The organism is Pokkaliibacter plantistimulans (assembly GCF_003194385.1).
GTDB classification, from domain to species: Bacteria; Pseudomonadota; Gammaproteobacteria; order Pseudomonadales; family Balneatricaceae; genus Pokkaliibacter; species Pokkaliibacter plantistimulans.
The window spans coordinates 1-56,548 of the sequence record NZ_LAPT01000113.1; the positions used below are offsets into that span (position 1 = coordinate 1).

The 56,548-nt window shown below is 57.7% G+C and carries 54 protein-coding genes (1 of these 54 cut by a window edge); 25 read left to right on the forward strand and 29 right to left on the reverse strand.

All coding sequences use genetic code 11. The annotated features are described in order from the left end of the window. Window positions 1-550 precede the first annotated feature (550 nt). Complete coding sequence (locus tag WH50_RS21125) at window positions 551-1,555, forward strand: porin (RefSeq protein ID WP_110189225.1); 1,005 nt, start codon at window positions 551-553, stop codon at window positions 1,553-1,555. Window positions 1,556-1,729: 174 nt separating this feature from the next. On the opposite strand, the gene WH50_RS21130 is transcribed toward WH50_RS21125, so the two are convergent. Together WH50_RS21130 and WH50_RS21135 are read right to left on the reverse strand one after the other, a co-directional pair. After that, the gene (locus WH50_RS21130; RefSeq protein WP_110189226.1) at window positions 1,730-2,362 is read right to left on the reverse strand and encodes a C40 family peptidase; all 633 of its coding nucleotides are present in this window, start codon (window positions 2,360-2,362) and stop codon (window positions 1,730-1,732) included. Window positions 2,363-2,633: 271 nt separating this feature from the next. Next, the gene (locus tag WH50_RS21135; RefSeq protein ID WP_243410206.1) at window positions 2,634-3,149 is read right to left on the reverse strand and encodes a winged helix DNA-binding protein; all 516 of its coding nucleotides are present in this window, start codon (window positions 3,147-3,149) and stop codon (window positions 2,634-2,636) included. A 104-nt stretch (window positions 3,150-3,253) separates the two neighbouring features. On the opposite strand from WH50_RS21135, the gene WH50_RS21140 reads away from it, so the two are divergent. The 3 genes from WH50_RS21140 to WH50_RS21150 are packed head-to-tail and all read left to right on the forward strand — an operon-like array spanning window position 3,254 to window position 5,654. Then, window positions 3,254-4,000: a 5-oxoprolinase subunit PxpA gene (locus tag WH50_RS21140; RefSeq protein WP_110189228.1), complete on the forward strand. Its 747-nt coding sequence runs from the start codon at window positions 3,254-3,256 to the stop codon at window positions 3,998-4,000. Between the two features lie 35 nt (window positions 4,001-4,035). Next, entirely contained in the window at window positions 4,036-4,725 is a 690-nt protein-coding gene (gene pxpB, locus WH50_RS21145; RefSeq protein WP_110189229.1) for a 5-oxoprolinase subunit PxpB, read from the forward strand. Further along, a complete protein-coding gene (locus WH50_RS21150; protein WP_110189230.1) occupies window positions 4,722-5,654 on the forward strand; it encodes a 5-oxoprolinase subunit C family protein in 933 nt (310 codons plus the stop codon). Before pxpB ends, WH50_RS21150 begins: the two co-directional genes overlap by 4 nt. A gap of 57 nt (window positions 5,655-5,711) precedes the next feature. Here the strand turns inward: WH50_RS21150 and WH50_RS21155 are convergent, their stop codons facing one another. Then, entirely contained in the window at window positions 5,712-7,529 is a 1,818-nt protein-coding gene (locus tag WH50_RS21155; protein ID WP_243410207.1) for a DEAD/DEAH box helicase, read from the reverse strand. A gap of 573 nt (window positions 7,530-8,102) precedes the next feature. Here WH50_RS21155 and WH50_RS21160 point away from each other — a divergent pair. Further along, window positions 8,103-8,315: a cold-shock protein gene (locus tag WH50_RS21160; RefSeq protein ID WP_104153125.1), complete on the forward strand. Its 213-nt coding sequence runs from the start codon at window positions 8,103-8,105 to the stop codon at window positions 8,313-8,315. Window positions 8,316-8,636: 321 nt separating this feature from the next. On the opposite strand, the gene WH50_RS21165 is transcribed toward WH50_RS21160, so the two are convergent. Then, window positions 8,637-9,425 carry a transporter substrate-binding domain-containing protein gene (locus WH50_RS21165; RefSeq protein ID WP_110189232.1) on the reverse strand — a complete coding sequence of 263 codons (789 nt, stop codon included), beginning with the start codon at window positions 9,423-9,425 and terminating at the stop codon, window positions 8,637-8,639. A gap of 19 nt (window positions 9,426-9,444) precedes the next feature. Continuing rightward, complete coding sequence (locus tag WH50_RS21170; protein WP_110189265.1) at window positions 9,445-10,206, reverse strand: dimethylarginine dimethylaminohydrolase family protein; 762 nt, start codon at window positions 10,204-10,206, stop codon at window positions 9,445-9,447. A 352-nt stretch (window positions 10,207-10,558) separates the two neighbouring features. Here WH50_RS21170 and WH50_RS21175 point away from each other — a divergent pair, with 352 nt between their 5' ends. Then, window positions 10,559-12,037: a sigma-54 interaction domain-containing protein gene (locus WH50_RS21175; RefSeq protein WP_110189233.1), complete on the forward strand. Its 1,479-nt coding sequence runs from the start codon at window positions 10,559-10,561 to the stop codon at window positions 12,035-12,037. Between the two features lie 228 nt (window positions 12,038-12,265). After that, complete coding sequence (locus WH50_RS21180; protein ID WP_279305953.1) at window positions 12,266-13,684, forward strand: sugar porter family MFS transporter; 1,419 nt, start codon at window positions 12,266-12,268, stop codon at window positions 13,682-13,684. A gap of 136 nt (window positions 13,685-13,820) precedes the next feature. Here WH50_RS21180 and WH50_RS21185 read toward each other — a convergent pair whose 3' ends face one another. Continuing rightward, a complete protein-coding gene (locus tag WH50_RS21185) occupies window positions 13,821-15,020 on the reverse strand; it encodes an amino acid aminotransferase (RefSeq protein WP_110189234.1) in 1,200 nt (399 codons plus the stop codon). Between the two features lie 386 nt (window positions 15,021-15,406). Here WH50_RS21185 and WH50_RS21190 point away from each other — a divergent pair, with 386 nt between their 5' ends. Together WH50_RS21190 and WH50_RS21195 are read left to right on the forward strand one after the other, a co-directional pair. Continuing rightward, the gene (locus tag WH50_RS21190; RefSeq protein WP_110189235.1) at window positions 15,407-16,264 is read left to right on the forward strand and encodes a glycosyltransferase family 2 protein; all 858 of its coding nucleotides are present in this window, start codon (window positions 15,407-15,409) and stop codon (window positions 16,262-16,264) included. A gap of 167 nt (window positions 16,265-16,431) precedes the next feature. Continuing rightward, window positions 16,432-17,487, forward strand: coding sequence for a haloacid dehalogenase-like hydrolase (locus WH50_RS21195; RefSeq protein ID WP_110189236.1), 1,056 nt, complete (start codon window positions 16,432-16,434; stop codon window positions 17,485-17,487). A 62-nt stretch (window positions 17,488-17,549) separates the two neighbouring features. Here WH50_RS21195 and WH50_RS21200 read toward each other — a convergent pair whose 3' ends face one another. The 9 genes from WH50_RS21200 to WH50_RS21240 all read right to left on the reverse strand — a co-directional run bounded on the left by WH50_RS21200 (window position 17,550) and on the right by WH50_RS21240 (window position 29,444). Then, a complete protein-coding gene (locus WH50_RS21200) occupies window positions 17,550-18,131 on the reverse strand; it encodes a hypothetical protein (protein WP_104153132.1) in 582 nt (193 codons plus the stop codon). 497 nt (window positions 18,132-18,628) lie between these two features. Further along, window positions 18,629-19,240 carry a hypothetical protein gene (locus WH50_RS21205; protein ID WP_110189237.1) on the reverse strand — a complete coding sequence of 204 codons (612 nt, stop codon included), beginning with the start codon at window positions 19,238-19,240 and terminating at the stop codon, window positions 18,629-18,631. A 367-nt stretch (window positions 19,241-19,607) separates the two neighbouring features. Then, a complete protein-coding gene (locus WH50_RS21210) occupies window positions 19,608-20,216 on the reverse strand; it encodes a DUF924 family protein (RefSeq protein WP_110189238.1) in 609 nt (202 codons plus the stop codon). 20 nt (window positions 20,217-20,236) lie between these two features. Then, entirely contained in the window at window positions 20,237-20,623 is a 387-nt protein-coding gene (locus tag WH50_RS21215) for a hypothetical protein (protein ID WP_133251395.1), read from the reverse strand. Continuing rightward, entirely contained in the window at window positions 20,598-21,158 is a 561-nt protein-coding gene (locus WH50_RS21220) for an O-acetyl-ADP-ribose deacetylase (protein WP_110189240.1), read from the reverse strand. Before WH50_RS21220 ends, WH50_RS21215 begins: the two co-directional genes overlap by 26 nt. 47 nt (window positions 21,159-21,205) lie before the next feature. After that, window positions 21,206-25,048 (reverse strand): translocation/assembly module TamB domain-containing protein, encoded by a 3,843-nt coding sequence (locus WH50_RS21225; RefSeq protein WP_110189241.1) that lies wholly within the window; start codon window positions 25,046-25,048, stop codon window positions 21,206-21,208. Then, window positions 25,045-26,787, reverse strand: a complete 1,743-nt coding sequence (locus tag WH50_RS21230; protein ID WP_110189242.1) for an autotransporter assembly complex protein TamA — start codon at window positions 26,785-26,787, stop codon at window positions 25,045-25,047. The genes WH50_RS21225 and WH50_RS21230 overlap by 4 nt, the downstream gene beginning before the upstream one ends. A 209-nt stretch (window positions 26,788-26,996) precedes the next feature. Further along, the gene (locus tag WH50_RS21235; RefSeq protein WP_110189243.1) at window positions 26,997-28,925 is read right to left on the reverse strand and encodes a putative bifunctional diguanylate cyclase/phosphodiesterase; all 1,929 of its coding nucleotides are present in this window, start codon (window positions 28,923-28,925) and stop codon (window positions 26,997-26,999) included. Between the two features lie 9 nt (window positions 28,926-28,934). After that, the gene (locus tag WH50_RS21240) at window positions 28,935-29,444 is read right to left on the reverse strand and encodes a putative pterin-binding protein (protein WP_243410209.1); all 510 of its coding nucleotides are present in this window, start codon (window positions 29,442-29,444) and stop codon (window positions 28,935-28,937) included. Between the two features lie 367 nt (window positions 29,445-29,811). Here WH50_RS21240 and WH50_RS21245 point away from each other — a divergent pair, with 367 nt between their 5' ends. Beyond that, window positions 29,812-30,387 carry a lipocalin family protein gene (locus WH50_RS21245; RefSeq protein ID WP_459536955.1) on the forward strand — a complete coding sequence of 192 codons (576 nt, stop codon included), beginning with the start codon at window positions 29,812-29,814 and terminating at the stop codon, window positions 30,385-30,387. Between the two features lie 116 nt (window positions 30,388-30,503). Here the strand turns inward: WH50_RS21245 and WH50_RS21250 are convergent, their stop codons facing one another. Together WH50_RS21250 and WH50_RS21255 are read right to left on the reverse strand one after the other, a co-directional pair. After that, entirely contained in the window at window positions 30,504-31,268 is a 765-nt protein-coding gene (locus WH50_RS21250) for a hypothetical protein (RefSeq protein ID WP_110189244.1), read from the reverse strand. 45 nt (window positions 31,269-31,313) lie between these two features. Next, window positions 31,314-33,992, reverse strand: coding sequence for a PAS domain S-box protein (locus tag WH50_RS21255; protein WP_110189245.1), 2,679 nt, complete (start codon window positions 33,990-33,992; stop codon window positions 31,314-31,316). A gap of 376 nt (window positions 33,993-34,368) precedes the next feature. Between WH50_RS21255 and WH50_RS21260 the strand changes: the two genes are divergently transcribed. The 10 genes from WH50_RS21260 to WH50_RS21290 all read left to right on the forward strand — a co-directional run bounded on the left by WH50_RS21260 (window position 34,369) and on the right by WH50_RS21290 (window position 40,150). After that, complete coding sequence (locus tag WH50_RS21260; protein WP_110189246.1) at window positions 34,369-35,901, forward strand: cryptochrome/photolyase family protein; 1,533 nt, start codon at window positions 34,369-34,371, stop codon at window positions 35,899-35,901. A 276-nt stretch (window positions 35,902-36,177) separates the two neighbouring features. Then, entirely contained in the window at window positions 36,178-36,366 is a 189-nt protein-coding gene (locus WH50_RS21265; protein WP_110189247.1) for a PLD nuclease N-terminal domain-containing protein, read from the forward strand. Window positions 36,367-36,522: 156 nt separating this feature from the next. After that, window positions 36,523-36,861, forward strand: a complete 339-nt coding sequence (locus WH50_RS21270; protein WP_110189248.1) for a hypothetical protein — start codon at window positions 36,523-36,525, stop codon at window positions 36,859-36,861. Window positions 36,862-36,962: 101 nt separating this feature from the next. Continuing rightward, window positions 36,963-37,166 (forward strand): hypothetical protein, encoded by a 204-nt coding sequence (locus tag WH50_RS21275; RefSeq protein ID WP_110189249.1) that lies wholly within the window; start codon window positions 36,963-36,965, stop codon window positions 37,164-37,166. Window positions 37,167-37,637: 471 nt separating this feature from the next. Further along, window positions 37,638-38,450, forward strand: a complete 813-nt coding sequence (locus tag WH50_RS21280; protein WP_110189269.1) for a formate/nitrite transporter family protein — start codon at window positions 37,638-37,640, stop codon at window positions 38,448-38,450. A gap of 248 nt (window positions 38,451-38,698) precedes the next feature. Further along, the gene (locus WH50_RS27330) at window positions 38,699-38,893 is read left to right on the forward strand and encodes a hypothetical protein (RefSeq protein WP_459536954.1); all 195 of its coding nucleotides are present in this window, start codon (window positions 38,699-38,701) and stop codon (window positions 38,891-38,893) included. Beyond that, window positions 38,890-39,123, forward strand: coding sequence for a tyrosine-type recombinase/integrase (locus tag WH50_RS27335; protein ID WP_459536953.1), 234 nt, complete (start codon window positions 38,890-38,892; stop codon window positions 39,121-39,123). The genes WH50_RS27330 and WH50_RS27335 overlap by 4 nt, the downstream gene beginning before the upstream one ends. Before the next feature lie 3 nt (window positions 39,124-39,126). Further along, window positions 39,127-39,531 (forward strand): hypothetical protein, encoded by a 405-nt coding sequence (locus tag WH50_RS27340; RefSeq protein WP_459536952.1) that lies wholly within the window; start codon window positions 39,127-39,129, stop codon window positions 39,529-39,531. After that, a complete protein-coding gene (locus WH50_RS27345; RefSeq protein ID WP_459536951.1) occupies window positions 39,516-40,055 on the forward strand; it encodes a tyrosine-type recombinase/integrase in 540 nt (179 codons plus the stop codon). The genes WH50_RS27340 and WH50_RS27345 overlap by 16 nt, the downstream gene beginning before the upstream one ends. Continuing rightward, window positions 40,022-40,150, forward strand: coding sequence for a DUF3363 domain-containing protein (locus tag WH50_RS21290; RefSeq protein WP_110189250.1), 129 nt, complete (start codon window positions 40,022-40,024; stop codon window positions 40,148-40,150). Before WH50_RS27345 ends, WH50_RS21290 begins: the two co-directional genes overlap by 34 nt. 60 nt (window positions 40,151-40,210) lie before the next feature. On the opposite strand, the gene WH50_RS21295 is transcribed toward WH50_RS21290, so the two are convergent. Continuing rightward, window positions 40,211-40,675 (reverse strand): Lrp/AsnC family transcriptional regulator, encoded by a 465-nt coding sequence (locus tag WH50_RS21295; protein ID WP_207780417.1) that lies wholly within the window; start codon window positions 40,673-40,675, stop codon window positions 40,211-40,213. A gap of 175 nt (window positions 40,676-40,850) precedes the next feature. Here WH50_RS21295 and WH50_RS21300 point away from each other — a divergent pair, with 175 nt between their 5' ends. From WH50_RS21300 to WH50_RS27045, 3 genes are read left to right on the forward strand one after another with little or no spacing between them, the layout of a single operon-like run. Further along, a complete protein-coding gene (locus WH50_RS21300) occupies window positions 40,851-42,044 on the forward strand; it encodes a pyridoxal phosphate-dependent aminotransferase (RefSeq protein ID WP_110189252.1) in 1,194 nt (397 codons plus the stop codon). Between the two features lie 31 nt (window positions 42,045-42,075). After that, window positions 42,076-43,239 carry a fumarylacetoacetate hydrolase family protein gene (locus WH50_RS21305; protein WP_110189253.1) on the forward strand — a complete coding sequence of 388 codons (1,164 nt, stop codon included), beginning with the start codon at window positions 42,076-42,078 and terminating at the stop codon, window positions 43,237-43,239. After that, window positions 43,218-43,841 (forward strand): aldehyde dehydrogenase family protein, encoded by a 624-nt coding sequence (locus WH50_RS27045; RefSeq protein ID WP_110189254.1) that lies wholly within the window; start codon window positions 43,218-43,220, stop codon window positions 43,839-43,841. The genes WH50_RS21305 and WH50_RS27045 overlap by 22 nt, the downstream gene beginning before the upstream one ends. A 289-nt stretch (window positions 43,842-44,130) precedes the next feature. Here the strand turns inward: WH50_RS27045 and WH50_RS21315 are convergent, their stop codons facing one another. The 3 genes from WH50_RS21315 to WH50_RS21325 all read right to left on the reverse strand — a co-directional run bounded on the left by WH50_RS21315 (window position 44,131) and on the right by WH50_RS21325 (window position 48,904). Then, on the reverse strand, window positions 44,131-45,042 hold the full coding sequence (locus WH50_RS21315) for a LysR substrate-binding domain-containing protein (RefSeq protein ID WP_104153172.1): 912 nt from the start codon (window positions 45,040-45,042) through the stop codon (window positions 44,131-44,133). Window positions 45,043-45,245: 203 nt separating this feature from the next. Next, a complete protein-coding gene (locus tag WH50_RS21320) occupies window positions 45,246-47,273 on the reverse strand; it encodes a CocE/NonD family hydrolase (RefSeq protein ID WP_110189255.1) in 2,028 nt (675 codons plus the stop codon). 23 nt (window positions 47,274-47,296) lie between these two features. After that, window positions 47,297-48,904 carry a BCCT family transporter gene (locus tag WH50_RS21325; RefSeq protein WP_110189256.1) on the reverse strand — a complete coding sequence of 536 codons (1,608 nt, stop codon included), beginning with the start codon at window positions 48,902-48,904 and terminating at the stop codon, window positions 47,297-47,299. Between the two features lie 631 nt (window positions 48,905-49,535). Here WH50_RS21325 and WH50_RS21330 point away from each other — a divergent pair. After that, the gene (locus WH50_RS21330) at window positions 49,536-50,498 is read left to right on the forward strand and encodes a LysR family transcriptional regulator (protein WP_104153149.1); all 963 of its coding nucleotides are present in this window, start codon (window positions 49,536-49,538) and stop codon (window positions 50,496-50,498) included. 23 nt (window positions 50,499-50,521) lie between these two features. On the opposite strand, the gene WH50_RS21335 is transcribed toward WH50_RS21330, so the two are convergent. From WH50_RS21335 to WH50_RS21350, 4 genes are all read right to left on the reverse strand, one after another. Continuing rightward, window positions 50,522-50,791, reverse strand: a complete 270-nt coding sequence (locus tag WH50_RS21335; RefSeq protein WP_110189257.1) for a type II toxin-antitoxin system YafQ family toxin — start codon at window positions 50,789-50,791, stop codon at window positions 50,522-50,524. Next, complete coding sequence (locus WH50_RS21340; RefSeq protein ID WP_110189258.1) at window positions 50,784-51,062, reverse strand: type II toxin-antitoxin system RelB/DinJ family antitoxin; 279 nt, start codon at window positions 51,060-51,062, stop codon at window positions 50,784-50,786. The genes WH50_RS21335 and WH50_RS21340 overlap by 8 nt, the downstream gene beginning before the upstream one ends. A 118-nt stretch (window positions 51,063-51,180) precedes the next feature. Then, entirely contained in the window at window positions 51,181-52,104 is a 924-nt protein-coding gene (locus WH50_RS21345) for an AEC family transporter (protein WP_133251396.1), read from the reverse strand. Between the two features lie 155 nt (window positions 52,105-52,259). Beyond that, a complete protein-coding gene (locus WH50_RS21350; protein WP_110189260.1) occupies window positions 52,260-52,718 on the reverse strand; it encodes a YccF domain-containing protein in 459 nt (152 codons plus the stop codon). Window positions 52,719-53,108: 390 nt separating this feature from the next. Here WH50_RS21350 and WH50_RS21355 point away from each other — a divergent pair, with 390 nt between their 5' ends. After that, on the forward strand, window positions 53,109-53,459 hold the full coding sequence (locus WH50_RS21355) for a ribonuclease E inhibitor RraB (RefSeq protein ID WP_165838506.1): 351 nt from the start codon (window positions 53,109-53,111) through the stop codon (window positions 53,457-53,459). Window positions 53,460-53,577: 118 nt separating this feature from the next. Here WH50_RS21355 and dgcA read toward each other — a convergent pair whose 3' ends face one another. The 4 genes from dgcA to WH50_RS21375 form a co-directional block, all read right to left on the reverse strand. Next, window positions 53,578-54,564 carry an N-acetyl-D-Glu racemase DgcA gene (gene dgcA / locus WH50_RS21360; protein WP_110189262.1) on the reverse strand — a complete coding sequence of 329 codons (987 nt, stop codon included), beginning with the start codon at window positions 54,562-54,564 and terminating at the stop codon, window positions 53,578-53,580. Then, window positions 54,557-55,576: an N-acetyltransferase DgcN gene (dgcN, locus tag WH50_RS21365; RefSeq protein ID WP_165838507.1), complete on the reverse strand. Its 1,020-nt coding sequence runs from the start codon at window positions 55,574-55,576 to the stop codon at window positions 54,557-54,559. The genes dgcA and dgcN overlap by 8 nt, the downstream gene beginning before the upstream one ends. Before the next feature lie 94 nt (window positions 55,577-55,670). After that, a complete protein-coding gene (locus WH50_RS21370; protein WP_243410211.1) occupies window positions 55,671-56,372 on the reverse strand; it encodes an ABC transporter permease in 702 nt (233 codons plus the stop codon). 107 nt (window positions 56,373-56,479) lie between these two features. After that, a protein-coding gene (locus tag WH50_RS21375) for an ABC transporter permease (protein WP_110189263.1) crosses the window boundary here: on the reverse strand, window positions 56,480-56,548 show its end. It continues 651 nt past the right edge of the window; 69 of the gene's 720 nt are visible here — the last part of the coding sequence; the start codon falls outside the window, past its right edge — the gene reads right to left on this strand; it ends in the stop codon at window positions 56,480-56,482.

The window sequence follows — 56,548 nt, forward strand, 5'->3', positions numbered from 1 at the left end:
AACGCGACGGCCTCCAGCTTGAACTCTGGAGTAAAGGACTGACGACGTTTGCTCATAAATAAGACACCTCACTGAGCGCGTTAGAATAACGCTTTACTGAGTGTCCGAAATCATTGAGCCACTACACCTGTTTATTCATGCTAAGAGGAAAAAATCATTCAGATGGTTGCGGAGAGGGTGATATAGCCAATAGATGATGTGTCAGTACCGTGTTGTGAATTTCCCTTGTTGACTAACGTTTAGAAATTAGTAGAAGGGCTGCGATAGTAAATTTTTCAATATGAATCAGAAATGCCAGAAACGTCATGATATGAGACAGTTATATAAATAGTTTTATATATGAAAACCTTATAAATAAAGGTTTATAAAGTAAGTAACTGCTATTTTTAAGAGCTTAAGTGCAACAATTGGATTAGGTTTATTGAGCGGGATTTCATTAGACTGCCTGCGGTAGTGATCATGCTATATCACTGTCTAAACAGTTGGGGGAGGAAGATTTTCCGAGAAAGTTTACCCCCGATTCGAATTCAGGATTAAGGAAGGCCTTTCAATGAAAAAATCCCTGCTAGCTGTTGCTGTTGCCAGTGCTGCTACTCTGCCCGTTCTGGCGCAGGCTGATGCTACTCTATATGGTCGTCTGCACTTCCAGATGCAGTTTGATAAAAACCAGGACATGAACATTGCCAACGCTGGTCATCGTCTGGGTGTGAAAGGTGAAAGTGAGCTGGACTCTGGTTTGACTGCTTTCTATCAATTGGAAACCCAGTTTGGTAATGACACTGATGGTACTTCCACTGAAGGTACTACCGACGCCAACCTGAAAGTTCGCCATGCAAACGCAGGTGTGAAAGGTGATTTCGGTAAAGTGACTGTAGGTCGCTTTGAGAACCCAATGTACAAAACTGTAGTAGGTGACGTATTCGAGCGTACTTCTGCTGCCTTCACCCAGACTCAGGAGCGTATTGGTAACTCTCTGGCGTATGAGTCACCCAGCTACGCAGGCTTCAACGGCTACGCTGCTATTACTGGTGACGGCGGCAATGAAGATTACACCGACACCAATGGCGTAAAACACAGCTACAAAGATGTTGATGGTTATATTGCTGGTGTGAACTACGAAGCGAACGGTCTGTATGCTGGTGTGGGTTATGCTCAGTCTCAGTACGAAAAAGACCAGGATAGCTACGACAAGCACGATGTGTCAGTTGGTGTGAGCTACACTTACAACAATGCTTTCGTAGGTGCAAACTATGAGCATAATCAGCAGTTGGCCACCTCTGGAGGGGCTACTGACGGTTCTATCGACGTATACGATGTCGCTGCTACCTACACTATCGACAAAACCACCATTGGCCTGAACTACAGCCAAGCTAACCCTGACAACGCTGATAAGCTGAAGCGCAGTCTGGTTGGTGTTTATCATGATCTGGGTGGTGGCGCGGATGTGTACGCTGAGTACTACAACGTGAATGGTGCTGCTGAGCAGGGCGCATCCGATTACGGTATCGATGCTCTGAATGACGGCTTTACCGTTGGTTACCGCGTGAAGTTCTAATAAATCGCACTTCTACGCTTGGATAGACCGCCCCGCTGGTCGGGGTGGCTATCTGCTGCTCCCCTTCAAGCTGCAGATGGCCGACATTTTCAAATTAACGTGCTGATAATATTGAAACGACCTGTTCGAGCTAGCCAAAACCCTGATTTATCAGGGTTTTTTATTGTCTGAAAGTCAGTATTCAAGTACTCGTTTTGCTTTCAGATAGCTGCGCTGCCAGTAGCTGGTTTTCAGGCTATCAATTCTTACTCCGCCGCCAGAACTGTTGGAGTGGATAAATTCGTTATTGCCCAGATAGATACCTGCATGACTGACTCTTCCTCGTCCGTTGTGGTTGAAGAACAGCAGGTCCCCAGGTTGTAGTTGATTCTTGGCGATAGTCGCGCCAGGTAGTTTGATCATTTCTCTGGTGGAGCGTGGCAGTTTAATGCCGGCGGTTTCGTTAAATACGTAATTGATCAAACCACTGCAGTCGAAACCTGAAGAAGGGGTGTTACCGCCAAAATGATAAGGGGTGCCCATCAGGGTCAATGCCTTTTTGAGGACCTGAGTGGCAGGATCATCGCCGTGCAGATTGTAGTCACTGCCAGGCAGGGCGGAGGAGCGTTTCTTCGTGAAGGAAGAAGGCCGATCGATGGAGCTGAGGTCTTGATTCTGACTGTCATCATCAGCACTTTCGCTCTGTGCTGTCTGATCGCCGGAAACATCATAACTGAGGGAAGCTTGATTTTTACTGGGGTTGCCCGTACATGCAGTTAGCAGGACTGAAAAACTCAAGATGATCAATGGTGTTAGGCGCTCGCGCATCTGACCAACCCGCCGCAATATAAAATGCCAATAACATGGGCTAAAAACTATCTTCCCTGATTGTGTATTGCGATCAGATGAAGTGGCCCTACCAGACAGAAAATTACGCTAGAGGTTACAGCAAGATCCCTGCCATTGTCGCGAATTTTATTCATTCAATCCGTATCTGGGTCAGTTAGCGTCTGTGCTTTATGGTTCTGGCAAGGATCTATGCCACTTCATGAGGCAGAGAATGAACGTTATCCGCATGACTTTGGTGCAATTTGCGCTGCTAAAGCGACGCTGCTGCGCGGGATGCCTGGTCGTAGATGCCGGATAATGCACGTAATAACGTGCTTGTTGCTCCCATCTCTTCACCGGCGAAGCCTAATGTCTGTACTGCATCCAGTAGGCAGTCCCTTCTTACAGCGGCATATTTTTCACAAAGTGCGCGCCCTTCTTCAGTGGTAAGGAAGTAAGTTTCCTTGCCGCGTTTTTCCGTAGCAACCAGACCGAGCTTGAGCAGTTTTTTTAACGCGTAGGTCACGGTATGACTGTCTTCAATATTGAATACCAGGCAAATATCCGCGGCACGCTTGGGGCGATGACGGTGGTTGACACTGTGAAGTGCCAGGATGTCCAGCGAGCCTAGTTCAGGCATGCCGCTGGCGCTCATACAACGAACGATCCATCTGGAGAAGGCATGGCTTGCCATGATCAGGCCAAATTCAAATTCCGACATTTCTACTGACTGAGTAGACAGATGATCTGAGGAGACGATCGCGTGGTGAGCAGGAGTCTGTGGCATGGTTATTGTCCGTCGCAGGGTGTGCATGTATTTTATCGATAAATTATTTATAAAATGCTGATGTTGTCGAGTTTGCTTTGTTTGCGAATAGGGGAGCGTATGCGATGTGGTTGAACTGCGATATGGGTGAAAGTTTCGGTGCCTGGAAAATGGGGATGGATGAAGCCGTCATGCCCTTCATTGATCAGGCCAACATCGCCTGTGGCTTTCATGCTTCGGATCCCCTGATCATGCAGAAAACGGTACGTCTGGCACTGCAGCATGATGTCATGATCGGTGCCCACCCCTCCTATCCTGATCTGGTTGGCTTTGGTCGCAGGTCAATGAGTTGCACTCCGGCAGAAATCACCGCCTTTATTCGTTACCAGTACGGTGCACTGCAGGCTATTGCTCGTGCTGAAGGTGGCAAGGTTGCATATGTTAAGCCTCATGGCGCCTTGCATAACGACATGATGAAAGATGAAAAGGTACTGCGGGCGGTCATGGCTGCACTGGCCACTGAGCCAGAGCCTTTACCGCTGATGATCATGACTACGGCAGATAATTCCAATGTTAAGGCATTGGCTGCAGAGTATGGCGTGACGTTGTGGCTGGAAGCCTTTGCTGACAGAGGCTATGACGCAGAGGGTTATCTGATGTCTCGCAGTCTGCCTAATGCAGTGCATCACGATGTGGATACTATCGTGCGGCAGGCGCTGACGTTGGCGCGAGGCGAAAGCATCCTGGCGAGCTCCGGAAATCCGATCAAGCTGGATGCCGTTACACTTTGCGTTCATGGTGATAACCCGGAATCCATTCGTGCGGTACAGGCTATCCGTGAAGGTATCGAGGCACTGACTACGGCTAAGTAACGTGAGCTACAAGCCTGCGGGCGTAAGGAGTAATTATGCTGTGGCGAGCACAGATCGTAGGCGTGGACGCCCTGATGCTGTACTTCGGGGACCGGATTGATGAAAAACTCAGTCCATTGATTCTCGAAGCCAAGCACAGGTTGCAGTCTGGTCTGGCGGAGCGTCTAGTCGAAGTTGTGCCTTCTTATACCAGTTTGTATCTCCAGTACGATCTGCTGAGAGATGATTACGCATCTTTCCTGGCTGCTGTTGAGCACTGCCTCCGTAGTCTGGATGTTGATTCGGCAGACAAGGTCGCAGGAGCCATTAAGTATATTCCGGTCTATTACTCGCAAGAGTCGGGACCTGACCTGGGTAACCTGGCTCAGAGGCATGGCTTGGCGGTTGAGGAAGTGATTGCGCTGCATACCAGCAAGATTTACGTCACCTTTGCGATAGGGTTTACCCCGGGCTTTGCCTTTCTTGGGCAAGTGGACGCCCGGATTGCTACTCCGCGCATCTCTACTCCACGGACCAAGGTACCTATGGGATCGGTGGGGATTGCTGATACTCAGACAGGAATCTATCCATCAGTCACGCCGGGTGGCTGGAACTTGATAGGCAGAACACCCTTGCTGATGTTCGATGCAGCTCGCTCTGCGCCTGCGTTTCTGCAAGTGGGGGACCGGGTACAGTTCAAGGCCATAGACAGAGAGACCTATTTGCAGCAAGGGGGGATGCTATGAATCAACTTGCTGCTATGGAAGTACTTCACGGTGGCATGCTGGCCTTGTTACAGGATGCTGGCCGGCGCAGCGTCATGGAGTCTGGTCTGGCAACAGGTGGAGCTGCTGACGGGCATGCTTATGCCTGGGTTAATCGGCTGCTGGCCAACTCAGCAGATGCCAGTGTGATTGAGGTGACGTTGGGAGGGCTACAGGTCCGCTTTGCTGCGATGACCACGATTGCACTGACCGGTGCGGACTGCCAGCCCCGGCTTAATGGTGATGTTATCCCCATGTGGCAGACCGTTGTGGTGCCGGCAGGAGCAGAGCTGCATTTGGGTCATGTGCGTAAAGGCTTACGCAGTTATTTGGCTGTTGCTGGTGGCTTTTATGTGGAGCGTTCGTTAGGTGGAAGCTGCTCGACGGTCCTGCGCGAAGGGATGGGAGGGCTGGATAACACAGGGCGTCGGCTGGAGGCTGGTGACTGTCTTCGTTATGAGCCGATAGTGCGTCCACATCAGGCGGTCAGTGGTCGTTTTATTCCTGACTATCAACAGCCATTAACGCTGCGTGTTGTGCTGGGGGCGCAAGTGGACAGTTTCAGCAATGCCAGCCTGAATACTTTTTTTAGTTCGAGCTATATGTTGTCGCCTAAAAGTGATCGCATGGGCATTCGTCTGGAAGGGGCATCCATTGCCAGTTTACGTACAGGGTTGATATCAGAGGGAATCGCCTTGGGGGCAATACAGGTGCCTGCTGATGGTCAGCCAATCATCCTGATGCAGGACCGTCAGACCATTGGTGGCTATCCCAAGCTGGGCAGTGTGTTACCGCTTGATCTCTATGCGCTGGCGCAGAGACAGCCGGGAGCAGAATTGAAGTTCAGCCCGATCAGCTTGTTCGAAGCACAGCAAAGTATGGTGACGTTTCTGAAGTTTTTCCGCTTTTGATACGCCAGAAACAACAACACCCCGAAAACGGGGTGTTGTGTTAAGAGCTAGCTACGCTTAGCGCTGGCGAGGACGGAAGTCGTCACGACGGCTGAATCGCTCACCACGATCTTCATCACGGCTACGACGCGGAGCAGGGCGATCTCCGCGATCACCTCGGCTGCTGGTGCGACGTGGACGGTCAGCATAACCACCTTCTTCACCATTTTCTGCCCAGGGAGACAGCTGCATAGACTGGTTGCGGATGCTGCAACCGGCCAGTGCAGAACGCTGAGCAGCGTTCAGGTTTTCAGGCAGAAATACAGTTGAATAGGTACCGTACAACTTGATGTGGCCGATACGGCTGCCGGAAATACCTGCTTCGTTGGCGATGGCGCCTACGATGTCACGTGGCTCGACGCGCTGTTCACGACCCAGCGCGATACGGTAACGAGTCATGGGCTCGGTATCCTGGGGACGCTCGCGACGCTCGGTGCGTTCACCGCGCTCGCCACGCTCATTGCGGTCACCGCGACGGGCTGCGCGTGGTTCGGGTTGTTCAATTTCAATATCGGCGCTGCGAGGAGCTGCTTTTTCGTCGCGAGCCATCCAGTAAAGGGCTGCGGCAACGTTTTCCAATGCTACACCGTGTTCTTCGGTCAGACGCTGAACGATGCTGGTTCCTTCGCTCACGCGCTCATCCTGCATGGCTTCCAGAATCGTGTTCACAAATTGCTGTTCGCGCAGCTGAGCCATCTCTTTCTTGGTAGGCAGCTTGTAGCGTTCCAGTGAGTGACCAATGTGGCGCTCAAGACCCTGAAGAGTACGGCGCTCGCGTGGAGTGATCAGCACCAGTGCTCGGCCTTCACGACCAGCACGGCCAGTACGGCCAACACGGTGTACATAAGATTCGCGATCCATCGGCAGATCGTAGTTGACGACGTGGCTGATGCGCTCAACGTCCAGACCACGGGCAGCTACGTCAGTGGCCACAATGATGTCTACTTTGTTCTGCTTCAGGCGATCTACTACTTTCTCACGCAGAGGCTGGCTCAGGTCACCGTGCAGGGCAGCGGCGCGATAGCCGTAGTGATCAAGTTTGTCGGCCAGTTCCTGAGTAGTGGTCTTGGTACGGGCAAAAATGATCAGACCATCAAAGTTTTCCACTTCCAGCAGGCGTGCCAGCGCATCAAACTTCTGATGACCGCTTACTTCGATATAAGCCTGAGTAATAGAGGATACAGTAGCCGTCTTGCTGTGGATCTTGATCTGTGCGGCATCCTGCAGGTGACGGTCAGCTACTTCACGGATAACCGGCGGCATGGTGGCAGAGAACAGTGCGATCTGACGAGTGCTGGGGGTCTTTTCCAGAATCCACTCAACATCATCAATAAAGCCCATCTTCAGCATTTCGTCTGCTTCGTCGAGTACCAGCGTCTGCAGGTTGTCGAGATTCAGAGTGCCACGCTCCATATGATCCATGACGCGACCTGGAGTGCCGACAACAACATGCACGCCATCACGCAAACCACGCAGCTGAGTACGGTAGTCCTGACCACCGTATACGGACAGGATGCGGATGCCACGCATGCGGGCAGCATACTGCTCAAGTGCAGTGGTCACCTGCAGGGCCAGTTCGCGGGTAGGAGTTAGGATCAGCGCTTGAGGCGCGCTTACTTTCAGATTGATACGCGCCAGCAGGGGCAGAGCAAATGCGGCGGTTTTACCAGTACCAGTCTGTGCCTGACCCAGAACATCCTTGCCGGACAGCAATACGGGGATGCTCTGCTCCTGAATAGGAGAAGGATTTTCATAACCCATTTCTGCCAGAGGGGTCAGCAGAAATTCAGGCAGGCCAAGATCAGCAAAGGTCATAGTCGTTGCTTGTGCAGACATTACGGAGTTCCGAATAAAAGGAAAAACTAAAGCACCCAGCGAGGGCATGAAAGGATATATCGGAACTCACGGAAGGGCCCGGGCCCGTCATGGAAGACTGGGCAACAACGCCTGAACCAACGGTACAAACCTGTGGGTTAAGACTCTATCAGCAGGGATTAGGGCGGATCACACCTTCTTTGAGGCGCCGCGAGAACCGGACTGAACGGGAGTGCGATACATCGAGGTGGCGCATTCTAAAGAAAATACAGAGGATTGGCAACTGCTGTATATAAAATAGTCAGTACTAAAGTTGAATGCGTCAAAAATCAGGGTGTGCACATTATTTGCTAAGACTAAAAATAACTGTCTTGCGACTGACGACAATCATGAAAAATGGCTGTTGATCAAAAAAAGTACAGTTAACTGGCTTCTTTATAACAAAAAGTCGGTTGGTGCTTTGTCTAGAGGCGGTTATACTCGGCCTTTGACTTTGGTGACAAAGTCAAAATTTTACCTTGGCAGGGTAACCTGTGAGGTAAAGCTTCTTTTCCGTCGACCTCGGTCGACACTTTATATAGATAAGAGAGTTATATGTCTCAATTAGTTACCGGCGTCGTTAAGTGGTTTAACGAAGAAAAGGGCTTCGGTTTCATCGCTCGTGACGGTGCTTCTGATGTGTTCGTTCATTTCCGTGCAATCAACGGCACTGGCCGTCGCACTCTGCACGAAGGTCAGAAAGTAACTTTCGAAGTTACTCAAGGCCAAAAAGGTCCTCAGGCTGAAAACGTCACCGTAGTAGCCTAAGACCGCTTTTTCCCTGGCCCAATCTGCATCGCCACTTTGTTGTAAGCCTTGTTTTTTGCCCAGGTAACTAAAAGCAAACCAACCCTGAATGATTGTCCGAAAGGATAGGCGTTCAGGGTTTTTTATTGCCTGCGTTACTAATAGTTACATCACATTTTGAGCTTGTTACCAGAGGAAAAGTTCAGCGTAAGCTGACCATGTCTTTGTGAGCGGGCACAGACAGCTGTTTGGAAGAAATCGACATGGAGGCATGCAGTGCAGTCAGGTGCTGTTTGATCTCTTTGCAAAAAATCCAGCACCTGTAGCGCGTTTCAGCCTGCACTATTGCAGTGCAGTGATCCAGTCTCGATCTTCAAACCATTTCTGATACAGGCGGTCATAGCTGCCATCGCCTTTGATCTGGCGGAGGAAGTTGTTGAGGAAGTTTAGGAAATCCGCATCACCCTGACGGATGGCCCAGCCTAGGGGCTCGTAAGTGAACGGGGTGTTCAGATGAATAAGCTTGTCGCCATTCTGGGCTTTGTAGAACGCATTCAAAGGCAGGTCATAGATGAAGGCTGCTGCCTTGCCATTCAATACTTCCATTACCCCGTCTGCTTCACTCTCAAAGACCCGGATCTGTGCCTTGTCGAGCATCTTTTTGGCGACGATATCGCCAGTGGTACCCAGCTTGGTAATGACAATAGTGCTGGGATTATTCAGGTCTCTGAAGTTGTGCACCTTGTCTTTGTAAGCTGGTGACAGCAGCACGGTCTGGCCAACAACGATATAGGGGTCGGCAAAGTTCACCTTCAGATTGCGCTCTGCGGTGATCGTCATGCCTGACATGACGATATCGCACTTGTCGGTCATCAGCGCGGGAATGATGCCATCCCAGGCTGTGTTTACCGGGGTGTAGTCTACCGCCATGGACTTGGCCATCAGCTTGGCGATGTCGATATCGAAGCCGATGTCCTTGCCATTCTTATCCTTCATTTCAAAGGGCATATAGCCCGCTTCAAAGCAGACACGCAGGGCATGGTTGTGCTGGATGGTCTCCAGAGTGCCTGCATGGATACTGGCACTGGAGCCTAGCGCCAGGGCGAGGAGAGCTGATCGGAGTCGTAACATGCTGGTTATTCCTTTTTCGTCAGAAGCGCAGAGACAGGCAGCTGACGCCACCGTCGAGTTTCTGAAACTCACGGGTATCCACTTCGATCAGTCGATAACCCAGCTTGCGAACCTGTTCAGCGGTGTATGGATGGCCAGCAGGCATGATCACGCTGTCGTTGACCCAGATGCTGTTGGCGGCGTAAGCCTCCTCTGCAGGGACTTCAATGCGGTTGAATGACTTGAACTCATCCAGGTGGAGAAATTCGCCAGTAATCAACAGGTGGTTGTGTTCCAGATAAGACAGCCCTGTCTTCAGGTGCAGCATTTCCGCCATCTTGACCATGCTGCCACTCATACCGTGACGTTGCAGAATCTGAATCAGCTGACGAGCGCCTTCCTCGTTGGTGCGCGCTGACAGACCGATATAGAAATGAGTACCGACCATCATGACGTCACCTGCTTCCAGCGTGCCGGGAGCGGTGATGGACTCCAGCGAGGAATAGAAGCGTTGCAGTGTGGTACCGATCAGTTCGGCTTCGCCACGTCGGCTGTCTGCCCCCGGGCGGGTAATGACGGCGCAGTGTGGTGTGCACAGTGCGACATCCTCGACAAAGCAGGAGTCGGGGAAGTCTTCACGTGGAGGTAGTACGGTCACGTCAACGTCGCAGCTGAGCAGGGCATCGATATAGCATTGATGCTGGACCTGTGCGGTCAGGTAATCGGGACGACCGAGGTCGACAGACGTCAGGCCGTGCATCAGTGTGGCAGCAGGGCGACGAACAATGGTGTGTTTGAACATGGAGAATCCTTGAATCAGGAACAGGCTTGATTGCAGTGAGTATGCCTGTTGTGACCATTTCAAGGACTGTGCCACGCCCATGTGCGAAAAAGGTGGGATTGCGTGACGTAAAATGCTGTTTTTTCGTGGAAATGGACCAAACCGCAAGGAGTATCGTCTTGGATAAGGTGTTCTCTTGACGATATTTCGGCATTTGACTAGATGTCGTCTCTAATGCTGACGTATTGAATTTAATGAGCTTGAGGGCAGAGGATTCGCTATGTTGAGCAGAGTGTCCGTGCTGGACACCTAAAGTTGACGAAAAATCGTCAGGTGGCGGATGAAAAATGGTGAATAACCGTCTGGAGGAGTAATGACAGTGTGGCGCGAGCCTGTCTCGACGGAGTTGCAGGGAGTGTTGGCTTGTCTGGGTGAGTTTCTCGATAGTCTGGAACAGCCGGTTACCATCGTCGATCAGCAGGGAGTCTTTGTTTATTACAACCGCTACAGCGCAGCTATCGATGGTGTGGATGCCGCTCAGGTGCTGGGCCAGCCTTTGTTACAGGCCTGTCCCAGCCTGACCGCAGACACCAGTACCCTGATGCGCTGCCTGACACAGGGGCAGCGATTCATTCATTGTCACCAGCGTTATGAAACGCCATTGGGGCAGGTCATCGATTATTTGCATACCGCCTTGCCTCTGTATGGCGCCACTGGCCAGATCATCGGGGCGATCGAAGTCGGTCGGGATCTCAGTCATTACCGTAGTCTGACCAATCAGGTGCTGGACCTGTCAGCACGGCTGCTGGAGGCTGGCAGTCAGCGCCAGCACGGGGATGCCATCATTACGGCCGATCCGCAGATGCAGCAGCAGCTGGGTCATCTGGATGCGTGCGCCGGAGCCGATGTACCGGTGCTTATTTACGGCGAGACCGGCACCGGTAAAGAGCTGTTTGCCCGCCGTGTCCATCAGCGCAGCAAGCGCGCAGAAAAAGCCTGGATTACGCTGAACTGTGCGGCCATTCCCGATACCTTGCTGGAAAGTACGCTGTTCGGCACGACCAGAGGAGCCTTCACCGGAGCGGAGACCCGCAAGGGGCTGTTTGCTCTGGCGGATGGCGGCAGCCTGTTTCTTGATGAGCTGAATTCCATGCCCATCGAGTTGCAGGGCAAGCTGTTGCGAGTGTTGCAGGATGGGCGTTTCTCACCACTGGGCAGCGGGCGTGAGCAACAGGTCAATGTCCGCATTATTGCGGCGATGAATACTCCCCCTTGGGAGGAGATACGAGCGGGCCGGTTGCGTGAGGATCTGTTCTATCGTCTGAACGTCGGTTTTATCCGGGTGCCGCCGCTGCGCGAGCGGCGCAGCGATATTGCGGTGCTGGCGGCACATTTTATCCGTATGCATGCAGCCGATATACGGCCGGACATTCAGGGTATCAGTGAGCAGGCATTGCAGGCGCTGCAGCAGCATCCCTGGCCCGGAAATGTGCGCATGCTGGAAAACGTGATTCAGCGCAGCCTGCTGTTAGCACCGAGTGGGCAGCCGTGGCTCGAAAAACTGCATTTTCTGGATGAAAGTGAAGTGGTGAGGACATCGGTGAGCCCGGTGGCCACCAGCGAGACCGCTCAGTCAGCTGATCACTCAGCGATCACTCCTTCACTGCCTGCGCTAGCAGCTCCTCCGGAGGTCGCGTCACCGGCTTCTCTGCCGGTACAGCTGGCTGCACTGGAGCGACAGCTGATCCAGCAGGCCATGGCCACAAGTGCGGGGCAGATTGGTGCCGCCGCTGAGTTACTGGGGATTCCGCGGACCACATTGCAGTCTAAATTGCGTAAATTGGGCTTGTGAAGATTTCCTATAATTATCAAGCATGTAGGTAATATTACTGAGTCGTAAGGTGCGGATTCAGACTGAATCACAACAGTCGCCATCTGTGCTGAAACGATATTGCGTAATATTTCCAACTCCTTAATCTCTAGCGCCGCCGGGCAGGGATCGCCTGACAGGTGCTGATGCAGCGCCGGACTACTCCAGGGATAGACAGACAAGCATAACAAGATGCTGAAGGAGCGCTGTATGGCCCATGCCCCCATGGTTGACCGCAGTAAATCGTTTGCCTCCGATACGCCAGCCAGGCTGGTGCCTATGGTTTGGTTTACCTGTTTCCTCGCCGCACTGGCAGGGTTGTTGTTTGGCCTGGATATCGGCGTGATCTCTGGTGCACTGCCATTCATCGCCAGGGATTTCCAGATTGATGATTCCATGCAGGAGTGGATTGTCAGCTCCATGATGTTCGGTGCCACTATTGGTGCACTGACGGCTGGCATGATGTCGCAGAAGCTGGGGCGCAAGTATGCCCTGATGGTCGGTGCTGCCTTGTTTGTGGTCGGTTCACTGCTGGCTGCGGCGGCCTGGACTCCGACTGTGCTTATCGTCGCGCGGGTGATTCTCGGACTGGCTGTCGGTATTGCCTCCTTTACCGCTCCACTCTATCTGTCGGAAATTGCTCCTGAGCGGGTGCGTGGCTCGATGATTTCCATGTATCAGCTGATGATTACTATCGGTATTCTGGCAGCGTTTCTGTCCAATACGGCCTTTAGTTACCTGCAGAGCTGGCGGTGTATGCTGGGAGTGATCACCTTCCCGGCGCTGGGCCTGTTGCTGGGGGTCATGGTACTGCCCCGCAGTCCGCGCTGGCTGGCCACCAAAGAGCGTTTTGAAGAGGCCCAGAGTGTGTTGCGTCGCCTGCGTGGCAGCGATGAAGAAGTACACAGTGAAATGACAGAAATCCGTGCCAACCTGAAAAAGGGCGCCAGTGGCTGGGAGCTGTTTCGTCAGAGTCCGGCGTTCCGCCGTACCGTGGCACTGGGCATGGTACTGCAGGTTATCCAGCAGTTTACCGGCATCAATGCGGTGATGTATTACGCGCCGCGCATCTTCGATATGGCCGGCTTTGCCTCGACCGAAGCGCAATTGTGGTCCACTGTTTCCGTGGGGCTGGTCAACGTACTGGCGACCTTTATCGCCATTGGTCTGGTGGATCGCTGGGGCCGCAAGCCCATCCTGTATACCGGCTTTCTGGTGATGGGCATCGGCATGGCGATTCTGGGATACCTGCTGAATATGGGCACGGGTACTGCCAGTATGCAGATCTTCGCGGTCGCCATGTTGCTGGTCTTCGTGGCCGGGTTCGCCATGTCTGCCGGCCCGCTGATCTGGATCCTGTGCTCCGAGATTCAGCCTCAGGCGGGGCGTGATTTCGGTATTACCTGCTCCACCGTCACCAACTGGGCAACCAATATGATTATCGGTGCCTACTTCCTGACGACACTGAACACACTGGGTGGCCCCGGTACGTTCTGGGCCTTCGCGGCACTGAACGTGGTATTTATCCTGTTCACCCTGTTCTATGTACCGGAAACCAGAGGGGTCTCTCTGGAGAAGATTGAGCAGAATCTGATGCAGGGCAAGCCACTGAGCAAGCTTGGTCGCTGAGTCAGGCTTCATCGGCCCGGTATGACATCGCAACCGGCATCGCAGATCAGAAACAACAACGGCACCTCAGGGTGCCGTTGTTGTTTCTGTGTCCGGCGGTGATGCTGAAGCAGTAGCCGCCGGATTTCAGTCAGTATCAGCGAATGACTTCCGCAATCGCCTGAGTGACCACATCCAGATTGCCGTTGTTGAGGGCGGCCACACAGATGCGGCCTGAGCCCACGGCATAGATACCAAACTCGGCCCGCATACGTTCCACCTGATCGGCGGTCAGGCCGGAGTAGGAGAACATACCGCGCTGTTGCTTGACGAAGCTGAAATCACGGGCGGCGCCCAGCGCAGCCAGCTTGTCGACCATGCTGATGCGCATGTCACGGATACGCTGACGCATTTCGCCCAGCTCCGCTTCCCACATGGCACGCAGCTCATCGCTGTTAAGTACGCTGGCTACCACGGTGGCGCCGTGAGTGGGTGGGTTGGAGTAGTTGGTGCGGATAACACGTTTCACCTGTGACAGGACACGGGCGCTTTCTTCACGGCTGGCGGTCACCAGTGACAGGGCGCCGACACGCTCGCCGTACAGGGAGAATGACTTGGAAAAAGAGCTGGAAACAAAGAAGTTCATGCCTGAAGCGGCAAACAGGCGCACTGCTTCCGCATCTTCATAGATACCGTCACCAAAGCCCTGATAGGCGATATCCAGGAAGGGGACATGATCGCGTGCCTGCAGCACTTCCAGTACCTGTTTCCATTCGTCGTTGCTGAGGTCTACGCCAGTAGGGTTATGACAGCAGGCGTGCAGCACGATGATGGAGCGGGCGGGCAGGCTGTTGAGCTTTTCCAGCATGCCTTTGATATCAGAGCCATTGCTGGCGGCATCGTAATAGGGGTAGTTCTCGACATTGAAGCCAGCTGATTCAAACAGGGCGCGGTGGTTTTCCCAGCTGGGGTTGCTGATGGCCACGGTGGCATCAGGCAACAGTCGCTTGAGGAAGTCTGCGCCGGTCTTCAATGCACCGGTGCCTCCCAGCGCCTGAGTGGTGACCACCCGGCCTGCTGCCAGCAGTTCAGAATCGCTGCCGAACAGCAGTTTCTGTACCGCGCTGTCATAAGCGGCAATCCCTTCGATGGGCAGGTAGCCACGGGGAGCGGCAGCCTGCAGGCGAACCTTTTCGGCTTCCTGCACGGCGCGCAGCAGAGGAATGCGGCCCTCTTCATTGAAGTACACACCTACGCCCAGGTTGACCTTGTTGCTGCGGGTATCCGCAATAAAGGCTTCGTTGAGGCCAAGGATGGGGTCGCGGGGGGCCATTTCTACGGCAGAAAACAGACTCATGATGGTAACTCGATCGCTAGGGCGGAAGTGATTAGGGCGTATAGTGAGTCATCAAACAGCTGACTGCATTTTGTTCTGAAAATGCACCGACCAGTATAGCGGAGTGCGTCGGCGGATAAAGGCGCCTGTCGGGGTAAATTTCCATCATTTGCCAATAGAGGTGGTGATTTTCCGGTTATCTGCGCTGAAACAGCAGCATAGTGCAGTTTTCTCACCCATCCGGATCAGTTATCTGGTGGATTGACGGGCTGTCTGGCTGAAGCTGACCTATAGTGAATGCTGGTTGGTTATTGCAGCATCTGGAACGTGTGCACGTTCTACCAGCGGAAGGACAGCAGGAGTAGGAAGGACTATAGCAGCATCGATCTGACCACGAGGTACAGGTCATGGCAGAGCTGGTTTCAGTGATTACCCCGGTGTATCAGGGGCAGGGGCATGTGCGCCGGGCGGTGGATTCCCTGTTGCGGCAGACCCATCAGGAGTGGGAGTGTCTGCTGGTATCCGATGACGGTACGGACTATCTGGGCTGGCTGCGTCAGCAGGGGGTCAGCGATCCACGTCTGCGCCAGCTGTTTTCTACCCGTACGGGAAGTGGCCCCAATCTGACGCGTAATCTGGCACTGCGGGCCGCCCGCGGACAGTGGATCGCCCCTCTGGATGCCGATGACTGTTATGACCCGCAACGGTTACAGCGTTTGCTGGCACTGGCCGGAGAAACCGGGCTGGCGGCGGACAATGCCCGGGTGGTGGACGACAGCAGTGATCGGGTCCTGCATCTGGCGTTCAGCCATGAGCGGCAGGGGCGGCTTGAGCTGGATGACTTTTTCCACACCCACGTGCCGCTGTTGTTTGTCTTTCATCGCCAGTTGATCCAGCGTGGCTGGGATGATCTGCCCCGCGGTGCCGATACGCTGTTTAATCTGCGTGCACTGGAGCAAGCAGGCTATGCCCGTTACTGCACCGAGCCGTTGCATGATTACCGGGTGCATCGAGCCTCCCTCTGTCACAGTGCCGACGCCGGTGAACGTTTTGCCGAAGCCTATGCCCTGACTCTGCAACGTCTGCAGGAGGATGGTCTGGGGTTCGGCTCCCCACAAATGCGACAGCAAGTGATGGCGCTGATTCATTTCAAGCAGCAGCTTAATCAGCTGTTCAGCCAGCGATGCGCCCAGGGTTATGCGGGCACCTTCCAGAACTTCGTGGATGATTTACCCCCTGCTGAGTTGCAACAACTGCGGCAGTGACAAGTGGCTCGTACCTGTGTGAACAGCTTCTGTTGCTGGGGCGAATAACTAAGTACAGGTCGTATTCAGGCCTGTACATCCCTGTTCATGCACTAGCATGCGGAAGGAAGGTTTTTGGTATAGACCAGATTCCTGCCTTTCGCCTTTCATGATCAAGGGAGCCTGTGATGAAAAAATCGACGACCTGGCTGGCCGCGGCAGCGTTATCGGCGCTGAGCTGGCATGCCTGCGCTACTGAACTCAAACACTGGCCGGAAGCTCAGGCCAGGCAGCTGGATGCCATGATCAGCGCCAACGCCAACAAGGGCGCTTATGCGGTGTTTGACATGGATAACACCAGCTACCAGTACGATATCGAAGAGGCGCTGTTACCCTATCTGGAAATGAAAGGGCTGCTGACGCGTGACACCATGGACCCTTCCCTCAAACTGATCCCGTTCAAGGACACCCCGGAGCACAAGGAAAGCCTGAACAGCTATTACTACCGCCTGTGTGAAATCGACAATCTGGTGTGCTACCCCTGGGTGGCGCAAATCTTCGCCGGTTTTACCCTGCAGCAACTGAAAGGCTACGTCGATGAAGTGATGGCCTATGACCAGCCGATCCCGATCAGCTATTACGATGGCGATAAGGTGGTGGAAAGCAGCGTCAAAGCCCCCAAAGTGTTTGCCGGGATGACCGAGCTGTACAACCGTCTGCAGGAAAATGGCATTGAAGTCTATGTGATGACAGCCGCCAGCGAAGAGATCGTGCGCATGATCGCCAGCGATCCCAAGTACGGCTACAACGTCAAGCCGCAGAACGTCATTGGCGTCAACATGTTGCTCAAGGACCCGCAGACTCAGGCACTGACGACTTCACGGCTGCAGATCAAGCAGGGTAGTTATGACCCGGCGAAGAACATGTCGCTGGTGATGACTCCTTATCTGATGAACCCCATGACCTGGTACGAAGGCAAACTGGGCTCCATCCTCGGCTGGATTGATCAGTGGCGTAAGCCGGTGCTGGTGGCCGGTGATTCACCGCTATCAGACGGCTATATGCTGTTCAACGGCACCGATGTGGATCAGGGCGGCGTGCGCGTCTGGGTCAACCGCAAGGCCAAGTACATGACGCAGATGGAAAAGTGGTGGGGCGAGGCAGCCAAGAAGCAGGCTGATCTCGGTCAGGAAGTCACCGCTGATAAAAACTGGGTGGTGGTCACCCCTGATCAGCTGCACTGATTCGGGCGGTTATTCAGCGACCTGTGATCCGGCCCATGATGGGCCGGATTTTTTTGTGGTGTTCAGGCGGAAATATTGAGCATCGCCCCCATACGACTGTTCTGGTCACTGGGTAGGTTGGAGGAGAACTGGCTGAGCAGATCGGTCAGGGACACATTGCTGCCTGATACTCCCAGCGCCGCGAGCAGATCGGCGTACTTGGTTTCCAGTTCGGTAGTGGCGCTGCTTGAGTCGCCTGAGTTGATTTGAGTAATCAGGCTTTGCAGGTCGTCCTGCATCGGGTTCTGTGAACCGTAACCGCTATTGCTGGCACTGCTGTCGGTGCTGCTCACGCCCTGATCATGCAGGGTTGCCAGCAGGGTCTGCATAAAGTCCTGCAGCGCCGCCGTCTGTTCATCCGTTGACGTCGCCGACGCCGCTGTCAGGGCATCGTAGGTGGAGTCATCGGTACTGCTGTCATCGCTGCTGGTCAGCCCGGTATCGGACAGCGCGCTGGTCAGTGCCGTCAGCAGACTGTCCGACGACTGCGGGGGCGGCGGAGGGGGCGGCTCGATCTGCTGGGTGGTCTGGCTGTTACTGGTTCCCTGAAGTCGCAGTAGCTCCGAGGTGTATGCACTGGAACTGATGCTGCTGATAGATGACATGGTAACGCTCCTTCTGCCCATCCTCAGGCAGGGGTCATGGCATTGGCATGGTTAAGGTCTCGTGTCGGTACAGGCTGGCATATCACCACAGCGAGCCTGATACAGGCTCTGGCATTAAATGCGGGCGGTGCAGTGGATTGGCCACGGACAACTGAACAGATATAAGGCAATTCACTTGCCAGAATAGAAAGGATGAAAATAACTGGAATTAATTTCCGCGAAATGGAATGGCTGGGTAGGGTATTGGTAAGGCTAGTGTAAATATAAGGTAAATATCGAATTTCATGGAAATCGATAGCAAAGATGTTTACCTATTGACAAGGTTTTGTGGACATCCTGCTGAATGGGCTATTAATACGACGGCAATTCATCTCAGCCAGGCGGCATGAAATTGCCGCCCGGTGAGATGAAAAAGGGCAAGAGTGGCACCTGCTGGCAGATCGCTGACCGCCGCACAGGCGCAAGCATGCATGTGAGAGGATGCAGGCAGCATCAGCTTATGCCGAGGTGTTTACCATGCTGCCATTGGGCATGCCCTGCAGCGCGCTTTGCAGATAGCTCTGGGCCGACTCGATATCACCGGACGACAGGGCGCTGCCTACCTGGCTCAGCGCCTGCTTCAGCGGATTATCATCGTCGTCATCGCTGTCGCTGTCGTTGGCACTGAGGGCAGACACCAGGCTGTCGTAGGCTGACTGGGCGCTGTCGGTATCACCGGAATCCAGCGCATCCAACAGGCTGGTCAGGCTGTCACTGGAGTCCTTGTCCATCATGCCGCCGGGTGGGGGAGGTGGCATATCGCTGCCGCTGGGAGGCGTGGCACTGGCAAAATCGCTGGCGGCGCTCTGAATGGAACTGACATCACCGCTGGCCAGACCGGCTTCGACCTGCGACAGCAGGGTGCTGATAGGATCGTCGCCATCCCCTGCACCGTCCGGCTGATTGGCCGTCATGGCATCGTAGGCGCTCTGGATGGCATCAACGTCGCCTGAGTCGATGGCGTCGGTCAGGGCGCTCAGCTGGTCCTGAAAACCACCTGATTTCTGTGTGGAAGAGCTGCCCGATGTGCTGTAGCTGTACGAGGAGCTGGATATGCCAGAAATACTCATCTTTATTCACTCCATTTGCTGTTTTCGAATTGCCTTGGTAAATGCCTGAAATAAAAGGCTGATTTAACCCCGACACATTCCTGTTACAGCAATTATCAGACCCCGGGATTAATGTCTGACTATATCGGCCGCAAATGACGAGTATTGGGTAAGAAAGGTGTAAAACTGAGGTAAAGGTAATGTCAGGTTAGTTGCACACTGTGCATATTAAAATAGTGATGATGTGAAAGTGAATTACGGCGATGTATGAAATGAATATGTCGGCAGAATAACGATTTATTTAGAGGAATATCAATAATATATGCTGGCGAATTGGGTCGGCACAGCTTCCCGGTGGGCTGCTGCGTTGCGGATCATGCCCGGTTACTCAGAAGCCTGAGCCGGGCTGTGCCAGCCACTGTTGCTCATCGGCGCTGCTGCTGCGCCCCAGAATGGCATTGCGATGAGGGAAGCGACCAAAGCGTGCGATCACCTGCCGGTGACGCTCGGCAAAGTCGGTAAAACTGACAAAGGCCGCTAACTGTTGCGGATGCTGCCCGGCACATTGCTGTTGCAGCTCGGTGAACAGCGCCACGGCCTGGTGCTGATCTGCCAGCTGTTCACTGTGCTCCAGTGGCAGGTAGTAGAACACTCGGTACAGCAGCGGTACCTGCTGATCCATCCCCTGCGCTATGGCCGTTTTGGCCAGTGACAGGGCGGTGGCATCCTGAGCGAAGGCGTGCGGCTGGTCGCGGTAAAGATTGCGCGACAGCTGATCTAGCAGAATGATCAGTGCCAGCCGGCTTTCCGCCTGTTCCTCCCACTGGGCCAGCGCACCACAGCAGGCCTGCTGATGCAGCTTACCGAACTGCTGGCGTAACCATTCATCCTGCTGTGCCGACTTGCTGAACCACAGGCTGTGTTTCTGGGTGAGGGTGGTGGCCAGATCCGGGCTGTCGCCGAACCAGCAGGTGAGCAGTGCAGACCAGGCGGCCATGGTAGAGGTCCTCAGGATGATCAGTTCAGCAGGGCACGCAGGATATTTACTCCCAGATCGGTCATATCCTGTCGACTAGGGCCTTGCGCATCGGGGTGGGTGGTTGAAGGTTCTGCTGGCAACCGATACCAGGCGTATTGACCGGCAGGCAGACGGCGCTGCCAGTTTCCGGCCTGCGCCAGCCAGCTGTTCCCTTGCTGCTGCAGGCTGAGATAGTCGCCTTTCGGTACCTTGCGCTCGGCAATCAGCAACGGTGGCTGCACATCAATCTGCTGCAGACGGAAGGTGCCATCCTCTTCGACCTTGCGCATCACCAGCGTGCTGTCGTGGTCATGCCAGGGCAGGCTGCTGCAGCCGCCCAGTAGGGTCAGGAGCAGCAAACTAGGCAGGGAATGTCTGATTTTCAAGAAACACCTCTGCATCTTCCTGGCGGAAGAAGATCAGGCGAACCTGACGGATCTGGCTGTCGAGGGGCGGCTGGAGTAATCGCTCCGTCAGGACATGGGAGACCACCTGAGCGGCCTGTTCACGGGGGAAACCGTAGACACCGGTGGAGATGGCGGGAAAGGCCAGGGTATGCAATGACCGGCTGAGTGCCAGATCCAGCACATTGCGATAACAGTTGCCCAGCAGCAGGGCAGCCTTCTTCCCGGCAACATGGTAAATCGGCCCAACGGTATGAATAACCCAGGGCGCGGCCAGCTTGCCACCGGGAGTGATGACCGCCTCACCGGTAGGCAGGCCGTCAGGGAAGCGGGTTTGTCGCAGCCGCTGACAGGCGCTGAGGATGACCGGCCCTCCGGCCAGATGGATGGCGCCATCGACGCCGCCACCGCCCAGCAGGCTGCTGTTGGCGGCATTGACGATGGCATCGACACGGGCGGCGGTAATGTCACCGACTTCGACCTGTACCCGGCCATCAAGAAAGCCCACTGCTTCCATCACATACCTCGCTGTCATCGCTACGCGGGCGGCGGGGGGCGTTGCCGTCAGCGTTCCAGAGTATAGAACACATCGGCACCGCTGGAGGTGGTACCGGTCTGGGACTCAAAGCTGATGTTGCTGGTCAGCTTGTAACGAATCAGGAACTGGCTGCTGGGCTCGATCAGCCCCATGCCGTACTTGATATAGAGGTCCGGGGTCAGGTATTTGCCTATCGAAAGCGAGGCTTCTTCCAGCGTACTGCCTGTATCAATACCGATGGTATCCAGATTCAGTGCCTTGCCGACATTGCCCAGCAGCGCGTTGCCGCCTTTGGCGCCCAGTGCCAGTGCCGCATGCATCATCATTTCCTGCTCAGAGGACGAGGATGCATCCGGGCTTTTGCCCAGAACCAGATAGGACAGCAGGGAGCTGTCCGGCATTGATGGCGTGGAGAACAGTGACATCTTCGGACTGCGTATGGTGCCGCTGACCTGAGCGCCCACGGTAACGTCATCCTCGTCAAACTCACGGGTAACACGCATATCCAGCCCGGGGTTGTCGACCGGGCCACCGGTGTACACCAGACTGCCGCGGTTGATGTTCAGATCCTGACCGTAGATGGTGTACTGACCGGCAGCCACATTGATGTTGCCAGTGGCGCTGGCGGCGCGGTTGTTGGTCTGGTTAACCAGAATGCTGCCTTCCAGACGGCCCTTGAAGCCATAGGCGTTGACGTTGACGTCCTTACCCAGCGTCAGGCGCAGGTTGACATCCAGCCCCTGTTTACCGGGTAGCGGCGAGTTATCCTGCTTGCCTGTGACGATCACGGTGTCGCCTGAGGAGGTGACCGCCGAGCTGAGCTGAGGAGGCTGGATAAGGGCTTTGGGAATCGTCAGCTCACCACGTACCTGTACTCTTTCCGGATCGACTCTGATGGTCATATCCGGTGAGATCCACGCCTGAATATCTTCGGTCCCCATGGCCTGGAAGTCCTGCCCCTTGAGGGTCATGTCGACCTTGCCCGCCAGGGGCGCCAGACTGCCGCCGATAGCGATATTGCCCTTGCCGGAATCGACCTTGCCAGTGATGGTCATCATCTCGGGATTGTCCGGCGCATCGGCCAGTTCCAGTTGCATGTTCTTCAGCTGCAGCCCGGCGACGGGTACTGCGGCACCAGCATCATACAGCCCAAGCTTGCCGCGAATGGCCGGTTGCTGCAGGGTGCCGCCCAGATTCAGGTTGCCCTGCAAACGGCCAGAGACATCCTGCAGGTCAGGGGCGAAGACGCTGACGATTTTCAGATCCTGCATCTGGGTAGACAGATTGCCACTCAATAGCTGCTTGCTGCTCATGCCCTTGATGGCGACGTTGGCCTGCAGGTCGCCCTTGACCTCGGCCAGCTGCAACCGCAGCTGGGCATTGAGGTTGTCGTTTTCAGCTTTGGCAGTCAGGCTGACCTGATTGAGACTGACGCTGAGGCCGGGGTCATCCAGAGTAATCTTGCTGTCCTGCAAAGCCGCATTGGCAGTGAACCGTGGCGCTTTGCCCGGAGCCTGACTGAAGTCTGCATCGGCATTCAGATAACCGGCGATGTCGCTGGTGCCGGGCAGGAAGGCGGTCAGCATGTCGAGCGGTAGCTGGCGCAGGTCAACCTTGCCCTGACTGCCTTTGCTGCCTGACCACTGGCCACTGCTGCACAGGCTGGCCTGACTGCGTTCACGGTTCAGGCAAAAGCTGCCAAGGCTGGCGGCAGTGGCGCTGGCCTTGAGCGCGGCAGGCTGGTGCAGCTGCCAGTGACCGGCATCGTCGTTACGCAGATCAAACTGGCTGATCTGGCCGCTCCAGTTGTCTTTATTCCAGCCACCGCTTAGCTGGGTCTGCAGTTGCAACAAGGGGCCTTTGGCGGTGAGATTCAGGCTGTGTTTCTGTTCCACGCCCTGTCCCTTCAGTACCACGCTGTCCAGACGCTGACCACCGGCATAGATTTTACTGGCTTCGATATCGATGGCTGCCGCCTGCTGCCAGCTGAGGTCGAGGGCAATATCGGCTTGCAGACTGTCCAGCCGTGAATCGGTGTAACCCAGCTGACTGGCATTGATCCGGGCTTTCACGGCAGGCGTCAGGCGCTGACCGGCGAGGGTGCCGCTGGCATCAATACTGCCGCGTGCCTGTGGCAGCAGCTTGTTGAGGTTACTGGCTTGCAGCTTCCAGTTAAGATCGAGCTTGTCATTGACCCGTCCGGCGGTCTGCAGATGGGCATTGCCCCAGCTCAGATCCAGTCCGTCGATGTTGATGTCCTGACCGGCCATGGTCACCTTACCCTGACCTTTCAGCGGCTGCTGATGCAGACTGCCTGACAGCTGTTCGATGACGGCGGTCAGATGGGGGCCATCAGCCTGCAGTTGCCCTTCGCTGCTGATGGCAAAGCCGACCGCACCGGCCAGATCGGGCCACTGCTTGCCGGGGTTGAGCTTGTCACCCTTGAGTGCGAGCTTCCAGCCAGGCTGAGGCGCCCAGGCCAGCTGGCCCTGGCTGCTGAGCGTGCCGCCCAGCGTGTTGATCTGCAGGTTCAGATCCCGCAGTGCCTCGGTACTGCCCTGGCCCTGCAAGCTGATGGTCGCAGCGGGAATATCGGTACCGGCGACTTCGGTATGCAGGGCCAGCTGATAGTTATCCAGCGGGCCACTGAGGCTGACTTCACCCTGCGGGCTCTGATACTGGGCTTCGCCCTGCAGGGGGTAGCGCAGGCGCTGCCAGTGGCCCTTGAGATCAAAGGTGGGAGTCTGCTGCAGGGCGGCAATACTGCCTTGCAGCTGAACCTGACTGTTGCTGTCCGGCAGCAGCAGCTGTAACTGCTGGATGCTGACCTGCTGCAAGTCGGTCGTGGCCGCCAGTTGCAGATCGGTCTTGCCCAGCTCTGGCAGTTCGGTATGCAGACTGGCCTTGGCCTGAATCTCCTGCAGGGTGCCACTGCCGGTCAGCTCGCCATTCAGCAGGCGGTCCTGCAAGTCCGCTGACACCGCGCCCAGCTGTATATCCTGCAAGGCCAGTTTGACCTTGAACGCCAGTTTGCCCAGCGGGTCGCTGGCCTCGGCATCAAGTTTGAGCTGCCCGGGGCCGCTGATCAGCTGGGTCAGCTGCAGCTGCTGCAGATCACCACTGAGTCTGCCGCTGCCATCCAGCACCGGCTGCTGCGGTAGTGCCAGATGCCACTTCATCTCCAGTGTGAGGGGGTACTTACCCACAGGCTCAACCTGACCTGTGATGCTGGCGCTGGCGATGGGGCTGTCGAGAGACAGGGTCTGCAGTTTCAGTACGGTGCCTTCGTTGTGGGCACTGAGGAGCAGCTGTTTGATGTGCTGGGTAGCGGGCGGTTCGCCGCTGCCCGTGGCGGCGGTGGTCAGGCTGGCATCACTGAGTTCAATATGGTCCAGCTGCACGCCCAGCGGTAAGGCGATGTCAGGCAGCGTCAGCGGCTCGGTGCCGGGTTCGCTGGGGGATGACGGTGGCAGCTGAACCTGCAGACCGCTGGCCAGCAGGTCTTTCACATGCAGGGTCGGCGCTGACAGGCTGAGCAGGGCCGCCGGCTGCCAGTTGAGGGTCAGCTGTTGCAGACTGACCTGCAGCTTGCCGGTGACATCCTGATAGCGGATATCGCTGAGCTGCAGATGGCCGAGCAGGGTGCCCTGAACCTGACCATAGCTGAAGTGCCCGGGGATGAAGCCACGGGCCTCATTCAGCAGAGTGCGGGTACCTGAGGTGCTGCCGGCCAGCCAGCCGAGGGTGGCGAGGAGCAGGACAAGCAACAGGCAGAGTACGGCCAGCACAATGCGCAGCAGTCGCCAGGGCAGCGACAGGAGCGTAACAGAGGGTGAAGATTTCGGCGGCTTGGCAGCGTCAGCACTCACAGATCAGGACCCAGGGTAAAGTGAATTCGGAACGACCGTTCATCATTGAGCGGCTTGGCAAGATCAATGCGGACCGGTCCTACCGGAGACTGCCAGCGCAGCCCGAAACCGGCACCGGTGACCATCGACTCGCGGTAGTCATTGAAGGCATTGCCGGTGTCGACAAAGGCCGCAACACGCCAGTCTTCCTTGAACTGATAGTCGGCTTCCACGCTACCCACTACCAGGTATTTACCGCCGATGACCGAGCCTGAAGAGTTGGTTGGCCCCAGCTCCTTGTAGCCGTAGCCACGGATGCTGTTATCGCCACCGGCATAAAAACGATGGGAGGTGGGGATCTGATCGAAGTCGCCCGCCCAGGTAGCACCGAGGTCAGCGCGGGTCAGCAGGCGGGTGCGTGGTGTCAGGGTGGTGACGTACTTACCGCTGGCTTCGGCCTGTACGAAGTTAGTGTCGGACAGGACGCTTTCCGCCGCGCCCCGCAGTGCAAAGGACAGGCGATAACCTTCCGTAGCACGCAGGGGATTGCGGGAGCGGGTCACACTCCAGGTACTGCTGGGAATCAGGAACAGCGAACTGTATTCCTCGTCATCAACGGTGTAGTCCTCCTGCTCCAGATCGAGGGACATGATGCGCTGCCAGCCGTTATCCAGTTTCTTCTGCCAGCTGGAGCCCACCGCCAGCGTGGTGGAGTCGGTGGTGTCGGAGTTTTCCGTGCTGTACTGGGTGCGGAAGGTGTACTGATCGGTCTGCGGGTGCTTGCCGGGGATGATGTAATTCAGCACCAGATCATTGTTGACCTGAGACAGCAGGATCGAGGTGTTGAAGCGGTGGCCACGGTCATTGATCCAGCGGCGGGTCTGGTCAAACCGCATGCGTGCACCGGTGTCGGTGCCATAGCCGACCCCGAAGCGGTAGCGTGTGCGCTTGTTGGGTTCCAGCACCACATCCACCGGCACCTCGTCGCCCTGGGCTTCATCCCATTGCGGCTGGACTTCCACCCGGCTGAAGTATTCGCTGTCGACCAGACTGCTCTGCAGATCCAGCAAGCGGCGGGTGGAGACGTAGTCGCCACGCTCGAAGGTGACGTAGCGCTCCAGCAGCGACTTGCGTACCGGTGCATCAGTAAAGCGCACTGCGCCGATGCGGTAACGCGGGCCGGTGTCCAGTATCAGATCGATATTGGCCTGATAGTCGGCCATGTCGATGGCCAGTGTCTGGGTGGTGAAGTGGGCATCGTAGTAGCCCCGGTCCGCTGCCTGTGACTGCAGCCTGGATTTCAGTGCTTCGTAATCGGCATGGCGCAGGGGCTTGCCGCTCTTCAGGCCGCTGTCCCTGATAATGTCCTGCAGCACCCGGTCCTTCTCCCCCGGGCCACTGATCTGCACATTGATCTTGCCGTAGGGAATGGCGGTATCCGGATCGATCACATAGTGGGCGATCCAGTTGTCACCCTGCTGTTCCAGGTCGCTTTCAATGTGGGGGCGATAATAACCGAAAGGCGCCAGCGCCTGAGCAATCTGCAGCTCAGCCTGACGATGCAGGTAGCGAATACGTGCAGGGCCAGGCAGCGTGCCCTTGGTCAGCTTTTCGATACCGAGGTAGGCTTCGACGTTGTCGGCCAGCTCGCCCTTCACCCCTTCAATCTTGACCTTGAGGGAGGGCGCGTCGGCAGCCCAGGCGCTGTAACTCAAGGTCAGCGCCGTGACGAAGCTGAGACGCCTGATGAGATCCTTCAAACCCAAATCCTTGCTCACTGCAATATTGTCAGGACAGCACAATCACTCCGGGCTTAGAACGTGCTCACGTTCTTACGCCGCAACCTTGCAGGTGGGCAGGGTTCAGAGCAATCACACTTGGTATCCAATAGCACACCATTGTGCGAGCTTCAGTAAAGCAGTGTAAAGGCTGAAAGTGTAAGGGCATGTTTGGTGGCATGCCCCGACGGCTAGCTGCTGGGGTTATTTTCGGTGCGGATGGCGGGCAGGCTGGTCTGCTGCAGGTAGGGTGCAAGCTCACTGGTTGGCAGTGGCAGACTGTGCAGGAAGCCCTGTATCTCATCACAGCGCATGGCCTGCAGGCAGCGGGCATCCTCTTCACTTTCCACACCCTCGGCCACCACCTGAATCTGCAGGCGGTGACACAGGGCAATGATGCTGTCGACGAACTGCTGCTGGCGTTGATGCTGGCTCAGTTGCTGTACCAGACTGCGATCCAGCTTGAGGATGTCGATTGCCAGTGCTTTCAGTGTTGTCAGCGAGGAAACGCCGCTGCCAAAGTTATCCAGTGCGACACGAATACCCTGATCCTGCAACGCTTTGAGGATACCGGTGCTGCGCTGCAGATCCTGAGTCAGGGTCGCCTCGTTGAGCTCCAGTACCAGCTGTCGTGGCCGCAGTACATGACGTTGCAGAACCTGATTGATCCAGCTCGGCAATGCCGGGTTGAACATGGAAATGGACAGGTTCAGCGCCACCTTGATGTCATCTGGCCAGCGCACTTCACTGTGGTGGTAGTCGTACTCCAGTCGTTCAAACAGCCAGTTGCCCAGCGCCATACCCAGACCATGGTTCTCCGCCAGCTCGAAGATCTCGATGGGGTTAATGGCGTCATAGTGGGGGTGGTGCCAGCGCAGCAGGGCTTCGATGCCCGTGAGCTGACGGTCGGCGGCGCGGTACAGCGGCAGGTAATGCAGCTGCAGCTCGGAGGTGGCATCACAGAACTGCAGCTGGCGTTTGAGGTCCAGCAGCAGCGTGGTCTGGCGGGTCTGATGCTCGGCCATTTCGGCACGGAACAGTTCAACACGGGTGGTGGAGCCAGCACTCTTGGCCTGATACAGCGCCAGTGACGCCGCCTGCAGCAGTTCGGCCGGTTGCAGACCGTGCAGCGGGAAGATGCTGACGCCCACGCTGGTATCGATCTGGGTCGCCCGGCCCTTGATAAAAAAATCAAACACCAGTGACTGCCGGAAGTAGCGGGCCAGATCCAGCGCCTCGCTGTCGTTCTGCAGGTTGTTGAGAATCACTGCGAAGTTGTCGCCATCCAGCCGCGCCACCAGATCCTGCCGGCGCACATGCTCACGCAGGCGCTGGGCGACTTTTTGCAGCAGTTCATCGCCCTGGCGGTAACCAAGGTAGTGATTGATTTCCTTGAAATGATTGAGCTTGATCAGGCACAGGGCAAAGTGGCTGTCGGGCTGACGTGAGTTTGTGCAGCTGGCTTCCAGACTGTCATTGAACAGGCCGCGATTGGCCAGCCCGGTCAGCGGGTCCTGATGGGCCAGACGGTTGAAGCGTCTGGCCTGTCGCAGCAGGGTGATGATCAGCGTCAGCCCCACGGCAAACAGCCCCGCCAGCAGCCAGGCCAAATGCTTCTGTGACTCCAGCACCCCCTCGTACATCTTGGTGGATTCCTTGCCGGTGAAGTTGAGCATCACCAGCTCCCGCACCTGCTGTACGTAGGGGTAGAACTGTTGGGTCAGCAGTTGCTGCTGCGCCTTGTCACCGGCCTTAAGGTCGGTAATACGCTGTTCATTGTCCTGCAGGGTGTTGTAGAGATTGCGAATCTTGATTTCGGCATTGAAGCGTGCACGCAGGGTGCGGTTCTCCTTGCCCACCAGAAACACGTTGAGGCGGTTCCACAGCAGGTCATAAGAGAACATCAGCTGGTTGTGATCGATGGCGTTGGCGCCATACAGGGCAATGTTGGTGTAAAACTTCTGCAGCTCCAGTTCCAGCTGTGCCAGTGACCAGGCGGAGTACTGGATATGGTTGGAGACCAGTCGGGCGGTGCGGAAGTGATTGACCATGGAGAACACAGACGCCGTCAGAAAGACGGCAGCCAGCAGATAGAGAAACAGGAGCCGGATTCGCTTCATGGCCAGACGTCAGTTGACCGACAGCTGGCGCAGATGCCAGACCATCACGCTGTAGGTGGCCGCTTTTTTCAGCTCGGGATGCTGATCCAGTGGATACATAACCCAGACCGGTCCCTTGTGACGCACATCCATCACTTCACCATCCACATGGGTTGCTAGCAGGATGTCGTAGTTTTGGGCATCGGCGACGGGAATATCTGCCTGATAGTCATTCAGCGCCTTGGCGGTCACGGTGTCGCCCGTGGCGCCCAGACTGCTGAGCAGATCACGCAACAGCACACCGCTGTAGTCGTGAGGTGTTTCACTCCAGGGGTGGGTGGTCTGGTAATGGGACTGGGGTAGGGCATCGAGCATGGCCAGATCGAAGTCGGCGCTGTTGTCGTGGTTGCTCCGGCTGATCTTGCCATCGACGCTGAGGATGATGTCGCCAGTTGGCGCTGGCAGCGCATCGGCCCAGGCAGTCATAGCAGTGAGCATCAGGCTGACGGTCAGCGCCAGACGGCAGCTAAAGCGATTCATGCAAGTAAGATCCATCTTCGTGTTTTACCTCAACGGCAGATAGGCCATCACGGCCATTCTGTTACTGATACGGTGATTCGGGTTTCAGTTGGTAACAGCGTGCTTAAGCATACCACCTCATTCCCCCCGACTCACCCCGGTTATACCTTGCCTTGCAAGGTCGCCACTGCATGAGTGTGACTGGCAGGTGCTTAGCTAATCCTATTCCGGCAAGTGATCCAACCGGCCGACCGGCCGGTAAAAGCAGTGGCAAGCGGAATTTGCTGACCCTGACAAGCCCGAGCTGAGTGGCCGTGCTGAATACCCTTGTTCCGACACCGGCGCCTTATGCGCCGTGCTGCTATCGATCATTGAGGAGAGTCTTGTCGTGGTTGCTGCACATCATCGATGCCATGTGCTTTGGCGTTCACTGCGTTACAGGATCAGCCTGTTGCTGGTGGCCATCACGGGCCTGGCAGGTTGCACGGCCGTACCCAGGGGGGTAACGGTGGTGGAGCAGCTACCGCTGCAACCCTATCTCGGCCGCTGGTATGAAATTGCCCGTCTTGATCATTCCTTCGAACGCGGGCTGAGTTGCGTGACTGCCGACTACAGCCTGCGTGATGACGGCGGGGTGCGGGTGATCAATCGTGGTTATGACCCGGAAGCAGCCAAGTGGCGCGAGGTCGAAGGCAAGGCCTATCGCAATGGTGAAGGCGAGGAGGGGCGGCTGAAGGTGTCGTTCTTCGGGCCGTTTTACGGTGCCTACAATGTAATGGCTGTCGATCTGCAGCAGGGCTACAGCCTGGTTGCCGGCCCTGATCACGACTATCTGTGGATACTCGCCCGGCAGCCCAGCCTGCCTGCGGATACCTATCAGCAGCTATTGCAGCGGGCTGCCGCCGCAGGCTTTGTGACGGATGATCTGATCAGGGTTGAGCAGCAGGCGTGTCCTCAGCCGTGAGAACGTCGGATGATCTGCGGGCTTGTAAGATCGTGAGCAGGTTCTGAGCATGCATTCTGAGAGTGTGTTCCAGACGCCTGCTTATCTTCTATGCGTTACCACGTGCCGGGAGCGGCTCAGTTGCAGGCGCCCATCCCCAGACTGAACAGGCGGGCGGTTTTGGTAGAGGGTAAGGTGGCCGGTACAGGGATTTCCCGCTTGAGCAGATTGAACAGCATCATGGCTGCCTCATCTTCATGTTTACCGGCGCGATAGCTCAGCTCCGCCGCCAGTGGCCGCCCGTCAGGGCAGCGCCACAGGCTGGCTTCCAGCGTGATTTTTACCTCCTTGTCTGACTGCAGCACTTTGCCGAGCTGCCAGTTCTCTTCGATCAGCCCCTTGTCGGGCCATGACTGCCAGTGTGCGCTGGGGGTTATCGCCAGCTGCTGCAGTTGCCTGTCGGTAGGGCGCTGCCTGAAATCACGGCTCTGGCTGACATCCCAGCCAGCGCGGCTGTACTCGCGCTCGCTGTCGAAATCCTTCATGGCCTTGTCGTCATGCTGGCGGGTTTTCAGACGCCAGTCGCTCTTGCCCCCATCGAGAGAACTGCGTTCGCGCAGCAGCCAGCCCTGCTGGTGCAGGCTGCCGTCTTCATCATCCCAGAAACGTACCTGACGGCCCGGCAGGGGTTTGAGCTCACCGTCCAGCCGCAGGCCGCCGTCATCGTGGCGCAGCCAGTTGCGAACATGCTGCTGCCATTGCCGGATGTTATCCAGCGGGTCCTGACGGTTGAACTCGACGAAGGCGGCAGGGTTGATGCTGAGCTTGTATTCATCAGCCGCCTGCGCCACGAACGGTGCAGTACCCAATAACAGGTAAAACAGAGAGCGTAATAGATGCATGGTAGCCCTTGCAGTTAGCCGGTGCTGACAGAGGAAGGCCTTATCCTACCTGTCCGGGTCAGCGGGGGCGATAGGGTTGTGGTTGGGCTGGGTATGACTGGTCGGTGGCTCGCTGGGCGCCGGTCCCAGGCTGTGATGATTGGGCAGGCAGATACGAATTTCACTGTCACTGCCATTCAGCTGCAGCCGCAGATGCCCTTGATGGCGGGCGACGATACGGCGACACAGCACCATGCCGATGCTTTCCATTACCGGCGCGAATGCCCCGCGCAGGGCAAAGCCGGTCTCGTTGGTGGCACAGACATCACTGCCGAGGGCATGCAGATAGACTTCATTGGGCAGCTCAGGGCGACAGGCCAGCAGTGCTGCATGCAGCAGTTCGCGCAGTAGCTGCATCATCTGCTCCCGGTCGGCCAGCAGGGTGGGCAGCGGTTGCAGATGTACCCGTAGCCGGGCCAGTTGCAGGCGTTCCTGCAGCTCATGCAGGACTTCATCGACCAGCTGGTTGAGGTCCAGACGTACCGGGTTGGTGGGGCGAATGTGCATGCGATTGAGCAGCAACAGTTCACGCAGGGTGAAGTCCATCCCCTGCAGCAGATTGCGCAGTTGCTGTGCCGGTTGGGGCAGGCGCTGCTGCAAGGCCGGATTGGTCTCCAGCAATTGTTGTAGCAGGCGCATGGCCTGCTGTACCGGTTGTTGCAGGTTGGTGGTGGCCAGACTGGTGAACTCCACCAGCTCGCGGTTGCTGACTTCCAGCTGCTGCACGTAATGGTTGAGGGTGCGGTGCTGTTGCTGGCGCTCGGAAATATCCAGCGCCAGTAGCGCCCAGCGCATCTGCTCCTTGTCGTGCAGCAGGAAGGCGCGAATCTCCACCGGATAGTTGGTGCCATCGGCGCGTTTGAAATAGCTCTCGAACTGGGTATCGAGGCCACGACGCTGCAACAGGCTGCGCAGGCTCTGCAGAGTCTGCTCAAGGGCATGAGGGGCGACGATGGCGTACAGGTCATTGATCACATGGCTTGAGCTGTAGCCGAGATTGGCCATGGCGCTGTGGTTTAGTTCCAGCAGATTGAAGTCGCTGTCGAGAATCAGGATTTCGTTGGAGGAGGCCTGAATCAGGCGGCCAAGGCGGGCATTCATCTTCTCGGCTTCCTGCAGGGCACTGAGATCCTGAATACCCACCACGAACAGGCGCTGATTGTTGTACCAGGTATCGTTGATCGACAGGCAGATCGGAAACTCATGGCCATCGCGGTGACGGGCGGTGACGTGGCGCAGCAGGCCGATGATGTCGGAGTGGCCATCGGTCAGGTAGCGCTGGAACAGTTCATCGTGGCGCTCGGCACTGGATTCCGGCATCAGAATCTTGATGTGCAGACCCACCATGGCGTTGTTCCTGTAACCAAACAGCTGTTCGGCGGCGGCGTTAGCCGATTCGATGGTGCCCTGTTCGTTGACGGTGAGAATGCCGCTGATCACCGTATCCAGCACGGTCTGCAGTTTCGCCTCATTGGCCTGCAGGGCTCTTTCCCGCCTGCGCAGGGCTTGTCCGAGGCGACGCAGGCCAGTGTAAAGCGTGCCGATTTCATCATGAGGCATGGGCTGATGGGGCAGGTGGTACTCGCCTTCCGCATAACGCTGCACCCAGCTGGACATAGCCACCAGCGGTAACAGTGAGCGGCGCATCAGCAGGATGCAGGCGGTGGTGCCCAGCAACAACACGGCGAAAAACCACAGCCCGGCGTTGAGCAGCAGCTGTTGCAGCGCATCGGTCATGGACACGAAGGGCACCAGCTGGGTCAGAGTCAGGAAGCTGTTGCGGTCACTGCCGGGCAGGTAGACCTTGACCAGTGAGGCATAGTAATCGTTGCCCTGATAGTGCACTTCCTGATTCAGCTGGCTGTATTGCGGGCTCTGAAACCAGCCGGCATAGGCTGGCATGTCATCTTGCAGGCGATGGCTTTCGCCCTTTTCAAAGGCAAAACGATAGGCCGGGTTGGGATGGTAGAGGTAGTCGCCAGTGGCGTTGGTAATAAAGAACGGATCATGCACCACCACGCTGCGATCGAGCAGGGCGGCCACGTTGATATTGATCACCAGCAACCCTAGCGCCTTGCCGTTGCTCCAGCCTACCGGCATGGCCAGTCGCAGGGTGCGCAGCTGTTCGGTTTCGATCTCGCCGTGCTCCTGATTGAGATCGATGGGGGAGGCGTAGATTTCTCCCTGCTTGAGCTGCTGCGTGGCCTTGAAGTAATAGCGATCGGACTTGTCCTGCAAAAAGGCGGCGGGCACTTCGCGGATATTCTTGCCGTTGCGTTCGACCCGTAGCAGCTCCATGCCGGGGTGGTCGGCATTGTCGATCACCCGCAGCTGGAAGTATTCCGGTATGGCCTGTAGCCGGGCGCGCAGGATGGCGCTCAGGGCGTTGTGCAGCACGCTGGTGTCAAGGCCGGTACGTGGCGACTTGCCACCGGCCTGCATCGACAGCAGATAGCCATCCAGCGCGGGAAGCAAGGCAAGGAAGCGAATATCGCTCTGGTATTGCAGCAGGCTGCGGCTCATCTCGTCGGCTCGTTGCAGCAGGCTGGTATGCAGGGCGGTGGTGGCGCGCTCCTGTACCAGGGTACTGGCCTGATGCAGGAAACCGGCACCCACCAGCAGACTGGTCACCACGACGCACAGGGCGCTGAGCAGGGTGACCTTCTGGGTCAGAGTCAGTCGCATGGGAAGCCCTCTCTGTGTCCGTACAGCGAGTAAACCGGCCGTCGACAAACAATCTGCGCTGCTGAGATGCCATCAGCAACAGGCGAAAGGGGCATGTCTGTATATCACCTCCCCGTTTTCGCCTGTCTTGTACGCGTCTCTGCTGCCCCGATAACGAAATTCACCGGCTTGTTGAAGGTACTGCGTCTTGAGAAGTCGCTTTGTCAATATTGGCAGTCTAGTAGGCCGGAAAGGGGAGCATTAGAGCGTTTTGTTGGAGTGATTGCTCAAATACTGATCACTTTGGAATAAGTTGCTCCGGTCAGGGTGATCCATGCCACACGCCGCCGTGTATAGATTGCTATTCCCTCCTTTTAGCCCACTGCCCCTGTGAGTCATGGCCAATCTGATTTTGCTGCTCGGTGATCAGCTCAGTGATCGTATCAGTGCCCTGCAGGCCGCTAACCCGGCAGAAGACCGGGTAGTGCTGGCCGAGGTGCTGAGTGAAGCCAGCCACGTACCCCACCATCCGCAGAAAATCCTGCTGATTTTTGCCGCCATGCGGCAGTTTGCCCGGCATTTAGAGCAGCAGGGCTGGCAGGTCAGCTATCAGCGGCTGGACGATGCGGATGCGCTGGGTGACCTCGGTCAGGTGCTGCAACGCGAGCTGGCGCGTGGCCACTACGCCAGAGTGATCATGACCCACTGCGGTGAGTATCGGCTGCACCGGCAGATGCGCCGGTGGCAGGCCGAGTGGCCGCTGCCGGTGGAGATCCGGCCTGACACCCGCTTTATCTGTCCGCTCAGGGTATTTCGTCAGTGGGCCGAAGAGCGCAAGGAATGGCGCATGGAATATTTCTACCGGCTGATGCGCCGCCGTACCGGTCTGCTGATGACAGCGGAAGGCAAGCCGGTGGGGGGCAAGTGGAACTTCGATGCTGACAATCGCCGTGCCTACGACGGTAAGCGACCACTTCCCCTGTTACCGACTACAACGCTGGATGAGGAAGGACAGACGCTGGCGGCGATGATCGCCGGGCGGTTCAGCACCCATTTTGGTGACCTGCAGGCGTTCCACTGGCCGGTCAATCGCGTTCAGGCGCTGCACCTGCTTGGTATCTTTATCGAACAGGGGCTGCCGGGCTTTGGCGACTATCAGGATGCCCTCAGCAGCCAGTCGCCCTTTCTGTTTCATTCGCTGCTGTCGTCCAGTATCAACATCGGCCTGCTGGATCCGCTGGAGGTTTGTCAGCAGGCCGAGGCGGCCTACCATGCCGGTCAGGCGCCCCTGAATGCGGTGGAAGGCTTTATCCGGCAGATCATCGGCTGGCGTGAATACGTGCGCGGCGTGTACTGGCAGACCATGCCGGAGTATGCCGAGAGCAATGCGCTGGCGGCACAGCGGCCGCTGCCAGCCGCCTACTGGGGCGCACCGACAGGCATGGCCTGTATCCGCGAGGTAGTGAGTGCGGTGCGGCAATACGGCTATGCACACCATATTCAGCGGCTAATGGTGACCGGTAACTGGGCGCTGCTGCTGGGCGTGCAGCCCAAAGCCGTGTGCGAGTGGTATCTGGCGGTGTTTGTCGATGCCTTCGAGTGGGTAGAGTTACCCAACACGCTGGGCATGGCGCTGCACGGTGACGGCGGCTTGCTGGCGTCCAAACCTTACGCGGCCAGTGGCAAATATATTCAGCGGCAGGGTGATTACTGTGCCGGATGTGACTATCAGGTGAGCCGCGTGACCGAGCCTGACAGCTGCCCGTTCAACAGCCTCTACTGGCATTTCCTGAAGCGTCATCAGGCGCGTTTTGCTGAGCATCCACGTATGGCCATGATCTACCGCAACTGGCAGCGCATGGAGGCCGGGCAGCAGCAGGCCATTCTGCAGCGGGCCGAGTGGCTGCTGGAGCATATCGACCAGCTCTGACTTCTCCCCTGTTACCGGACGGCGCAGAAACGCTCTGGAAACGCCTCAGCAGGACTTGCTTAAGCTCTGAAACACTCCGCCCCTGTGGCTGAAACATTTGCACCCCTATATAGCAAGCACTGTTGGCGAAAAGTGATCGCTGACGCGGCGGTGAACCGTGCGGGCTGATGGCAGTCGGTGCCGGACAGACTCACCGCCGAACTCCGCCTGTTATTGACTGGCAGGCGGCAGGGATCAAGCCCTGTGCTGACGGCACAGACAGAAAGGAGAAAGGTGATGGATGTAGGTGTTTATGGTGGTTTTTTCGGTCTGGTTATTCTCGCACTGGATATTCTTGCCATTGCCAGCATCCTCAAGAGCTCCTACGGCGGCGTAGGTAAGTTCATCTGGATTCTTGCCGTACTGGCCCTGCCGGTGCTGGGAATGCTGGTGTATTTCCTGGTAGGCAAGCGTGAGTCGTTATGACCGTAATAGCCGCAGGTATTCATCGGCCTGTTAACAGGGAGACCCTCAGGGCGAGGGCACAACATTGATCAGGGGTGGCTGAAAACCTGATTCCAGTCAAAGGCGAAGACCCCGGTCCCGGCCTTTGTGAATGTTGTTAAGTAAAAGGAAATATCCATGAAAGCAATCAATCGTGTAGCGTCTGTTGTGGTTCTGGGCAGTGTGTTGGCGCTGGGTCTGGCCGGTTGCAACAAGGATGACGAAGCCAGCAGTGCTGGCAGCCAGAGTAACACTACCCAGCAACAGGAAAGTCAGCCTGCAGCAGATACAGGCTCCTCTTCTTCCATGGTCACCCCCGGCGCGACCGACTCCGGCAATAGCGCAGGTTCCGGCACTGATACCGGCAGTATGAGCGGCTCCGCTGGCGCTACCACCGGTGGTACTGGCAGCAACCCTGATACCTCATCATCCACGACGGTGCCTGACAGTGGCACCTCTGGCTCTGCCAGTCAGTAACAACCAACACGATTCACGTCACCGAACGGCAGACCACGGCGGCAGAACAGCCGCTGCGGCTCTGCAGTGATCCACAGGAACATCAGAAAAGGATATTCACCATGCCAGGTTTACGACGCACTTTTACCGTCATTGCCCTGAGCAGCCTTATGACGTTGGGTCTGGCTGCCTGTGACTCCGATGATGGCCCGGCCGAGCAGCTGGGTGAAAAGATCGATAATGCGGTCACCAGCGCAGGGAATGCGGTGGAAGACAGCTGTGAACAAGCCAAACAGGAGCTGGGTGCCAGCGATACCCGTTGCTGAACTCCGGGCGCTCTTGCCTGACTCAATGGATCCACCGATAGCGCTATCCCCATGGCGTTATCACCCGGCCAATACGCCTTGCGTAGCGGCTTCTCCAAGTAGATGTCCAACCCGTCAGGGGGCGACATCTTGCCTCCGCAGCTCGCCGATTAGACCGGCTGCGGGGGCTTTTTTACACCTCTTCATTCCGCCTCCTTCAGGGCTCTTTTCACACGGATGAACGTCATCGAATGACCTTTACTGAATAGTTTCAGCTAAAACAAATTCGGCAATTATGCAGATTTTTCACTGTTGGCAGGAGGCAGCGCTGTGATCCTGCCCAGACCGCTAAAACCGGGCTGTTTGCGATTGAGCTGATGCAGGTCAAGGGATAGAGTGGCGCAGCTTCTGTGTGCGGTGCTCCGCCGTGCAGATCGGATTGTTATCCAGACACGCTGGCTGGCAATCATTCTTGTCGCTATGGATCCAACCATGTCCCTCGCTACCCCTAAAGAAATCGCCGATGCTGTTGTTCAGACCGGCGTGCGTAAAAGTTCTCTCGCGCTGCTTCCTCTGTTGATTCTTGGTTTTATGGCAGGCGCCTTCATTGCTTTCGGCTTTCTGCTGGATATCCGGGTGACGGCACAGCTGCCGCACGACTGGGCATCACTGTCCCTGTTTCTGGGGGCGGCGGTGTTTCCGGTGGGGCTGATCCTGACGGTACTGGCCGGTGGTGAGCTGCTGACAGGCAATATGATGTTCATGGCCACCGCCCTGTTTTCCGGCAAGATTGGCCTGCCCGCCTTGCTGCGCAACTGGCTGGTGGTCACGGCGGCCAACTTTATCGGTGCAGTATTTATCGCCTTTTTCTTCGGTCACTTCCTCGGTCTGGCCGAAGGAGCCTTTCTGGCCAAGAGCGTGGCCATTGCCAAGGCCAAGGTGAATGAGGATTTCCTGCATACCTTCATTTCCGGCATTGGCTGTAACTGGCTGGTCTGTCTGGCGATCTGGCTGGGTATGTCGAGCAAGGATGTGATGGGCAAGATCATCGGCATGTGGTTCCCGATCATGGCATTCGCTGCCATTGGCTTTCAGCACGTGGTTGCCAACATGTTCGTTATCCCGCTGGCGATCTTTGTCGGTGAGGTGAGCTGGGCACAGTATTTCAGTAACTTTGTGCCGGTGTTTCTCGGTAACGCCGTGGGCGGTGCCCTGTTTGTTGGCATCGCCTACTACGTCGCGCTGGTGCGTCAGCCCGCTGTGGTCAGCGTCTCCCTGAATGAGCGTGGCGCTGCTCAGGCCTGACAGGTGACTGAGCATTAACCGCTGCCAGCGGTAAATGAAAAGGGAGTCGAGTGAATCGACTCCCTTTTTTCACTTCACCATGACTCCAGCACCGAACTTCGCTGGACTACGCCGAAGCCCGATACAGCAGGTTTATCAATGACTTAGGCGAGTTCAATATATGCCGGTGCCTTCCGAAACCTGACCTGGCTTCCCCTCTGCTGGCCCCTAGAAGGCTCCTGGGAATCGGGTCTTTCCGAGGAGTCATCATGGCGAAAATCAAGCTCACCAAGTCCGCAGTCGATGCGGCGCAACCCCAGGCGCAGGCCGTCGAACTCCGGGAAACGCTGGTGCCCGGCTTCCTGTGCAAGGTTACACCAGCGGGCCGCAAGGTCTTCATGGTTCATACCGCACCAATGCCGGATAGCGCCGCAAGCCTGCCCTGGGCCTGTACGCGGAATTGACCGTCGAACAAGCCCGATCGCTGGCCCAGGAATGGCTGGCCGAGGTTCGCCGGGGCGGCGACCCTGGCGCGGGCAAGGCCGCCGCCCGTGCCGCCCCCACGGTCAAGGAGTTGTGCGAGAAGTTCATGGAGGATCACTCCAAGCAGCGCAACAAGCCCAGCACACAGGTCGGTTACCAAAAGTGCATCAATAACAACATCATTCCGCTGCTGGGCCGCATGAAGGTGTAGGACGTGAAGCGCCCGGACGTGGCCAGGGCGATGAAGAAGATGGCGCACAAGCCAGCGGACGCGAACCGCACGTTCAGCGTGATGCGTAAGATGTTCAACCTGGCCGAAGTGTGGGGCTACCGGCCAGACGGCACCAATCCGTGCCGCTATGTCCCAATTTACCCCAACGGCAAGGCCACCCATCTCATCAGCGACGAGGAAATGGGCAAGCTGTTCCGGTATCTCGACTTTCTGGAAACCGATGGGCTGGGCCTGGATCACGCCATCCTGCCGCTGGCCATCCGGATGCAATTTGAGTGTGCGGGCCGCCGCTCCGAGATCATCACACTGCAATGGGACTGGGTGGATTTGGAGAACCGGCGCGTGGTCTGCCCGACAGTAAGACCGGCGGCATGTCCAAGCCCTTGAGCGACGAAGCCTACCGGCTCCTGTCCACCGCGCCGCGCGAGGACGGTTGCCCGCACGTGTTCCCGTCCCCGAACCATCCGGGGCAGCACCTGACCACGGGCGAGTATTACGGCGGCTGGACGCGCATCCTCAAACGTGCCGGTGTGAGCCATGTGGGCACGCACGGCATCCGACACCGCTCGGCCACCGACATTGCCAACTCGGGGATTCCGGTGAAAGTGGGCATGGCGCTGACGGCGCACAAGACCGTGGCGATGTTCATGCGCTACGTCTACACCGAGGACAAGCCGGTGCGCGAAGCGGCCGAGTTGGTGGCGAACTGGCGCATCTCGCCCTGCAGAGGCCACAGCATGACCAAGAAAACGCTGACGACGACGGGGCAATCCCCCGCCGTCTTGCCTGCCGGCTATGCCGGCATCCACAGCGGCATCGTGAAACTGCTCGATGCCGCCCGCCAGGCGGCGCGCAGCGTCAATGCGCTGATGACGGCATGGGGTTCAGCTTATTGCCGTGGCGGCCAGTGATCGAGTCGCGGTTGGGGCAGCGGCTCTCCGCGACAGTGCGCGGCGGTGGAGTGTCTTGGTCAGTTGGACGAGAGAAGGGCCTGCCGCTTGGATAAGCCGTTATTTGACAAGGCGTCTGACACCCTAGGCAACAACGCTGCGTAAACGTAGGTGAGTCATCCGTGCACTGGCAAAGCCCCGCCTGTTTTGATCTCCTGCAGCGTGAAGCTGGTGTAGACATCTGCAACACCAGGGAAGGCGCGGATCTCCCGGACCAGCTTGGCGAAGGCGTCGTGATCGCCTGCCACCAATTCGATTTGGTAGTCGTACCCGCCTGAGAGGTTTTGGCAGGAAATGGCCCCTGCCAAGGCAACGACTGCGCGCTCGAACGCAGCGGCCGTCGCCAGCGAGTGGTCCTTCATCTTAAGACTGACGAATCCGTGGACGCTCAGTCCGAGCTGCTTTCGATTCAGCTGCGCGTGATAGCCCAGGATGAAACCCGCTTGCTCCAGCATTTGAACTCGGCGCCAACACGGCGACTGCGACAGTGACACTTTTTCTGCCAGCTCGGCCACCGTAAGTCGGCCGTTCGCCTGCAGCGCCTCCAGGATCTGGCGGTCTATGCGATCGAGATCGCTCATAGATTTGGAGCTCATGCCACCACTCACTTTGGATGATTCTTCCAATATTCTAGTTGTTCATGGGTGATTTTGGTAATTTTTTTCCGCCGGAAGGTCCGATAATCCAAGTGATGAAGAACTCGGATTCAAGCTGCAGTGATCGCTGGCGGCAGATCCTAACACCTGAAGGCAAACCATGACCTACGACACTGCGTTCCCCCCTCAAGCCAGGCCCTCCATCCGGGGGCTTGCAGGCTCCCTCATTCGAGAGGTTGCAAACAGCGGCATGGGCCGAGCCGACGTTGTACCGTTCTGGTTCGGAGAATCAGATCAAACTACCGCCAGCTTCATTCGCGATGAGGCTGCGCGCTCGTTGGGGCAGGGCGAGACTTTCTACTCCCAGAACCTAGGACGCCCCTATCTGCGAGAGAGCATCGCGAACTATCTCTCGGGCCTGCATAACCGAGATATCTCGGTGGACCGTATTGCTGCGATCAGCTCCGGTGTGACAGGTTTGTTGATTGCGTCGGAACTGCTGTTGTCCGCACAGGATCGCGTAGTTGCCATTACCCCTTTGTGGCCCAACGTTTGCGAAATTCCCAAGATCCTCAGCGCCCAGGTTGAACGCGTTTCTCTGAGCGTTCGCGGTGGTCGCTGGACACTTGATCTTGATCGGCTGCTGGATGCACTGACTCCGGGAACAAAGGCGCTAATCATCAATTCGCCGAACAACCCTACGGGTTGGACCATTGATGAAGAAGGCGTTGTGGCGATCTTGCAGCACTGCCGCAAGCATGGCATCTGGATCGTTTGTGATGATGTTTACGAGCGGTTGGTCTACGACCCGAACCAGCGTTCGGCTCCGTCGTTTCTCAAGCACTACGAAGCGGGCGACCGGATCATCTCGGTCAACAGCTTTTCAAAAGCTTGGTCCATGACTGGCTGGCGTGCAGGCTGGATGGTGGTGCCACCGGAACTCACTGCGGACCTGACCAAAGTCATTGAGTACAACTTCTCCTGCATGTTCGAGCCCGTGCAGCGCGCAGCCGCGATTGCACTGCAGCAAGGTGAGCAGGAAGTCGCTCGCCTGAGGGGGATGCTTTCGCATACGCGTGGGCTGCTGTCGAGTGCTCTTGCATCGTTGCCGGGCGTCGAAGTACCAGACGCGGGAGGGGCCATGTACGTCTTCTTCCGCATCGCCGGCCATGACGATTCCCTGGCTTTGGCGAAACGACTGGTGAGCGAAGTGGGCTTGGGCCTCGCTCCTGGTTCAGCTTTTGGTCCGGAGGGCGATGGGTGGCTGCGTTGGTGCCATGCCGTCAGCTCGGACGCCAAGTTGCTGGACGGCGTTGACAGATTGAGCGGATTCCTCGCACGCAGCAAAGCCTGACCCACCCATCAAATTCAAAAAAGGTATCAGCATGAACTCCTTTGAAAAAGGTACCTTCGTTGGTCGCGCTTGGTCGTCGGCCGCAGACGGTCCCATCTTGGTTAAGGTCGCTCAGGATCTGGTCGTCGACATCACGTCATCGCGCACGCCAACGATGCGCGATCTGCTGGAGCTACCCGACCCTGCTGCCTGGCTGGCGACGCAGCAAGGCAGGCCGATCGGCCGCCTTGCCGACTTGCTCGATGGAAGCATCAAGGACGTCGTCCTCCTGGCCCCCTGTGACCTGCAGGCGATCAAGGCCTGTGGGGTCACCTTTGCGCGCTCGATGGTTGAGCGCGTGATTGAGGAACGCGCCGCCGGCGACGCTGGTGCCGCCAATACCATTCGCGAGCGAATCTCTGGCCTCATTGGCGACAGCCTGCGCAACGTGAAGGCCGGTTCCGAGGACGCGGCGCGCATCAAGGAGGCGCTGATTCGCGAAGGACTGTGGTCGCAGTACCTGGAGGTCGGTATCGGACCTGATGCCGAGGTCTTCACCAAAGCTCAAGCCATGTCCGCAGTTGGCCACCTTAGCAATGTGGGTCTGCACCCAATTTCGACGTGGAACAACCCGGAGCCAGAGGTCGTTCTGGCGGTGGACAGCCAAGGCCGCATCAAGGGGGCCGCCCTCGGCAATGATGTCAACCTGCGTGACGTGGAAGGCCGTTCTGCGCTCCTGCTGGGCAAGGCGAAGGACAACAACGCCTCGTGCGCGATCGGCCCATTTATCCGCCTGTTCGATGACACCTACGGTCTTGATGACGTGCGAGCCGCTGACGTCGATCTGCACGTAGAGGGGCCGGATGGATTTGTGCTGCGCGGCAAGAGTTCGATGAAAGAAATCTCGCGCGATCCCCTGGATCTGGTGGCCCAGACCATTGGCGCCCACCACCAGTACCCGGACGGCTTCATGTTATTCATGGGAACGCTGTTCGCGCCGACCGAGGATCGTGGAGAGCCTGGGCAAGGCTTCACACACAAGATGGGCGATGTCGTGACCATCTCCAACGACAAGCTCGGCAGTCTTCGCAACACCGTTCGCTTGTCCACAGAGTGCCCGCGCTGGACCTTCGGTGCATCACATCTGATGCGCAACCTGGCTGGGCGCGGCCTGCTAGTCAATGAGGAGAACGCATGCGGGTTTATCAGAACCTAATCGCCGGCGAATGGGTCGGCTCCGATGCCGTCGAGAACATCAACCCGTCAAACACGGCCGATGTGATCGGCTTGTACGCTTCGGCGTCAGCGAACGAAGCTCGGACCGCCATCGTTGCAGCGAAAGCCGCGTTTCCGGCCTGGTCCCGAAGTGGCGTGCTGGAGCGCCACGCCATCTTGAAGAAGGCGGCCGACGAGATTGTTGCGAGGAAGAATGAACTTGGCCGCTTACTTGCGCGCGAGGAAGGAAAGACTCTCGCGGATGGTATTGGCGAGACTGTGCGCGCCGGACAGATTTTCGAGTTCTTCGCAGGCGAATGCCTGCGTTTGTCGGGCGAAGTGCTTCCTTCCGTGCGTCCTGGCGTGGGCGTGGAGATCACTCGCGAGCCCGTGGGAGTGGTGGGCATCATCACTCTCACGTTTTCGTGCCCGACCAGCGTGAAGGCTGAACTGGACCGCTACGCCTCGCTGCACGCGCAGACCTGCGGCGAAGCGGTTGATGTGGCCACGCTGATCCCATTCATGCTGGAGATGTTTATGGCGGGGGATCGGGGCTTCAGGAAGGGCAGTAAGGCCAAGGCTGCCATCCCGAAGCCAAGTTGACGCTGTAACAGCGCATCACTGGTTCAAACCAAAACGCGCAGCCCCAAGCTGCGCGTTTTGATTTGAGGAGCGTGTACAGATGCTTGCTGGGATGCTCCTGGCTTTGCTACCGCAACGCTCCTGCGTGGCTCCTAGCCTGCAAAGCCTCGAAAGGCTCCGATGCCACGAATACAGGCTAACTTATTGTCCTGCAAGGACTTTTGTGCTGATGTCAGTTTCCACTAGGGACGTGACATCGGACATTTTTCATGGACGGGTGGCTGCGTGGCCACCACAGGAATACCTGCAGTTATTGCTGATACAGCCAGTCGATAAACAGGCGGGTGGCCTGACTGGGATGGCGATGGCTGGGCTGCAACAGGCACAGGCTGCCACGGCTGTTCAGCTGCTGCGGCAATACCCTGACCAGACGGCCGGAAGACAGCTCCCAGTCGAGCAGGCGCTCCCAGCCCAGAATCACCCCCTGACCGGCCAGTGCTGCATTCATCAGCAGCTGATAGGAGTTGGCGCGCAGGCTGCGTTCCGGCAGTTGCCAGTCCATGCCCAGACCATGAAACCAGTCCTCCCAGGTCAGCCAGTCGTAATGATGATCTTCCAGTACCAGCAGCACATGCTCGTGCAGCAGGGCATTGGCATCGGTTACCTGACCGTGCTGATGCAGATAGCCTGGGCTGCAGATGGCAATCACGGCCTCTTCGCTGAACAGCGGCCGTGATTCCACGCCGTTCAGCGGGATTTCACCCGGCAGGTGATAGAACAGGCCCAGATCGTACTCGCTGGCATCCAGACGTGACGGGTCTTCCACCGTAAGGATGCGGATCTCCAGCTGCGGCTGCTGATTTTGCAGCTGTACCAGACGGGGGGCCAGCCACAGCGAGGCAATGGTCGGGCTGCTGGCGATGGTCAGCTGATTGCCTTCGCCACGCCGCCGTAGCAGGGCGGTTTCCTGCGCCAGCTCACGCAGCAGCCGCTGTACCAGTTGTGAATACTGCTCGCCAGCCGGTGTCAGGGAGACGCCCTGAGCATCACGCTCAAACAGCGGGCGGCCAAGATCGTGTTCCAGACGCTTGATCTGGCGGCTGACCGCACTCTGGGTCAGGTTCAGTTCGGTGGCGGCCTGAGTAAAACTGCGATGACGGGCAGCGGCCTCGAAGGTCGCCAGACATTTCAGCGGGGGCAGGTGTTGGTTACGGCCAGACATCGACGGCTCCTTGCAGAGGCGACCGGTCTTGCTGGCAACCAGCGCCCGAAAAGGGGAGCTCAGCATAGCATGGGATCTTTGTTTGCCGTCAGGGGCAGTAAAGGCAGGGGAGTTGCCCTCCCATGGCGACGCCAGCAGAGGGCACTGACATCGTGAATGCGTCTGATACCGCCAGCACGGCTGGCTGGCGGCTCAGTCGTCGGTTATACCGCCAGACGCGGGACCGATGTACTCCAGGTCTTGTTGCTCACCACTTCACCGTTGTGGCTGGCAACCTGAGTGGCCTCGATGTTGAACTGTTCACTATCGCAGCTGACCTGCATCCAGCTTTGTACCTGCACCGACCAGTCATCCCTGCCGGCCTCGTACAGCCAGTTGAACTCGGCACGGGGGCTGCTGGGATCGTAGGGCTGCACGCTGTAGTTCTTGATGGCGCGCTGGCGCACCCACAGGCCGTGATCGTTGAAACGGGTCACGCCGAAGTTGTCATCGATATGCACGGTGACCGTGCCGGAGGCGACGTCTTCACTGAGGGTGCGGCGGTTGCCTGCTGGTTCCAGCATGGTCAGATCGCAGGGCGTGGCGGCTTCAGGTGCAGCAAACGGATTATCGATGGGCTCACCGATATAGACCGGTAAATCCAGCTCCTGCAGTGCGGCACGAAGGCTCAGGGTGGTCAGCTGCGGGCTGGGCCACAGCAGCGGGAAGCTGGCACTGGCAATGGCGACTCGCAGGCGGTGTCCGACGGGCAGGCGATAGCCGATATGATCCAGCACCACCTCGGCGTCCATGGTTTCACCGGGGACCGGGGTTTCCAGTACGGCAGGGTCGTTGCGCAGGGCCAGATTGAGCACACCGTAGGTGATCATGCTGACCTTGCCGTCAGGAGCGACGTCATTCAGGCGCACACAGATCTGCCCGCAGGGCTGGTCAACGCTGACTTTCAGCTTCAGTCGGGCATCGCCCAGGATCTGCTGAGTCTCGCTGACCGGTGCCGAATCGAAGCACAGGGAGTTGGCATCATCGCGGCGCTGATCGGTAGAAAAGTCCGGGCCGAACCACAGCGGAATATATTCGCCATGGTGCAGGCCGGTGTGCAGTGGTGAGCAGACCGACTGCACTTCCGCCAGTGCCTCGGCCTGCGATTGCAGACCGCTGCGGGTCAGGTACCAGCGCTGACGGCTGACTTTGTCGTCATCCGGCCAGCGGCTGGTCTGCACCCAGATGCCGGGGCGTACCGGGTGGAAGGGTTTGGGAGGCAGACCATCCTGCAGGTAGAAGGTGCACTCCGGCTCATCCATGATGCCGGTGTCGATATCCTTCAGCCAGTAATCCCACCAGCGCAGTGCTTCCTGCAGGAAGCCAATGGCCGGCTCGGGTTTGGCAAAGTGCGGATACTTGTGCATCCACGGGCCGACCAGTGCCTTTTTCGGGCAGCTGAGCTTTTCCATCATGCGCGGGATGGTGTTGATATAGGAATCCGCCCAGCCTGCGATGCAGTAAGTGGCCGCCTCGATGGCGCTGTAGTCTTCACAGATCGAGGCGTGCTGCCAGTAAGCATCACGGGTCTGGTGCTGGAGCCAGGTTTCGGCCAGCAGCGGCATGTTCTCCAGCCGCTGCTTCCACATCGGCAGCCAGGCCTCGCCCACCAGTGCCGGGTCAGCAATGGCAGAAGAGAAGCTGAGCATGGTGGCGGCCCAGCTCTGGTTTTCCATCAGCAGGCTGCCGCCCTTGTAATGGATGTCATCCGCGTAGCGGTCATCGGTTGAGCACAGCGTAATGATGGCTTTCAGGGCTTTGGGCTTGAGGGCCGCTACCTGCAGGCTGTTGAAGCCGCCCCAGGAGATACCCATCATGCCGACCTTGCCACTGCACCAGGGCTGTTGCGTCAGCCAGTCAATGACTTCGAGGCAGTCTGCCTGTTCCTGTGGCAGGTACTCATCGTGCATCAGCCCTTCCGACTCGCCGTTGCCGCGCATGTCCACCCGCACACAGGCATAACCGTGGCCAGCGGTGTAGGGGTGGGTTAGCTCGTCGCGTACGGTGGTTCCGTCACGCTTGCGATAAGGCAGATATTCGAGAATCGCCGGGACCTGGAGCGGTGCATCAGCATCACTCAGGCACGCCTCCGGTAACCAGATCCGCGCCGCCAGACGGGTACCGTCGGCCAGCGAGATCCACAGGTTTTCGATTTCGCGCACGGCAAAGGGAAAGTCAGTCTTGATTTGCATGGCACTACTCTGTTGCTCCAGCCTCAACCGGCGGGCTGGTTGGATACGGTTGCTCTGGCGTGCAGGGAAGACGTCGCCATCGCACTGGTACGGTTTTCGCCCTGCAGAGGAGCGGCATGACGCAGTGATTCCGGCTCTTTCAGCCATTTCCACAGCGACAGACTGGTCAGCAGGATGATGAACATGGCAGGTAGCCCGCCGAGGTTAGAGAGCATTTTCACCCCGTCGATACCGACGAATGACACCATCACCCAGGAGACGATACCGACGATGGTGCCCCACAGGACTTTCATCGGCATACCGGCATTCAGGTCACTGCTGGCATCCAGACCATGGGTACACAGGTTGCCGATGGCATCGGTGTTGGAGTCGGCGGCAGTGACGTAGGAGATGTAGGCAACGAACAGCAGCAGGGCAATCATCAGGCTGCTGGCAGGCATCTGCTCGAACAGCGAATAGAGCACGTGCTCCACGCCTTTGTCGTTGAGGACACTGTTCAGGGCGCCATGCAGCATTTCGTCGAAATACAGGCTGGCGGAGGAGAAGACGCAGATCCAGACGGTGGCAAACAGGGCGGGCAGCACCAGGTTGATCATGATGAACTCACGCACGGTGTAGCCACGGGCAATCTTGCCAAGGAACAGCGCGCTGATCGGTGCCCAGGCAAACCAGATTGCCCAGTAGAAAATGCTCCACCAGTGTGGCCATTCATCATGCCCGGCGGCACCGGTAAACAGGCTGCGGGTAAAGAAGTGGTCAAGGTACTGGCCAAAGGCTTCGGTGCCGAGGTTCAGCATGTACAGGGTCGGGCCGCAGACGAAAACGAAGACACCGACAAAGGCCAGCAGCCAGGCATTGATGGCCGACAGACGGCTGATGCCCTTATGCAGACCGGAAGCGGCCGACAGCACGAAGGTGGCGACAATGATGGCGATGATAACGGCCAGACGCAGTGGCGAGGTGTCGCCGCCAATATACTGGCTGGCACCGCCGGACAGGGTCAGGGCACCGGTGCCCAGACTGGAGGCCATACCCGCGACCAGAGCAAACAGCGCGATGGCATCGACCAGGTTGATCAGCCAGGCAGGCATGTCATTACGGAATAGTGGACGCAGCATGCTACTGATCGAGAAGGTCAGGCGACGGTTGTAAAACGCCAGCGCAAACACCAGTGCCGGTACGGTATAGATGGCATAGGGTGTAAAGCTCCAGTGCAGGAACATGGTCGACATGGCGAACAGCCGTGCATCGGTGCTGTTAGCGCTGATGCCCAGACTTTCGGGGGGCGAATACAGGTGATAGAGCGGCTCGGCAGTGGTCCAGAACAGCACTCCGACCGCCAGGGTGGTGCACAGGGTAATGGAGAACCAGCGCCATTTGCTCAGCAGCGGCGTGGCGTTTTCACCACCAATGCGGATTTTGCCCAGCGGCGAGAAATAGACGGCCACCGCCAGCACCAGCAGATACAGACTGCCAAGGCTGAACAGCCAGGAAAAAGTATTGAGGATCAAGGCGTTGAGCTGTTTGGTCGTGCTCAGCAACAGGGGCAGATTGACGTAGCTGCATAGCACGGCGGCCATCAGTACGGTAAAGGTAGGCCAGAACACCCAGGGTCTAATAGAACGCCACATGCAATTCTCCAGTTCATTCACAAGATGATTGGGGGACTCAGGAGCATGTACGGAACCGGATCCGTGAGGAGCCGGAATGCCGAGGTATTGTTTTTTTAGGGCAGCAAGGAATCGTTCTTATTCGCTACGTCCGCACCCGTACAACAGGGAATAAGGCCTGAAGGGCAGGGACGGGGTGGGCGGCACAGGCCGGTGCTTTACAGGACGTTGAAAGCTATCAGCGTTGCCGAATACAGCGTCAAAAACAGGCTAAAAATGCTCATTTAGCGCACTAAACTCCGCTTTTTTCGCCTGTTTCTTCCTTGTCCCGGCTGCCTCGATCACGCTTGCAGCGACCTGATATGTAACCTGTGCCACCCGGAGTTGGAGTCAATCCCGCCGGTACCACTCTTTGCGGGAGTGACTGCGAACCGGCAGAGGTATCTAAACGTTTCAGGAAAAAACCGGCAAACGACAAGTGCGTATAGGGGTATTCCAAAAGTGCATGAGGAGGGTGGATTGTTCAACACGGCGCTGAGTGCCTGTGGCTGGACAACACCGCAGAGATACAGTGAACTGTAGTCCCGTTTTCAGCCGGGTAGCATCGCTGCCGGCTGATGGCCTTTTGGCAGCAGCAAGGAGTACTGGCAGCGTGGCCGCCTCATCATTCGGATTTGATCTCAAAGCGCTGGAAGTCTTTGTGCAGGTGGTGGAAACCGGCAACCTGACCTACGCTGCCGAGCGTTTGGGGCTGACGCAGTCTTCCATTTCCCAGACCCTGTCCAACCTTGAACGCAACCTCGATGCGCAGCTGCTCGACCGCTCGGTGCGACCACTGCATGTCACCACCGCGGGGCGCTTCTTCTACGACCGTGCCCTGCAGATTTTGCTGGAGGCGCGCAAAACCAGTCAGGACATGCAGCGCGGTCATTTCAAACTGCGCCATGTGCGTATTGCGCTGGTGGATTCGCTGGCCACCGCCATCGGCCGACCGCTGATTGAAATGGTCCGTAAGCGTACCGAGGACTGGTCAGTCAGCACCGGGCTTTCCCACATGCATGCCCAGTCCCTGCTGTCGCGGCAGGTGGACATCGTCATTTCCGATGATGGTCTGGATGACTATGATGATCTGACCCGCTTCACCATTCTGCGCGAGCCGATGGTGATCGCCCTGCCACCCCATTACACCGGTGATATTTCCAGTCTGGCGGCCATCCAGAAACGGCTGGAGTTCGTGCGCTATCAGCCGCATTCGCTGATTGGTCAGTCGGTGGAGCGCTATCTGCGCCGGGTGCAGATCAATCTGCCGCCGCGTCTGCATCTGGATAACACCTACGCCATCATGTCGATGGTTGCCTCCGGCATCGGCTGGACCATCACCACGCCGCTGTGCCTGTATCAGACCGGCCTGATGCAGCATCAGGTGCGCTGCGTGCCGCTGCCGGGCGAGCCGGTTTACCGTGAACTGTCACTGGTAGCGCGCCGCAATGAGCTGTGGGATTTGCCCAAGGTCATCGCCGAAGACAGCTGCCAGATCCTGCGAGAACGCTTCCTGACCGATATCGTCGCCAACCTGCCGTGGCTGGAGCCGCAGATTCGTATCGGCGAAAGCTGAGCCTGACTGTGTTCAGTGCGGCATCAGAACAGATCGCTGTGTGAGCCAATACGAGCCAACTGCAGCTTTCCGCCTGCAATGCGGTAGATGAGCAACAGATCGGGCTTGATGTGACAGTCGCGAAAGCCTTGCCAGTTGCCGGTAAGAGGATGGTCCACGTGCTTGCTGTCCAGCGCTTCGCCACGCTGCAGACGGGCAATGATATGACCTACCTCGATCACATCGGCGATGGCCATTTTGGTGATTTTCTTAAAGTCCTTTTTGAACTGCGTTGAGAATTCCAGCTCATGCATCAGCGCTATCATCCGCTCCCAGCTGCTGCAACATCGCCTCTACCGACGAGGCCTGATGTCCTTTGCCCTCAATCAGCTCCTGCATGGCTGCAGCCGTTTCGGCATTGGGCTGGCGTGCTTTGAGCTCGAACGGGATGCCACCATGGTTGATCACCGCTCGGGCAAACAGCTTGATGGCTTGTGACGGGCTCAAACCTACCTCATCGCAAATGGAAGTGAACGCCACCTTGGTGGCGTGATCAATGCGAGCACTCAGCATCTCAGTCTTCATCGGTTGTCCTCTCTTTGTCTGACAATGTAAGACATTGTGCGTCATTGTATGCGGTTTGCCAGTCAGGATTCCAACGTCAACAGACACCTATACGATCAGGTGCTCAATGATCAGACACTCAGCCCAGCAGCCGCAGCCCCACAGCATAGAGCACGATCAGTATGACGCTGATGCAGGTGCCGACTGCGATGCTGCTGGCGGAGCGGCCGGTGTGCAGGTAGTGGGTTTCCAGAATGACGATGATGGCGGCGGGGGGCAGCAGGCAGATCAGATACAGCACTCTGGCGTACTGCTGCACCCAGTCCAGCCCGGCCAGCGTACCGAGCTGGATGGCGCTCCACATCACCAGCAACAGTGCCACTACCCGCTGCAGCGTGAGCAGCACCGAGCGGGACACCTCTGCCCGACTGATTCTGGCGTGTGCCAGCCACATTCCCAGTACTCCCATCCCCAGCAGTGACATCAGCACCTTGGCGGGTTCATACAGCCACTGATCCAGCAGGCTCAGCTGAGCAGCGAACGGTGACAGCAGCAGACCGGTGATCATCGCCAGAAACGCAGGCGACAGCAGCAGGGTACGCAGGCGTTGCGGCCAGGAGGTGCTGCCCGGCGGCGCCAGTAAGGCAGCACTGACGGTATTACCAAACAGCGAGCTGCCGACATAGGCGGCAATCATCACTGCAGCGGCATCGTTGCCAAACAGGGAGACCGCAATGGGCAGCCCCATCCAGCCGATATTCAGATAGGAAAAGTTCAGCGCCTCGACGGCATCACGGCGCAGCAGCCAGCCAATACCCAGCATGACGGCCATGATCGCGACGATGGCCGCCATGATGACAAAGGTGCCCTGCTGGCTGAATACCATGTTGTGTATCACCACGTAGGGAATCGCCACCCGCATCAACACGGTCGAAGCTATTTTGCGTATGTCGATACGCAGTCGGGCGAGGGTGAACCCAAGCAGGAGGTAGAGCAGGGGCAACAGCATGTTGAGCGTCATGGCGGGAAACTTCGGTTCATCGGGAATGGGGAGTGGCGTCAAAGACAGGCCGTACCATAGCAGTGCGCCTGTCGGGCGTATAGCGAAGCGCCTCCACCATGCCCTGAAGAGACTGTTGCACGAGGCCGCCCCCTGTCTGGCAGAGTGGCGGGCAGAAAATGGCGGGTAGAAAGTGGTGTGCAGAGAGTGTGTGGTGGTTAACGTGAGCGCAGGCGCTCCACCTCGCTCTGAGCATTGCGGGCGCGGGCTGCTGCAGCCACTTCCTTGGGCACCACCGTTTTGCCGATAGGGGCGAGGGAAATGTAGGCGAGCTTCAGGTGTTGCAGGGCAAAAGGAATACCGATGATGGTAATGGCACAGGCAACCGCCGCCATCACATGACCAATCGCCAGCCAGATACCGGCCAGTACGAACCAGATGATATTGCCCAGCATGCCCGCTGCGCTGGTGCCGATGTCGTCGCGGCCGCTCAGCTCATCGCGGGCAATGGGTTCCTGACCAAAGGGGAAGAAGGAGAAGTTGCCCATCACCAGACAGGCCCGTCCCCAGGGGATGCCGATAATGCTGATAAAGGCCAGCAGGCCGAACAGCCACCATGCCAGTCCCATGACAATGCCGCCCAGCACAAACCAGATCAGATTCAGTATCAAGCGCATGTTTCGTTCCTCATTCCTTGGTTGCCTGAGAAGGTGTTCACGATCTGCTGCGCGTCCGCCACACGGTGTGGAAAAGACCTGCGGCATGCGCATTTACGAGCAGTCCACGAGGCTTCCCCGGTACTTTCGCCCTGTCCGGCGCGGGCTCGCAAGATCGTGAAAATGTGATGAGTGTGGCGGCAGGAGCGGCGTTAGTAAATGCGCCCGGTGGTTTCCATTGTTGTCAGTGCGCTGCGGTGGTGGCTCAGACCCTGAAGCGGCTGGCCTGATCGGATTTGCACGCGGCATCGTGGCGGGACAGGAAGTCTTTCTCGTCCTTGCATAGCTCAAGCATCTGCAACCGCACCTGATCAGGATGTCTGGCGGGCGGATCAGGTCGCAAGGATGGCGATGACTAAGCAGCGATTTCGCGGCCCCTTCTGCCATGCTGATCAGAAGGGCGATCAGTTCAGCATCCCGCGGGATGTGGATTTTGTGTTCTATGCCAGCGAACGGGGCAAAGCCGAAACGGTGGCACGCTTTGTACAGGACAACCGCTACGACAGTACCCTGATCACACCGACAGAAGAGGGGCGGGTACGGCTGGTGGTCACGGTGAATATGCCGACGACCCAGAGCGTACTGTGCTCGGTGTCCGCGCTGATGGCCTGTTTGTCGGCCCTGTTCGGCATTGATTACGATGGCTGGGGATGCGTGCTGCAAGCTGCGCCGGAAACCGCGCCGCTTGGCAATACTCAATAGTCAGCTTGGCGTACCTGATAACTGCAACGCTCACACCTCACACTTCACTCCTCATCCCTTACCTCCGCCCCTCCAAGCAGAGAGCCTTGCGGCTCTCCGTGGGGGCAGAGGCAGGCTGTCAGCCCCACAGTGCCCGGTCAGCCGGGTAGGCCTGACTGTCCTGATAGCGCATGGCATCAGGGCGGTCTTCACTGAGCAGCAGCGGGCCGTCGATATCGACATAGCGGGCGCCCTGAGCCAGCAGTAACGCAGGCGCCATGGCCAGCGAAGTGCCGACATTGCAGCCCACCATGATATCGAAGCCCTGTGCTCTGGCCTGCCGGGCAAGCGCCAGTGCTTCGGTGAGGCCACCGGCCTTGTCCAGCTTGATGTTGACCAGATCGTAACGCCCCACCAGCCCTGCTAAATCACGCCGATCCTGACAGGATTCATCGGCTGTCACCGGTATCAGCCGCTCCACCTCCGCCAGCAGCTGATCCTCACCGGGAGCGAACGGCTGCTCGATCATCTCCACCCCCAGTGCGGCCAGCTGCGGCTGATAGGCCAGATACTGCGCGGCGCTCCAGCCCATATTGGCATCGATGACCAGACGGCAGCCGGGTGCGGCAGCGCGTACCGCGGCTACCCGTTCCACGTCACCGGGCTGCCCCAGCTTGAGTTTGAGCAGCGGGCGATGGGCATTGGCGGCGGCGACCGCGGCCATATGCTGCGGGGTGTGCAGCGACAGGGTAAATACCGTGGTCAGTGGTTGCGGGGCAGCTTCCAGCCCGGCCAGCTGCCACACCGGCTGCTGTGACTGTCTGGCCTGCAGATCCCACAGGGCACAGTCCACAGCATTGCGCGCACTGCCGGGTGGCAGCAGCTGTTGCAGGGCAGTGCGATCCGCACCCTGTTCCAGTGCGCTGCGCACGCTTTCCAGCTGCGCCATAACGTCGGCATAGCCGACATCATAGACATTGGTGTGTTCACACTCGCCGCGACCGCAGACGCCGTTTTCGCTGATTTCCACCACCACGACTTCACCGAAGTGCATCACCGGCAGACTGGCGATGATGAACGGCTCGTGCAGCGGCCACTGTTCAGCGCGGAAGCTGACCTTACGCATCCTTCAGTACCTCGGCGACGATGCTGGCGACGCCGGTGCGGACCGGATCGACCACCGGCACGCTGAAGCGCTGTTGCACCTCGGCGATCAGCGCCAGTGCCTGTTGCTGATCATAGCGGGAGGTATTGAGTGCGATGCCGCCAAGGCGGGCATTGGGGTTGGTACGGCGGGCCATACGCAGGTTGATGTCGATGGTCTCTTCCAGTGACGGTACGGCATAGCCTTCCATCAGATCCATCTGCTCCCGGCCAGCTTCGTGGCAGACCACCAGCACGTCCGCCTGAGCGCCATGCAGCAGGCCGAGGCTGACCCCGGCATAGGCCGGATGCAGCAGTGAACCCTGACCTTCGATAATGTCCCAGTGCCCGGCATTGTCTGCTGCCGGTGCCAGCACTTCCACCGAGCCGGAGATAAAGTCGGCCACCACCGCATCAACGGAAATACCGTAGCCTTCAATCAGGATGCCGGTCTGGCCGGTGGGGCGGAAGCTGGCCTCCACACCCTGCTGTTCCATCGCCCGGTGAATGGCCAGTGCGGTAAACATCTTACCGACACAACAGTCGGTGCCGACGGTCAGCAGACGCTTGCCCTGACGGGGCAGGCCGGTGCCGCATGGCAGGTTGGCCGGTGGCGTGCGCACATCATGGACTTTCTGTCCGGTACGGGCTGCGGTGGCGACGATATCGGGCACATCGGTCAGGCGCAGGTGCAGGCCACTGGCCACGTCCATACCGGCTTCCAGTGCGCGGATGCAGGTGTCGATCCAGCTGGCAGGCAGACTGTTACCAATGGGCGCCAGGCCAATGATCAGCGTTTTGGCTCCCTGCCGTGCTGCTTCTTCCACGTCCAGATCGGCAATGCCCAGATCGGCTTTGGCTTCGGGGAAGCGCAGCTGGCCAAGGCAGCGTTCGGGGCGCCAGTGCGCTACCCCTTTGGCCGTCTTGGCCATCAGCAGGTCTTCGGCATCGCCAACAAACAGCAGGTAGGGTGCTTTCAGTTCGATCAGGTTCATGATGTGTCCTCGTAAGGAGCCCCACAGCGCCGTCGGATGCGGCCCGTGCGGGGTGACTCAGTGGTTGGGAGTGGTTCAGCGCTGGGTTTGGAACTCAGCTTCGTTGTCGGTGGCGACTGAGGCGGTGCTCCATGCGCCGCCACAGGGTGATAAAGGTATAGGTGATCAGCAGGTAGGCCACGGCCGCCCACAGGTAAACGCTGATATCGAAACTGCTGGCGAACAGCCTGCGGGTCTGGCCCATCAGATCCAGCAGGGTGACCACGCTGGCAATGGCACTGGCTTTCAGCAGCAGGATGATTTCATTGCCGAGGGCGGGCCAGGCGATGCGGTAGGCATTGGGCAGAATAATGCGGCGATAGAGCAGCCGTCGGTTCATGCCAAAGGCCAGCCCGGCTTCGACTTCACCTCGTGACACGGCCAGCAGACCACCACGCAGAATTTCCATCTGATAGGCCACCGAGTTGAGGGTGAAGGCCGTCACCGCGCAGTAGAACGGATCGCGGAAGAACCACCACAGCCCCAGCTGCTGCAACTCCGGGCGGAACTGGCCGCTGCCGTAGTAGACCAGAAACAGCTGAACCAGCAGTGGCGTGCCGCGAAAGAATGACACGTAGAGGCGCAGCGGTGTCTGCAGCCAGGGGGTGCCACGGGCGCGCAGAATCGCCAGCGGCAGTGCCAGTGCAGCGGCAATCAGCACCGCCGTGGCGGTCAGCTGCAGGGTCATCGCCATACCGGTCAGCAGTCTGGCCAGCCAGGGATGCAGGGCGAGAACAGGGTCCATCAGGCTATTCATCACGCGGCCTCTTGCTCATGGCGGTTATGCATGGTTGCGCTTCCTGTTGTGTTCATGGCTATGCAGCCTATGCTTTGCCTGTTCATGGTTATGTCGCCTGCTTACGGTTACAGCGCCGGGCGGCGCAGGCCGCGAGACAGATGCTGTTCCAGACGGCCAATGGCCGCTTCCGACAG

Excerpts from the sequence above, each read along its gene's own strand:
- WH50_RS21255 (WP_110189245.1), bottom strand. The coding sequence starts at position 33,992 with ATGCGACTGACTCTGACCCAGAAGGTCACCCTGCTCAGCGCCCTGTGC.
- WH50_RS27330 (WP_459536954.1), top strand. The coding sequence starts at position 38,699 with ATGGCGAAAATCAAGCTCACCAAGTCCGCAGTCGATGCGGCGCAACCC.
- WH50_RS21195 (WP_110189236.1), top strand. The coding sequence starts at position 16,432 with ATGAAAAAATCGACGACCTGGCTGGCCGCGGCAGCGTTATCGGCGCTG.
- WH50_RS21320 (WP_110189255.1), bottom strand. The coding sequence starts at position 47,273 with ATGCAAATCAAGACTGACTTTCCCTTTGCCGTGCGCGAAATCGAAAAC.
- WH50_RS21140 (WP_110189228.1), top strand. The coding sequence starts at position 3,254 with ATGTGGTTGAACTGCGATATGGGTGAAAGTTTCGGTGCCTGGAAAATG.
- WH50_RS21205 (WP_110189237.1), bottom strand. The coding sequence starts at position 19,240 with ATGAGTATTTCTGGCATATCCAGCTCCTCGTACAGCTACAGCACATCG.
- WH50_RS21155 (WP_243410207.1), bottom strand. The coding sequence starts at position 7,529 with ATGTCTGCACAAGCAACGACTATGACCTTTGCTGATCTTGGCCTGCCT.
- WH50_RS21165 (WP_110189232.1), bottom strand. The coding sequence starts at position 9,425 with ATGTTACGACTCCGATCAGCTCTCCTCGCCCTGGCGCTAGGCTCCAGT.
- WH50_RS21160 (WP_104153125.1), top strand. The coding sequence starts at position 8,103 with ATGTCTCAATTAGTTACCGGCGTCGTTAAGTGGTTTAACGAAGAAAAG.
- WH50_RS21180 (WP_279305953.1), top strand. The coding sequence starts at position 12,266 with ATGGCCCATGCCCCCATGGTTGACCGCAGTAAATCGTTTGCCTCCGAT.
- dgcN (WP_165838507.1), bottom strand. The coding sequence starts at position 55,576 with ATGAACCTGATCGAACTGAAAGCACCCTACCTGCTGTTTGTTGGCGAT.
- WH50_RS21250 (WP_110189244.1), bottom strand. The coding sequence starts at position 31,268 with ATGCATCTATTACGCTCTCTGTTTTACCTGTTATTGGGTACTGCACCG.
- WH50_RS21190 (WP_110189235.1), top strand. The coding sequence starts at position 15,407 with ATGGCAGAGCTGGTTTCAGTGATTACCCCGGTGTATCAGGGGCAGGGG.
- WH50_RS21220 (WP_110189240.1), bottom strand. The coding sequence starts at position 21,158 with ATGGAAGCAGTGGGCTTTCTTGATGGCCGGGTACAGGTCGAAGTCGGT.
- WH50_RS21265 (WP_110189247.1), top strand. The coding sequence starts at position 36,178 with ATGGATGTAGGTGTTTATGGTGGTTTTTTCGGTCTGGTTATTCTCGCA.
- WH50_RS27345 (WP_459536951.1), top strand. The coding sequence starts at position 39,516 with ATGTCCAAGCCCTTGAGCGACGAAGCCTACCGGCTCCTGTCCACCGCG.
- WH50_RS21170 (WP_110189265.1), bottom strand. The coding sequence starts at position 10,206 with ATGTTCAAACACACCATTGTTCGTCGCCCTGCTGCCACACTGATGCAC.
- WH50_RS21325 (WP_110189256.1), bottom strand. The coding sequence starts at position 48,904 with ATGTGGCGTTCTATTAGACCCTGGGTGTTCTGGCCTACCTTTACCGTA.
- WH50_RS21335 (WP_110189257.1), bottom strand. The coding sequence starts at position 50,791 with ATGCATGAGCTGGAATTCTCAACGCAGTTCAAAAAGGACTTTAAGAAA.
- WH50_RS21290 (WP_110189250.1), top strand. The coding sequence starts at position 40,022 with ATGGGGTTCAGCTTATTGCCGTGGCGGCCAGTGATCGAGTCGCGGTTG.
- WH50_RS21305 (WP_110189253.1), top strand. The coding sequence starts at position 42,076 with ATGAACTCCTTTGAAAAAGGTACCTTCGTTGGTCGCGCTTGGTCGTCG.
- pxpB (WP_110189229.1), top strand. The coding sequence starts at position 4,036 with ATGCTGTGGCGAGCACAGATCGTAGGCGTGGACGCCCTGATGCTGTAC.
- WH50_RS21315 (WP_104153172.1), bottom strand. The coding sequence starts at position 45,042 with ATGTCTGGCCGTAACCAACACCTGCCCCCGCTGAAATGTCTGGCGACC.
- WH50_RS21340 (WP_110189258.1), bottom strand. The coding sequence starts at position 51,062 with ATGAAGACTGAGATGCTGAGTGCTCGCATTGATCACGCCACCAAGGTG.
- WH50_RS21355 (WP_165838506.1), top strand. The coding sequence starts at position 53,109 with ATGACTAAGCAGCGATTTCGCGGCCCCTTCTGCCATGCTGATCAGAAG.
- WH50_RS21185 (WP_110189234.1), bottom strand. The coding sequence starts at position 15,020 with ATGAGTCTGTTTTCTGCCGTAGAAATGGCCCCCCGCGACCCCATCCTT.
- WH50_RS21260 (WP_110189246.1), top strand. The coding sequence starts at position 34,369 with ATGGCCAATCTGATTTTGCTGCTCGGTGATCAGCTCAGTGATCGTATC.
- WH50_RS21200 (WP_104153132.1), bottom strand. The coding sequence starts at position 18,131 with ATGTCATCTATCAGCAGCATCAGTTCCAGTGCATACACCTCGGAGCTA.
- WH50_RS21300 (WP_110189252.1), top strand. The coding sequence starts at position 40,851 with ATGACCTACGACACTGCGTTCCCCCCTCAAGCCAGGCCCTCCATCCGG.
- WH50_RS21270 (WP_110189248.1), top strand. The coding sequence starts at position 36,523 with ATGAAAGCAATCAATCGTGTAGCGTCTGTTGTGGTTCTGGGCAGTGTG.
- dgcA (WP_110189262.1), bottom strand. The coding sequence starts at position 54,564 with ATGCGTAAGGTCAGCTTCCGCGCTGAACAGTGGCCGCTGCACGAGCCG.
- WH50_RS21150 (WP_110189230.1), top strand. The coding sequence starts at position 4,722 with ATGAATCAACTTGCTGCTATGGAAGTACTTCACGGTGGCATGCTGGCC.
- WH50_RS21370 (WP_243410211.1), bottom strand. The coding sequence starts at position 56,372 with ATGAATAGCCTGATGGACCCTGTTCTCGCCCTGCATCCCTGGCTGGCC.
- WH50_RS21125 (WP_110189225.1), top strand. The coding sequence starts at position 551 with ATGAAAAAATCCCTGCTAGCTGTTGCTGTTGCCAGTGCTGCTACTCTG.
- WH50_RS21280 (WP_110189269.1), top strand. The coding sequence starts at position 37,638 with ATGTCCCTCGCTACCCCTAAAGAAATCGCCGATGCTGTTGTTCAGACC.
- WH50_RS21240 (WP_243410209.1), bottom strand. The coding sequence starts at position 29,444 with ATGAATCGCTTTAGCTGCCGTCTGGCGCTGACCGTCAGCCTGATGCTC.
- WH50_RS21350 (WP_110189260.1), bottom strand. The coding sequence starts at position 52,718 with ATGCGCTTGATACTGAATCTGATCTGGTTTGTGCTGGGCGGCATTGTC.
- WH50_RS27045 (WP_110189254.1), top strand. The coding sequence starts at position 43,218 with ATGCGGGTTTATCAGAACCTAATCGCCGGCGAATGGGTCGGCTCCGAT.
- WH50_RS21210 (WP_110189238.1), bottom strand. The coding sequence starts at position 20,216 with ATGGCCGCCTGGTCTGCACTGCTCACCTGCTGGTTCGGCGACAGCCCG.
- WH50_RS21175 (WP_110189233.1), top strand. The coding sequence starts at position 10,559 with ATGACAGTGTGGCGCGAGCCTGTCTCGACGGAGTTGCAGGGAGTGTTG.
- WH50_RS21135 (WP_243410206.1), bottom strand. The coding sequence starts at position 3,149 with ATGCCACAGACTCCTGCTCACCACGCGATCGTCTCCTCAGATCATCTG.
- WH50_RS21275 (WP_110189249.1), top strand. The coding sequence starts at position 36,963 with ATGCCAGGTTTACGACGCACTTTTACCGTCATTGCCCTGAGCAGCCTT.
- WH50_RS21295 (WP_207780417.1), bottom strand. The coding sequence starts at position 40,675 with ATGAGCGATCTCGATCGCATAGACCGCCAGATCCTGGAGGCGCTGCAG.
- WH50_RS21235 (WP_110189243.1), bottom strand. The coding sequence starts at position 28,925 with ATGAAGCGAATCCGGCTCCTGTTTCTCTATCTGCTGGCTGCCGTCTTT.
- WH50_RS21130 (WP_110189226.1), bottom strand. The coding sequence starts at position 2,362 with ATGCGCGAGCGCCTAACACCATTGATCATCTTGAGTTTTTCAGTCCTG.